The organism is Megasphaera sp. ASD88 (assembly GCF_002287425.1).
Taxonomy (GTDB): Bacteria; Bacillota; Negativicutes; order Veillonellales; family Megasphaeraceae; genus Megasphaera; species Megasphaera stantonii.
The window spans coordinates 1-56109 of record NZ_NQXW01000014.1 but is presented as its reverse complement, the minus strand read 5'-3'; the positions used below and the strand labels follow the sequence as shown (position 1 = coordinate 56109).

Sequence of the window (56109 nt, the reverse complement as noted above, 5' to 3'; positions counted from 1 at the left end):
ACTCTAATTTTCTTACTTTATCCGTGAAATTATCCGCAATTACTGAATCGGAAATCCAGGCTCGATACCCAAAGGAAATCGCAGATAAATTATTAAAAGCCTGCGAACAAATTACACATTCCATTGACTCTACATCTAATCCTACATATGCGATTCCGGTAAGGCATGACTGGTATTTAACGAAAAAGCAAAAAGAAGCTACATTAGCATTTACATTTACTAAAGATGCTGATAAAGCTGCAACTATAATAAAAGAGCCAAAAGATATGCATAAAATTTATCCATTCTCTATGAAAGAGTGTCTGCGACAAATAAATCAGTATATTAAACGAAATAATCTTCCGTTTGTAAATCCATCCCAGTCAGCACGAAATAATGATTTTAATAAATATCACTTTAATTTGTTTGTTAACTTTTATGATATTAAGTCAAATCCAGAATACTGCTATGAATATAGTCCCAACAATCTTCCAATGTTCAGTTACAATCAAAAATTCATAGATTTTATATGCGAACTAATAAAAAAAGATCCTGAACATATCATTCAGAATCTCAAAGAAAATATCCCAAAAAAATAAGTCAACCCCAGGGGCAAAGGAATTCTAAGCATTACTGCCTACTCCCATTCGGGAACCCAGCCTTATCCTTCACAAGTTGACTTCTATGATTATTATACCAAACAACTATTAAAATGCAACTGATTAGTAATGCAAGATAAACAATACATAAAGAACTATCCCGCACCCTGTTACCAGCAGGATGCGGGAAGCGCCGAAGGTATTACCAGTACCATATCGGCAATATAATCCAGACCAAGACCAATGGGCTGATTACACTACAAGTATATCATAATCAGCCCCTGCTTTAAAGGAGGCTGATGCTTTATGGCTAAAAAACGACCTGATGGGCGGTATAAAGTAAGTATTGTCATTGACGGAAAACGGAAGTATTTCTACGGTAAGTCGCCTAAAGAAGCCCTAGAGAAAAAACAGAAGTATCTCGATACGCTGAAAGTTGCGCCGAATCTTGACGAATCCGTGACGTTCGGCCAATGGGCCGTCATCTGGCTTCGCGGGGCCAAGAGCTCCCTTTCAGAAAATACGTTTGCGTCCTACACGGCCCAGATGCGCCGCTATCTTTTACCTGCGTTTGCAAAAGTAAAACTTATTGATTTGCAACCCCATATGTTTCGCGACCTGATTACGCAGCTTTTAGCGCAAAAACTCAGCAACCGTACCGTGCAGTATGCTCTCTCTGTCGCCCGCATTGCCTTAAATCAGGCCGTAAACGACGGCTTACTAGGGAAATCACCTATGAAGGGCGTGAAGCTGCCTAAAACGGAAAAAACGAAAGTACAGGCGCTGACAAAAGAAGAAGCCCATGCCCTATTATCGGCAATACGCAACAAAAAACATTATAACCTGTACTGGGTTGCGTTGTACACAGGCCTGCGCCGATCGGAGCTGCTGGGCCTGCGGATAAGCGACATAAACGAAACGGACAGCACGATTACCGTATCGCAGACTGTCCTGAACATAAAAAATAAGGTCATCATTTCGCCGACGACGAAAAACGCTTCATCCCGTCGAACAATCTCCGTTGACGCCCATACGCTCGCCATTATCCGCAGCCAGAAAACATTGACATATAAAGAGCAGATGAGGACGAAAGACTATGAACGCAACGACCTGTTATTCGCCCGCCCGGACGGTCGGCCATATGATCCGAAATATATCAGCCATACGGCCAATACGTACGGCAAGGCGGCAGGATTAGAGCATGTTTCATTCCACATGCTGCGCCATACGCATGCTACGCTGTTGATATTGGCCGGCGTACATTTTAAAGTCATACAACACCGCCTGGGGCACTCGACGTTTCAGCAGACAATGGATACGTACGGACACATCATACCAGCCCTTGAAGAGCAAGTGGTTGACAAATTGGCAGGTTTGATTTGACCCCCGGTATGACCCCACCGCAAAAAATTTCCACCTTTTTTAAGCCGTTTACAGCCATGCGGGGTCAAATTCTATTGCTCACAAAGCGCATGGTTAAGCCATCCGTAGATTTCCGCGAAGAGCCTTAGGATCTGGCGTCGTACGACGTAAGGGTTCAAGTCCCTTCACTCGCACCAACTCAGGCAGAATCAGCAGTCGCTGGTTCTGTCTTTTTTCGTTGACATTATAAAATCTGGTGTCTTTGACATCATTTTGCCCCCATCACCAGAGCATCAGCAACCCTCATATTCTCCCGCACCGGTGTGCCGTCGTTGCAATCCTAAAAATAGCCTTTTTTCCATATACTAATACACCCACATCGTATCTCGTTATTCTCAAAATTCATATCAATTTTATTCTCAATTACTATAGACATTTTGAGAAAATAGGTATATACTATAGGAACATCCCATACTGCGCAGCGACATAGTACTGAAATGGTTTTTCTTAGGAGGAATGCCTTATGAAATTCGCTAAATTTGTATTGCCTTACGTATTAATTTCGCCGGTATCCGTAGCCGTATTCTTCATCACCCTCTTTGTGTCCTGTATCGCCATCGAATTCGTCATGAACGGCATGCTGCATGCATTAGGAGTCTTCTCCCTCGTATCGCAGACTTTCCGCAATATTTTCGTATCCGCAGCCGGCTCCGGCATTTCCCTGATTGCTGCCGCGTTGTTCATGAATAAGGCAGTTCATGAAATGAGGCAGCTTCAATTTATACATTAGAATATACAGCATTTGACACTCTGCATACACTGCAGAGTATTTTTTTGCCGTTTTACAATCACTCTCTGCCAAAAGCCTCGTTCATCCGCTCTAAAAACAACTCCGCTGCCGGCGAGAACACCTGATACTTTTTCCAGATGACGTTCATGCCCGACTCCAATAACGGCATCAGCGGGCGAAAACAAAGGGGACTGTCTTCCGACGTATGGGCCAGCTTATCGAGGGTCACGGCATAGCCTATACCGGCTTCCACCATAATGGCCGCGTTGTACACGAGATTAAACGTCGTCACGACATGGAGCCTGTCAAAATCGTCGCCGAACCAGTCGGCAAACTCATTTTCCGTCCGACGCTGTGTCATGACCTGCCGCGAGCAGATGAGAGGCACGTCGAGAAGGTCCTCTTTCCGAATGCTCTCTTTGGCTGCCATGGGGCTATCCTTTCGCATGATAACGCCCCAGCGGTCCCTGCTGGGCAAATTGATGTAATCGTACTTGGAAATATCGGCGGGCTGAATCAGGATGCCGAAGTCGAGAAGCCCCTTGTCCAGCCGTTCGGTTACATCTTCGGCGTTGCCGCTGTACAAATGATAATGAATATCCGGATATTCCTCCTGCAGCTCCCGGATGATTTCGGCAATCTGCCGGATAGCCTGCGTCTCACCGCCGCCGATGTAAATATCGCCGCTTACGGCGTTTTCCCTGGCCAAAAACTCTGCTTCCGTCTTGTCGACCATGGAAATGATTTCTTCCGCCCGTTTGCGCAGCCGCATCCCTTCCGGCGTAAGGACGACGCGATGGCTTTTTCGCACCAAGAGCTGGCAGCCTAATTCTTCTTCCAAGTCCTTAATCTGCCGCGACAATGTCGGCTGCGTCAGGTGAAGAAAATTCGCCGCCCCCGTAATGTTCCCCTCGCGGGCTACGGCTAAAAAATACCGAAGCACTCTCAGTTCCATACTCTCTCCCCCTCTATCACTGCTGCCGTCGTGTTCTTTATATATCTTTAAGTTCTTCTTTTAATTTTCATTATGGCCTCTTATGAAATGCCTGTCAAGTATATCATGAGATAAAATCAAAGCATTAGCTATATATCCGCATCGGCGTTACAATAAAGACAGCAAGGAGGTGACCTCGAATGACCGCAGCCGCAGAAACCGATATATTCAAGATACAACGGAATCTGTCCGACGCCGGATTCGCCCCTTCCCTGATTCAGAAATTTCTCAGCCTATCTCAGCAAAAAAAGCGAAAGGAGCAATATCTGCTGCTGGCTCACCATCGGGCGGAGCTGCTCGAGGAATTACATCATACGCAGTATAAAATCGACTGCCTCGACTACATGGTCTACGCCATGAAAAAAGAGGACAAGCCGACTGATGGACATGTATGAGGAGGTACATATGAAACGAACAACTTTAGCTAAGAAACTTCGGATAGCCCTGGCAGTCATGGCGTTCGCCGGCTGCGCGACGAGTTTCGCCGCCGACAGCACAGCAGATGCGGCCGCGGCGCCGGCTGCAAAGACACAAAATGAAATGAAAAGACAACTTACAAGGGAGGCAACCTATATGGAAGAACAATTGACATTAACACAAGAATGGGATAAAACATTCCCCAAAAGCGATAAGGTCAACCACCGCAAAGTCACATTCCACAACCGCTACGGCATTACCCTCGCCGCCGACCTGTACGAACCGAAACACTATGAAGGCAAGTTAGCGGCTATCGCCGTCTGCGGCCCCTTCGGCGCCGTTAAGGAACAGGCTGCTGGCCTGTACGCCCAGACCATGGCCGAACGAGGATTCCTGACCATCGCCTTCGACCCGTCCTTTACCGGCGAAAGCGGCGGCCAGCCGAGATACGTCGCCTCGCCGGACATCAACACAGAAGACTTCCAGGCAGCCGTCGATTTCCTTTCCGTTCAGGATAACGTCGATCCGGAAAAAATCGGCATCATCGGTATTTGCGGCTGGGGCGGCATGGCCCTGAACGCCGCGGCTATCGATACGCGCATTAAAGCAACCGTCGCCTCGACGATGTACGATATGACCCGTGTGACGGCTAACGGCTATTTCGACGCTGAAAACAGCGAAGAAGCGCGCTACGCAAAGCGCAAAGCCTTGAACGCCCAGCGCACGGAAGATTACAAAAAAGGCTCCTATGCCTTAGCCGGCGGACTTCCCGACGAACTTCCAGCCGACGCCCCCTTCTTCGTAAAAGATTACTACGATTACTACAAGACGAGCCGCGGCTATCATCCCCGCTCGCTCAATTCCAACGGCGGCTGGAACGTCACGTCGTCCCTGTCGTTCCTGAACATGCCCATCCTGCAGTATGCCGATGAAATCCGCAATGCCGTCCTGATTATCCATGGCGAAAAAGCCCATTCGTGCTACTTCAGCCGCGACGCCTATGCCAAATTAAAGGGCAATAATAAAGAACTCCTGATCATCCCCGGCGCAGTTCATACCGATTTATATGATAAAACCGACGTGATTCCCTTTGATAAAATGACGGAATTTTTCCGAGCCAATTTATCCTAATTATCTCGTTTCACCACTGCATCTGTACAGACGTCAAGGGAGGTATTACCAATGCCTACGACTGCCATTCCCTCTATAATCCTGAATAACGGCGTATCCATGCCGATATTAGGCCTGGGTATCTACGCCCTCCACGGCGCGGACTGCGAGCGCGCCGTCTGCGAAGCCGTCGACCTGGGCTACCGCCTGTTCGACACGGCCCAGATGTACGGCAATGAAAGAGAGCTGGGCAATGCCCTGAAAAGCTGCGGCGTGCCGCGGGAAGAAATATTTATCACGACGAAGCTCTACGCACCAGCGACGACGTATAAAAAAGCCAAAGCGGCTATTTCGGAATCCCTCAAAGCGCTGCAAACCGATTATATCGACCTGCTGCTGATCCACGAGCCTTATAGCTCGTCCCTCGAAATGTATGAAGCCATGAAAGAAGCCTATGAAGACGGTAAAATCAAGGTTTTAGGCATTTCTAATTTCAGCGCTGCCCGCTATTTAAACTTCATTCAGTCCTGCGGCGTCATTCCGGCTGTCAATCAAGTAGAAGCCCACGCCTTTTATCAGCAAAAGCATTTGCAGGCCGTACTCGAACAACACGGCACGCGCATGGAAGCATGGAGCCCCTTTGCGGCCGGAAAGAACCATTTCTTTACCAATCCTATATTGCAGTCCATCGGCAAAAAGTACGGCAAGACGGTGGCTCAAGTCGGCCTGCGCCTCCTCGTCCAGCGCGGCGTCGTCGTCATTCCCAAGTCAGGCCATGCCGGCCGGCTGAAACAAAACCTCGACATTTTCGATTTTTCCTTATCCGACGAGGACTTGCGGCAAATTCAGTCCCTAGAAGGCGAACGCAGCTTATTCGGCTGGTACGATTAGACGCAATGTCATCATAAAACTTATCATGCACAACTAAACGGCAAAGAACGAGCACGATTCTCTTCTTTGTCGTTTTTCTTGACAACCTGCGCCGCCGCAGGCCATACTAAATGCATATTCATTAATTTACAGGAGGCTGCCATGACATTTGCATACTTAGTAATGGGCCCGTTCGACAGCCGGACGGACCGCGCCGCCATACACGACGGCATGATACAGGTAATCGGCGTCGCCGACGTGCAGGACGCGATTGCCGTCGCCAAAGAATTGCAGGAACAGGGAATCAGCTGCATTGAGCTGTGCGGAGCCTTCGGGCCGGAGAATGCCAAGAAAATCATCGACGCGACGGGAAATACCATTCCCATCGGCTTTGCAACGCACCTTCCCGAGCAGGAAGCTCTGTATCAAGCTACCTTCTCCGCATAATAGGAACGATAAAAAATGGACTGCCAGCGCATGACGGGCAGTCCATTTTTTATCGTCTCATATGAAGTTCTGTATCATCGGCCTCTGCCGACGAATCGTCAGGCAGCTATCAGGCCTTCATCTTTTTGATTTCTTCTTCCAGTACGGGCATGACTTCAAAGAGGTCGCCGACGATGCCGTAATGAGCAAACTGGAAAATAGGAGCGTCGGGATCGGTGTTGACGGCAATGATGATGTCCGAATCCTGAACGCCTAATTTATGCTGAATCGCGCCGGATACGCCGAGAGCAATGTAAATCTTCGGCGCAATCTTCTTGCCTGTAATACCGATCTGAATATCGTGCAAGGCCCAGCCGTTGTCGACGAGGGGCTTCGATACGCCGAATCCGGCTCCGATCGCTTCAGCGAAGGCTTTTACCTTGTTCATGCCTTCTTCATCGCCTACGCCACGGCCTGCGCCGACGACAATTTCTGCTTCTTCCAGGCTCAGTTCCGCAACGTCGGCTGGCAGCGCTTCGAAAGCCGTGACCTTCTGTACGGCCTTCAAGCCGCCCAAATCAACGGTTTCCGTAATGATTTCACCGCTGCGGCTGTCGTCGAATCCATTGCCGCGGAAAATCTTGTCGCTGATCGTAGCCAGCTGGGGACGGGTCGTCGTCAAAATCTTGACGAACAGCTTGCCCGTATAGGCCGGACGAATCCAGGTCAGCGTATCGTCGTCGCCTTCATAGCGGACGTCGATGCAGTCGGCGACGAGGCCCAAATTCATTGCGGCAGATAAGCGGCCGCCCAAATCGCGGCCGTTATTGGACGCGCCGATGAGGATAACGCTCGGTTCGTATTTTTTAGCGACTTCTTCTACGGCCTTCGTGTATAATACCGAATCAAAGGCCGCCAATTCGGGATTGTTGACGACTACGACGGCGTCGGCGCCATAGGAAATCACATCCTGCGCGGCCTTTTCATCGCCTACGACGAGGCCGACTAATGTATTGTTGCGGGCATCGGCCAATTCACGGCCTTTGCCTAATAATTCAGCGCTGAGGGGGCTTACCTTTCCATCTGCGACTTCGACGTAAACCCAGACATTTTGTTTCAATTCCATGATACGGCCCTCCTTATAACAATTTCTTTTCCGCTAATGTGCCGACGAGATTCTTGGCGGCTTCTGCAGCTGTAGCGCCGCTGATCATCGTGCCGACGGGATGAGGCTCGGGAGCGAACAGTTCCGTAACCTGCGTAGCCGAGCCGGCTTTGCCTGCTTCCTGAGCATCCAGGCCCAAATCTTCCAGGCGAAGGACGTCGAATACGGCTTTCTTCGCCATCATCGTGCCTCTGACCTTAGGCTGGCGCGGCGTGTTCATCGTTTCCATGACCGAGCACACCGCCGGCAAGGTAACTTCTACCGATTCGATGCCGCCGTTGACTTTGCGCGTGCCTTTGACGATGCCGCCGTCGACAGCGATCGATTCGGCGTAGGACAAGAGGGACATGCCCAGATGCTGGGCCACAGCCGGAGGAATCTGGCCCGTATCGCCATCGGTCGAGCGCTTGCCTGTAATGACCAAGTCAGCGCCGCCGATTTTTTCAATCGCTTTCGCCAAAATTTTTCCTGTTGCCAATGTATCTGAGCCTGCCATCCGTTCATCCGAAACGAGGACGCCTTTATCTGCGCCGATAGCGATGCCCTGACGCATGACTTCGCCGGCCAGGGCCGTCCCCATCGTCACGAGGGTAACGGTGCCGCCGACGGCTTCTTTAACGGCTACGGCCGCTTCGATAGCGTTCATATCCACGGGGTTGAGCATAGACGGAGCGCCGACGCGGACGAGATTATGATCCTTTGCGTCGATTTGGATATCTGAAACGGCAGGTACTTGTTTTACCAAAACTACGATATTCATATTCGAACCTCCTTCGTGTTGCTGAATACTGGTCTGTTTCTTTTTATATTATGCCATAGTTTTAAAAAATAATCAACTAATAACAGATATTATTTATTAGTTTTACAAAAAATATACCTAGCAGGAAATTTTCAAATCCTCCTATACAAAAACTGCCTGCACAGCCATAAGGAAAAAGGCCTCGGAGAGTATCTCCAAAGCCTTTTTTCTTATTTTTCCGCTGGCTTTTGCTTCTCCGAACTTTTTTTCTCCGCCGCGCAGCACGACGGGCAGCCTCCAGAGCATCCGCCGCTGCAGCATCCTTTCGTTCCCTTAAACAAACCGACAACATGGCGAAGGATGTATGCCGCGGCAGCCAGTACGACGACGGCGATGATAATATTGGAAAGGGTCATGATACCCGCTCCCTTCTGCAAATAATAGATGTGCAAATAGTGGCCGACGCCAGGCGCCAACCACCATTTGCATATAGTATAGAATATATTTATGCGCCTAAGCCAAGCAGTAAAGACCCATGATACGTAACGAATGCCAATACATAGGCGAGAACGACGCACATACCGTTTAAGAGGAACAGCATCTTCCAGGAGTTTGTTTCGCGCTTGATGACCGCCATGGCCGCGACGCAGGGCATGTACAGCAGGGTAAATACCATCAGGGCCAAGCCCACAGCCGGGTTAAAGCTCGGGTCTTCCTGCAAATACGTTACGAGGTTTTCCTGGTCTTCTTCGTCAGCCTGTACGCTGTAAATCGTAGCCAGCGTAGAAACCATGACTTCTTTCGCAGCCGAGCAGGCCACGATGCCTACGCCGATTTTCCAGTCGAAGCCGAGAGGCGCGATGACCGGTTCAATAAAATGACCAATTGTAGCAGCATAGCTTTGAGAAATTTTTTCCGACGCTTCTTGTTCGTCGAGAAGGGCGATATTGTCGTCGGCGGCAACCTTCAAATCATACAGAGGCAAGGCCTGAGCATATACGGCCGGATTCTGTTCCTGTAAGGCGGCAAAGCCGGCAGGATATGCAGGTTCTTCTGCCGCAACCGTTTCTTCAGATGCAGCTTCTTCGCCTTCCGCTTCTTCCGGAGCTTCCGCCGCCGCAATCATCGATTCATACATGCCGTTTAATTCCGCATTATCTTCCAGAGAAGCGATGCCGTAGCCCTGAAGGACGGCAGCCTGCTGTACTTCCATCTGTTCTTCTACGTTTGCCCGGGCCGCTTCAAAATCCTGAGAGTATTCGACGTCCATGGGATAAGCTGTTAAGAACCAAACGATGATGGACGCGCCGAGAATAAAGGTACCGGCTTTTTTCAGGTACAATACGCTCCGTTCCCACATATGCATGAGCACGTCTTTTACCGTCGGAATATGATAGGGCGGCAATTCCATGACGAAAGGTTCTTTTTCACCTTTAAAAAGAGTATGACGGAGTACGACGGCAACTAAAATCGCAACGATAATCCCTAACAGGTAAATGCCAAATAAGACGGTACCGCCGTTTCCGGAGGCTCCAAAAAAGGCCGCGATGAGCAAAGTATAGACAGGTAAGCGAGCGCCGCAGCTCATGAAGGGCGCAGCGAAAATCGTAACGAGGCGATCCTTTTCATTGTCCAGCGTACGAGCGGCCATAATGCCCGGAACGGTGCAGCCAAAGCCGAGGATCATCGGGATAAAGGACTTGCCGTGCAGCCCCATGGCGCGCATGACGCGGTCGATGAGGAAGGCGGCGCGGGCCATATACCCCGTGTCTTCCAGCAAACTGATAAAGAAATACAAGATAACGATAAGGGGCACGAAGCTCATAACCGAACCGACACCGCCGACGACGCCGTCGACGACAAGGGAGCGAATCTGTTCGTCGGCAATGACGCCGCTAAGCCAGTCGCCAAGCATGCCGAACAGCGTGTCCAGCCATTCCTGCGGATAGGCGCCGATATCGATAACGGCCGTAAACATAGCCCACATCAACGCCAGGAAAATAGGAATGCCTAACACCCGATGCGTCAGGACGCGGTCGATTTTATCGGACAACGTATCACCTGTCCCGACAGCGATGACGGAATGATTGAAGGCCTGTACAGCAAACTGATGGCGGCATTGGGCAAAATAGAAATCCAAATCGATTTTATCCTTCAAGTCGTTGCGCATCTTCGACGCTAAATTGAGGATATTCTGCATGCCGTCCATACTTCTAATTTTAGCTAAGACATCTGCATCGTTTTCCAACAGCTTGACGGCCAGCCAGCGAATAGGATAATCAATGATGCCGGTTTTATTAATAGCATCCGTCAATTCCTGGACATACGGTTCTACGTCTGCGCCGTAATCCACTTTGGCATTGACAAGATTTTGCGTCTTATTCTCATCGGCAATAACCACTAAAAGGTCTTTCGTACCTATATTTTTGCTGCCGATAAGGGGAACGACGACGGCGCCGAGCTCTTCGCCCAATTTCTTTAAATCAATTTTGACGCCCATGCGTTCGGCAATATCCATCATGTTCAGGGCCACGACGACAGGACGGCCTAATTCAACGAGCTGAGCAGCCAGATACAGGTTGCGTTCCAAATTGGACGCGTCCAATACGTTTACGATAATATCAGGTTTTTCATTGATGATGACGTTTCTGGCTACGACTTCGTCAAGAGAGCGAGCCGTCAGGCTGTACGTGCCCGGCAAATCGACAAACATCAGCTCTTTGCCGCCGAAAGAACAATGGCCTTCCTTCTTTTCGACTGTAACGCCGGGGTAATTCCCTACGTGCTGCTTCGCGCCTGTGATGTTGTTAAAAATTGTCGTCTTCCCGCAGTTAGGATTCCCAGCGAGGGCGATTTTTATCTTTTCCGCTTGTTCCATACCTACTAATTTCCCCCTTCTACAGCTACGCTGATCATAGCTGCTTCATTCATGCGCAGCGCCAAGGCGCATCCCTTCACTTTGACCTCGATGGGATCACCCAGCGGGGCTTTCTTCACTACGGTAATGCGGGTACCTTTGACGACGCCCATGTCCACCAGCCGGTGCTGGATATTGCCGCGGCCCTGCAGGGCTTCGACAACACCCGAATCGCCGACATGCAAATCTGCCAATGTGACAATGTTCATGTTGCTGCCTCCCTTTCCCGACGAAACGCCTAGCCGCATCGGCCGCGCTCTGTCCGGGATTCTAATATACTTTTAAGCGAGTTAGCGCTGCTCGTATGGGACCGAACGACTTCTACGTTCTTCCGCTGCGCTTCCTTGAGGGCGCAGCGCACCATACTATGGCTAACGGTGCTCGTAAACAATACAACCAGGTCCGGCGAGCCGATTTTCGATTTGAAATCGCTCGGAACCTGTGTAAAAACCTTAGCTTTATAGGAATACTTTTTACAAATATTTTTATATTGACACACCATACAATCGTTTCCACCAACTATGACGACACTCATTTACCTCGCTCCTTTCGCGCGCCGTAAATAATACTCACACATCCCTTCTGTTTTTGATAACAAACTTCATTACCATGCTTGTAGTATACAAAAATACATATCATCTGTCAATACTTTATACCGATTTTCACTATCATATCTTACGAAATAAAATATAGAAAAAGAGCAATGCCTCTTATTATTTTCTGTACAATGCCGCTGCGGCTCTTTATCAGGTAAATACAGTTTCCCCTTTGTTCGTTATATTTCACACAAATAAAAGCTAGCTGCAATGGAACGAGTTTCCTTTGCAGCTAGCTTTTATTTGTCAAACTGTGACATATACAAATCGTAATACAGTCCTTTGCGTTCCATGAGCTCGCCGTGGGTTCCCTGCTCACAAATACCTTCCTTTGTCAAGACGACGATGCAGTCGGCATGGCGGATCGTTGCCAGCCGATGCGCAATGACCAACGTCGTCCGGTTATGAGACAAATCCTGCAGCGCCTGCTGTATTTTCCGCTCAGTTTCGTTGTCCAGGGCCGATGTCGCTTCGTCCAAAATAAGGACGGGCGGATTTTTAAGGAAAACGCGGGCAATAGCCAGGCGCTGCTTTTGCCCTCCTGACAGTTTGACGCCCCGTTCGCCGATGGCGCTGTCGTATCCGTCGGGCAGCTTCATGATGAATTCATGGGCGTCAGCCAGCTTCGCCGCTTCGATGATCTCCTGTTCCGTCGCATCAGGCCGGCCATAGGCAATATTTTCACGGATCGAATCGGAAAAGAGAAATACGTCCTGCTGCACAATGCCGATGCTCCGCCGCAGCGACGACAGCGTATACTGCCGGATATCCCTTCCGTCCAGAGTAATACGTCCCGACTGAATGTCGTAAAACCGCAGAAGCAGGCTGGCCACGCTGGATTTTCCCGCGCCGGTAGGCCCGACGATGGCAACCGTCTTGCCGCGGGGAATATCCAAGGAAAACCGCCGCAGCACCGGATCCTTCCCATTATAGGAAAAGCTGACATCTTCAAAGGCCACACGGCCTTCTATCACGCCGGCTTCGACGGCGTCCGGCTTATCGGCAACGTCCGGTTCGATAGCCATGAGTTCTTCATACCGCCGATATCCGGCTAATCCCCGCTGATACCGTTCTGTCAGCATGGTAAGCTGCATAATCGGCCGGATGAATACCATGAGGTACATGAGAAAGGCCACGAGATCCCCGAGACTCATGACGCCGAGCATGATGAAAAAGCTGCCGGCGGCGATGATGACCAGGTTCGTCAGGTTGGAAAAAAAGATGACGCTGCTCGTAAGATAGGCTTCAAACATAAACGTCCGCTGCTGGGCCCGCCGCAGCTTGTCGCTGGCGGCGACAAACTTTTTCAGCTCTACGGCTTCATTACAAAATGATTGGACGAGGCGGATGGCGTTCAGGCTTTCCATGGCCTGAGAGCTGACGAGCCCCATGTTTTCTCTGGCAATGCGAAAGGTTTCCTTCATGCGGCGATTGAGAATCATTGTTCCCGCTGTTTTCAGAAAAATGAGAAATAAAACGAAAATAGCCAGCTGCCAGTTGATATAAAACAGAAAAAAAGCGCTGCCGCACATCGTAATCAGACAGACCATAATGAGATTCGGCATCTGAAACACCAAGTCGCCTATTTCTGAAATGTCGCTGATAATACGGGACAATAGCTGCCCTGTCTTGGCATTGTCAAAAAACGAAAAGCTCATGGACTCGATATGAGAAAACAGGCGGCACCGCAAGTCGTTTTCGATATGCGTGCCCATACTGCGGCCAAAGTACGACACGCAGAAGGACGAGCACAGACAGACGACGTAAAGAATAAACAAAACGGCTGCCGTATGCACTAATCGCACCATGTCGCCGACCGGCAGGATATCCTCTAAAATATAGCGGACAATCATGGGAAAGGAAATTTCCAGCCCCGCCGTCAGAACCGATCCGGCAATGACGAAGAATAAGATGTTCTGATACGGCGCATAACACGCCCACAATCGCTTCATGCAGCCTCCTTCATAAAAAACAAGGCTTGCCCAAGGAGCCGCTCCATGGCGGACAGCCCCTTTCGGCAAGGCCCTGTTAAAATCTATACGGTGAAACTTGTAATTTATGCCCCGTGAGCCGTTTCCAATGCTAAGTATTCGCCGTCGCCACCATGAGCGCTGGCAGCGTCGGCTGCCGACTCAGCTGGCGGGTCGAAATGTACAGCATTGATAACGGCAATTTTTAAATCAGGTCGCAGACCGTGCAGCTTTTCTACTACTCCCAAATGGCCTTCGCTGTGAAAATTACCGACGACATGATACACGACGGCGTCGCCATGAGTATTCAGATAGTCCGCTATGCTTTCGGCCATGGCGTCGTCCTTGAGGCACTGGGCCATGAACATAGGCTGTACCATCGCTTCGGGCACCTTCATACCGCCGGGCATATCGTTCATAGCAGCCATCGTCGCGGCGAACTTAGCCCGATAGGCTTCCGAGCCAGCCTTATGCACCTTAGGAAGATACAGCCGATCGGCTTCGGCAATGCCGTTTAAACTGCCAGCCTTGGCATAAGCCGCAGCCATACGGCGGGGAATATTGCCTGTCAGGACAGGAATCCCCTGCTCCTTGGCAAAATCCACCATAGGCTTATAAGCCGTCATGTATTGCGGCCAAGGCCGCGATTGAGACAAGAACAGCCCCTCACTCAGCGTTCCGGCTAAATAATCATTCATCGCTGGCTGTACATCCCGTTCAAACATTTCCATAGATAAAACCAGCTTGTCACCGTGCAGTTCATATAAGCCTTTCAGCACGTCCAGCTCGGCGGCGTGAATAGGCTGGCTATCGTGAAATTCGCCGAAGAAAATCACCTGATAGTCTTTTAAGCCGTCCAGCATCTCTGCTGTCGATACGGATTTCTGTGTCGCTCCGTCTATCCATACGACGGCCGGTGCCTTCTCCGCCGCAGGAGCCGGAGCGGCTGCTCCGGCCATTCCTGCCGCAGAGAAGACGGCCATGGCCGTTAAGAGGGAGAGGAGTCGTAGTGTGCGTGATATGTTCATGAAAAAAACCTTTAGAATCTCCATTCTGCGCCTACACGCCATAAACGACCATCAATATACAAATCATCTACTTCCTTATTAAGGATATTATCTACACCTGCAAATGTCGAGAATCCATTCCCCCACTTTTTGTTAATGGAAAAATTTAATGTATTATAGGTATAGTTTTCATCGTCGTATCGATAATCATTGGAGAATTGATCCCAAAGGACAGCACTGATTCCATCATCTTTATGGTCATCATAAATCAACTGAATCGTAGACGTATTCTTCGCACGATTATTCAACCGTTCGTTTGCGATCTTATCCATTGCATCTAAGTAGTTATGAGTGAATTTGATTGTCCAACGGTCATTAAAACGATGGCCAAGTTCTAATTCAATACCATTTATCTGTGCTTTGCCAATATTAATGTAACGGTTATTATAACCACTTGCATCAAGCGCTTCTGTAGTAATCAAGTTGGTTACTTTATTATTAAAATATGTCAATTTACCAAAATTTTTGCCTTTATCAGCTTCAATACTGAAATCATAGCTGATCGTTTCTTCCGGCTGCAAATCTGGATTTCCTTCTACAGTAACGTTCATTGATCCCATAGAACGATGCATGATCATATACAATTCACTAATAGATGGCGCTTTATACCCTTTACCGTAGTTAGCCTTTAAGCGCCAGTTATTATTAATGCTGTATGTAGCGCCAATCTTAGGTGTTGCTTCAGAACCAAATTGGCTATTATGTTCAAACCGAACAGAAGGAATCAATAATAACTTATCATTAACTTGCCATAAGTCTTCTACATAAGCAGCATAAGAATTTACATCCTTTGATTTTACAACTTTATTTAGGCCTGCTTCTGACCCGCCTAAACGGGTTCCTTCATAATCTAATTGACGATATTCCCCACCAAAAGTCAAATCATGATTATCGCCAATATGCATCGTATTTCTAGCTTCCGTTACCCATGTAGAATATTTCGCATAATCCATGTCATATGCTACACTAGTAGTACCTATAGGTCTCCCCATAGTAGTCAATGTAAGTGGGTAGTTAATCAAGTTAGAATCTTTTTCTAACTCATTATAATACGTCCTGAACTGATAATCATTTCTTCCTGTTTTCCCAGTATATTCTAAGCTAAATCCTTTCTGCTCGTTATGAAACCATTCTTTTTTATTTTTACTTGACCATCGCTCTGACATGGTCACAGGGCGTCCCCCCATGTCCATAACCATCTTGATATAAGTATCTGCATAATCAGAACTTAAATCTTCATTCATATAATCTACGTCGAATCTTAATTTGTTTTGGTTTTTATTTTCGAAATCATACATAGATGATAAGTGATATGTCCGGCGCATACCATACATAGATCGATCCGTACCTTCTGTTTTTGTACTCATTGTCGGTGCGCCTTCTCCCATATCAACCGTTTCCATGGGAGTATTATTTGCTCGATTAAACGGTCTAACTCTATCAAAGCGCGCATCAAAAGATGTCGTCCAACGTCCATGTTTACCCGAATTTACGTTAAAATATGTAGCCGTATTCCTAGTTCCTGTAACAAAACCGACCATTCCTCCAGCTTTATCCGGCACCTTAGTGATAATATTAATAACACCACCCATAGCATCTGAACCATACAATGAACTAGACGGTCCACGAACGATTTCGATACGTTCAATGTCGCTAACATTTAAACGCTGAAGGCTATATACGTTCGTAGTAACATCAGTATCTTCTCCAGCATAGCGCTTGCCGTCAATCAAAATTAACGTATGATTTGTGCTCATCCCACGAAGAGAAACGGCATTCCCCGTCATGCCTGCTCTGGACAAGTTTACGTTATTTGCCAAAGATAACGCAGTCAGTACGTCATTTGCACCCATGCGTTCCATATCTTCAGACGTAATAACTTCAACAGCCTGCGGTACAGCCTTAATTTCTGCCTCGGTCTTAGTAGCTGTGACGACAACATCTTTAGTTTGGATCGTATTAGCAGCCGTTTCATCTGCAGCGTACACAGGATTTCCGAATCCCGCCAGGCTGCCTCCTACGGCGCACAATACAGCTAAGGTTAGCATACGTTTTTTAGATGATGAAAATGAATCCATGAAATAAAACCTCCCCTTCATCTTTGAACATGTGTCTGTCTGGAATATTTTCCTGATGACAGAGTACGTTTATGAAATAAATATGTATATAATAAACGCCAAGGCGTTATGAACCGAATTTACACGGCAGCATAAGGAAAACAAGCGAGATACTCTCCCTCGTTCTCCCGCACCGTCGTGACGACAGCGCGGATACCGTAGAGAGGCTCCAGTATATCCTGCCGAAATACGTCGGCTACAGAGCCGTCAGCCACGATATTTCCTTTTTTCACAGCGACGAGGCGATGGCTGTAACGGGCCGCGTGGTTTAAATCATGCATGACCATGATGACGATGATGTGCATGGTCTGATACAAATGCACGACGAGCTCCATCAGGGCCAGCTGATGGCGGATATCCAGATATGTCGTCGGTTCGTCGAGAAGCAGGATCTGCGGCTCCTTGGCCAAGGCCATGGACAGCCAAGCCCGCTGCCGTTCACCGCCGGATAGGGCCGACAAGCGGCTATGCTGGAGCGGCTCCATTTCCGTCGCCTTCAAGGCGCTGTTAATAGCCGCAATGTCTAAATCGTTTAGTTTTGAAAATAATCCCTGATAGGGCAAGCGGCCGTAGGTCACCAGATCCCGCACAGTCATATCGCCCGGTGCGCTGGCCGACTGGGGCAGCATGGAAATCGTCCGGGCAATCTTATCCATCGATACGTCTTTGAGATCCTGCCCGTCCAGATATACGGCGCCGCCCGTCGGCACGAGAAGCCGTGCCAGTGATTTCAGAAGCGTCGATTTACCTGAGCCGTTCGGGCCGATAATCGACACGATTTCCGGTTTGTCAAAGGCTATGGTCAGGTCTTCCGCTATAACTCGTTCGCCGTACTGCAGGCGTAAATGGTTTGTCGTAATCGTACTCATGACTGACCCATCCTCCGTTTCAGCAAGTATAAGAAGAACGGCGCGCCGATGAAGGACATGAAAATGCCCACAGGCACTTCTACAGGACTGAACAGCGTCCGGGCCGCTACGTCGGCTACGACGACCAATACGGCGCCGAACAATGCCGAGCACGGCAGAAGGGCTTCAAAGTCCGAGCCGACGATAAGGCGCATGACATGAGGCACGATGAGACCGACAAAGCCAAGCAGACCGGCTACACTGACTGCCGATGCGGCCAGCAGAGCCGCCAAAGCAACGAGGACAGCACGAGTACGCTCCGTATTAACACCTAACGTTTTAGCTACGTCATCGCCCAGCTGGAGAGCATTGAGTCTTCGGTAGTAGCACAGCGTCCCAACGATGCCCAACAGGCTGTACGGAAGAATCATGCGGACGTACGACCAGTTGCTGCCGGCAAAGCCGCCGGCCATCCACGATACGGTTCCCTGAATCTTATCGGAGAAAAATACCGACAGGGCCGTCATGCCGCCGCCAAAAAACGCCGCCACGGCTACGCCGGCTAAGACGAGACGCAGCGGATTGACGCCCCGCTCGTAGGCAAGGAAAAAGACGACAGCCGCGGCAAACATAGCACCGATAAAGGCTGCAAAGGGTACGAAACTCGTAAAGGTCGGCGCAATAAGCATGAGGGCCATGGCCGCCAGACCGGCGCCGGCCGAAATGCCGATAATACCCGGGTCAGCCAGCGGGTTGCGCAGAATTCCCTGCAGGATACATCCCGACAAGGCCAGGTTAGCGCCGGCTAAGGCCGCACAGATTGCCCGCGGCATGCGCAGCGTATAAATAATGCGGTAGTTATCTGTCTGTCCCGGCGCGACGACGGCCTGATATATATCCGACAAAGAGATATGTACCGCGCCGGCGGCAATGCCTAATGCCAGAGACAGCATCAGCAGTATCAGTCCGGCGCAGAGCGTCGTCATGCGGACGACGCCGCGGTTATCTTGTTCTACGGCACGCTCCATCAGATACCTCCCTGCCCGTACAGGCAATCTGCCATATATTCCATAGCCTCGCCGATGTTGCTGCCCGGATTGACAGTAAACAGCTCCATAGGCAGATCATAAATGCGGCCGTTTTTAACTGCCGACGTCTGACTCCACGCTTCATTCGTCTGCATTTGTTCCTTGAAGCGAGCCAGATTTTCCGGTGTATTACCCATGGAAATGATGAAGACGACTTCCGGGTCCTGCTTGACGACGTATTCCAAACTCAGAGGAATAAACTGGCCCGTCAGTGACGTATCCAGTTCGGCAATATTTACACCGTGAAGGCGCTGCAGCAAATCGCCGGAAAATGTCTCGCTGCTGGCCATGCTGTTGCTGTCCGGGTTGCTGAACAAAATCAGTGTCCGCGGGCCCGTCTTGCCTTCAGTCATAGCGACAGCATCACGGCACTGCTTGACAATTCTGTCCGTCTCTTCCTGGGCTTTTGCCGTATTGCCGGTCAATTCGCCAAAAAACTTCATCGTTTTCAGCGTGTCCTCGTAATTGTCCAGCGAGTTGATATACAGCGGAATATGATTCTGCTTCATCGTTTCCCGCAGCTGATTATGGAACGGCACGTTGACGCCGATGACCAAATCGGGCTTCAAGGACAATATTTTTTCAATATTAGGCGAATGAATAATCCCGACTTCCGGCACGTCGGCAACGATTTCAGCCAGCTCCGGCGACAAGGACTGGGACGTCGGTTTGCCGACGACCTGCGCCGCTCCTCCAGCGGCGACGTACATGTCCATGTTAGACGCGTTTAAAAAGACGACCCGCTGCGGATGCTCCGGAATCTCCATCGTCTCGCCCGTACTGTCCGTCACCTGCCGCATAGCCGCCGTTGACGCTGCTATTCCGCCCTGCGTCATCATGTATACGATGCCGCCGAACAAGCAGATAACAAAAGCTGCTGCGACATATAAAATTACTTTGCGCAATCAAATCCCTCCCCAAGACATACGTTATATGATATGAGTTGCATTTTATTAAAGAAATGATAATCACTATCTATAACTATAGCAGGATTCTTCCTTGTTTTCTACTCCAAATAGACATAAAAATAACCCATTTCGTTATGTTAATAAATAATAATTATCCTAAAGCGACATCCAGAGCCATCATGACGGTAAACCCTAACGAAAAGGAAAGAGCGCCAACGTTAGAATGTTTTCCGAAAGACATTTCCGGAATCAGTTCTTCCACGACGACGTACATCATCGCACCGGCAGCCAGGCTCAGCAGGTACGGCAGCAGCGGCACAACGAGACTGGTCAGGCAAATCGTCGCGACGGCGCCGACGGGCTCGACGATGCCCGACAGCATCCCTCCGGCAAAGGCCCGATGAGACGACAGGCCGGCAGAGCGCAGAGGCATAGAAATAATCGCGCCTTCCGGAAAATTTTGGATCGCAATGCCCAGCGATAAAGCAATGGCGCCGGCCAGGCTCATCCCCTCCTGTCCTGACAAAAACGCAGCGTATACGACACCTACAGCCATCCCTTCAGGAATATTGTGCAGCGTTACTGCTAATACGAGCATAGTCGTCTTTTTCAAAGGAGCCCGCATCCCTTCCGGCTCATCGCTGTTCAGGTGAAGGTGCGGCACCCAACGGTCTAGAAGAAGCAGCATGCCTACGCCGAGCCAAAAACCGGCAGCCGCAGGCACAAAGGCCCATTTCCCCCATGAAGAGACTTGATCCATAGCTGGAATGAGCAGACTCCATACCGACGCAGCAGTCATCACACCAGCTGCAAATCCTGTCAGAGCCCGCTGTATGCCTTGCGGCAGCGGATCTCTTATACCATACACACATGCTGCTCCCAAGGCCGTCCCTAAAAAGGGAATGAAAAGCCCAATGGCAATATTGGTCATAACGCCCTCCTTAATCTATCCGCTGAAACGCACAGTATTGCCTGCCCTTTATTTTCGCAATGATTTTCGGTACTCTCGCGGAAGCATTCCGGTCATTTTCTGAAACAGCACAGAAAATTTACTGCTGTTTGCGTAGCCTACGCGATTGGCTATCTGCAGGATGCTGTCTTCCGTTTCGGCAAGCATGCGCATCGCCTCGCTGACCCGCAGTTCCTGCAAATGCTGGCCGATGGAGCTGCCGTAAACGCTTTTAAAGCACCGCTTCAACGTCGTCGGCGCAATATGATGCTCTGCGGCAAGTTCTTCTACTCGTTTCTTTGTCGTCAGATTTTCTAATAGTTCCAAATGGATCGCCTTGACGATATCAACTTGCCGCTTCGTCACGTAAACGTATCGGTTTCGTTCCGGCTCGATTGTCCCGAGGAACAAAAATATTTCCAAGATTTTAAGCTGGCAATACCGGCGTCGAATACCTTCCGGCACACGGTACAGTTCTTCAAACAAATGCTGCATGTCATTGTTTTCTTTCATAATAAGGCCGAAATCCGATTCCCGGCAAAAACGGCTGCATAAGGCCGTCAAATCGCCGTCGTCCTCCAACAGCCGGGAAACGACAGGCTGCGCCTTGGATACAGAGCATAAAATAGACAGGCCATGATAATGAGACGAAGGAAAGAAAATAGAATGACAATATTCCTGATGATGCCGCCAGCCAATAGACATATCGCCTGGCCCCATATAGAGAAATTCGCCGTTCTGAAAATTACACTCTATACGGCCTTCCTCACAATGATTGACAGCGAACAAGCCCTGCGTTACGGGATGGCTCCGGCAGGAAAAGGATTGAATATGCGCGTCTATATAGACGAGATCGATGCCCGGATATACGGGATACGACGTCAGACGCGCCGTACCCGTACTATTTTGTATTTCAAACACAACCCTCTCTTCAGAAGATTCGATCATCCGCATAGTATCCATTATTATACTGCACCCTTTCTTGAATAACCAGCTCTAATTTAAATTAAAATCGATATACCTGACGCACAGCTTTTCCCCCTCTGGCAAATTGCCCCCAAAGAAAGACAGCCTCAGACGGAGAAATCTCGATGACATGGAGGACGACGGGCATTTTCCGCAGCCGTTCTTCAGCAATACCCTTGGCCACCGCTGCCGCAGCATAGCCTTCGTCCTGTGGTTCGAGAATCTGTGCCGTGCCGCTCAGCTGCAGTCCTGCCAAATGGGAAAAATCGGAGAACGGCTCGCATACGGAAAAACTGACATGAGGATCACGGTATATATTCGCAAATTTTCGTCCGCCTTCGCTGAACAGGTATATCTTTTTATGCCAATATACGTACTCAATCGGCGTCGTCCGAATATTCCGTCCCCATCCGGTAGCTAAAACGCCCGTAGTATGACTCGTCAGGAACGTTTCTAATGCCTGCCATGCCGTACTGTCGCTGTCCGGTACAGTAGCCGGAGGCGTCTGTATTGTCTCAGCAGCACGTATGACCCCTTCTGTAACGTCACTCGCCGGAATAAACGCAGACAAGGCGATAGGCCGTCTCAGCAGCATTTCAGCCTGACTGCGCAGCCTCTGTACCGACAATTCATTATCACCAATGACAATGATTCCCCATGTTGTATCCGGCTCCGCATGCTGTACGACCTCTGTCAAAGGATGTACTGCCTGTTTTTCCGTCAAAACCAGCAAAATCCGCTTATATTGGCGCAGCGATACGTCTTCCCGGCATTCCGCATACCGGCTCATGCTGAGTATACTGCCGATCATGACGGCAATGCGCCGTGCCGCAGCGTTTTCGTAATATAGGCAAAGAGTATTCATGATTGCTTCCCCCTTCTGGATTGTCACGCAGCCAATTTTCCATATCTCCTACTCTTTATTATGAATTTTATGATATAGATTGTCAATATCACACTTGCGTATATGTTATATTTTTCACGCGATTAGATACGGCAAAGACTGCAACAGATCTTCGTTGCAGTCTTTACACAGAGGAGTGCAGCTATCTATGAGTGATTTTTCATTTGCTTCATAATGGCTTGAATCTCATCCTGACTCATATGGCGCATGGCTTCAGCCATTTTTTTCATAGCTTCCACGCTGGGCGTGCCGCTCATAGCTTTCATCCGCTTCATGGCCTCTACCATAGACGCAGTTTTCTTCGAATCTTGCGCAGCTACGCGTTCCATCACCATGGCATTTTTCCCAGTCATGAGGTACTGGATGCATTCCAGCGTCGTCTGCGTGATGTTGACCTGCCAGAACTGACCAGCATCCGTCAGCGTATACATGACGCCGTTATATGTTACAAGACCGCGTGTTTCCCACAGCTTATACAGCCATTCCAGATCTTTCAGCTTGTCGTCAAAGGCGTATATTTTATTTAAATCCATATAGCACATTTCCAGCTGGTTCTGCACCGCATCGACAATCGGCTGCAGCGGCGACTGCTTCATGAGAGCCATAAAGGGCTTTTTGCCTGCTTCGACAAACATTTCATACGGTGCAATGGCCCGGTGAAGCATCGTTGAATAGCCGTCTACGCTGCCTCCGGCGCCGCTGCCGAAGGGGAACATGGACGAACCGGAGCGGGCCAGTGTATTGTACAGGCTCCGCTCACGGTTGCTGCAGCTCCAATGGCAGACATTCAGGCGGCGATACGCCCGCTGTTCCAGATAGGCCTTGGCAAAGGCAAACATGCCGGCCTGGTAATCCGTCGTCGCTGCCGGCGGCAGCGCGCCGCGGGCAATGGCCTTATTCAAATCGCTGCCGTCAAAAACGTTGAGCTGATACAAATCAGCGCCGTCTACGCCGGACTGAATCAGCAGATCCAAATCTTCCTTCCAGACCTGCATGTCCTGACCGGGCAGACCGTAAATGAGGTCGACGACGACAGCACACTGGTTGTAATCGAGAAGGCTCCGCAGATTTTTCAATACCGTTTCTTCATCGTCCAGTCGTCCGACAGAACGGCGGATATCCGTATGAAAGGACTGAACGCCCAAAGACATGCGGTTTACACCATTTGCCAGCCAAACGTCCATCTTTTCCGGTACTAGATCATGAACACGCCCTTCCAAAGTCAGCTCGTAATCGTTGGCCAAGGGCAGGCAGCGGCAAATCGCCTGCAGCAGCCGTCCGGCATTTTTCGGAGACAAGGATGTCGGCGTACCGCCGCCGATAAATACGGCATGAATAAGGCTGTCCTTTAAGCGCGGCAAGTCGGCAGAGGCTTCCAGTTCCTGAATCAGGCAGTCCACATAATGGTCTTCTACGTCCTGATTCGTCCCATTTTGAAAAAATCCGCAGTACAGGCATTTGGTCTTGCAGAACGGAATATGTATATACGCCGTCTGGATGTCCTTTTTAGCCGGTGCAGACGCCATGATGCGCTGCCAAACCTGCTGTGATTCATCAGGCGGGACAACCGTGCCGTGCAGGCCGGCATGAACGACGCGTTTGCGCGGAAACGCGTCCGTCAGCGGGCTGTCCGTTTCCGCGCCGAATTGGAAAATGCGCTGCTCTGGCGGCAGGCTGTGAAATAATTCTTCTAAACTCATAGGAACGTCTCCCTTATTCCGCAGCAAGCTTCTTCATGACATCTGCTGCAAAGGCTTTGGCATTTTCCAAATCAGCAGCATCGGGATGCTTGGCTGCTTCGGCATGAAGGGCGTCCCGTTCCGGCGATTTGCCGTGGGGATGGCCAGCCGGGAACTGCTTGTACATCATTTCAATAAGCTTGGGGTCTACTGCGCCCTGGCAGATAAACGTACCGGCGACATGGACGCCTTCCGGCAGAAAGGCCGCGCCGTTATCCAGGCTCTTCGCCGCATGTTCCGACTTCGGATCGGCTCCTAACGTTGCAAATATAGCGACATGCTTATTCGTCAGCTGTTTCAGCATGTCCTGCGAATCCTTATCTGCCGTACCGCGGTCTACCCAAAATCCGAGGAACACGCAGTCGTAGCGGTCAATATCAGCCGGCACCTCTTTAACGGAAAGGCAAGGCGTCCCTGCCGGCAGGGCTTCGGCAATTGCTTCGGCCACCTTTTTCGTATTTCCTGTACGCGTCGAGTACAAAACGATCGTTTTCATACATACACTCTCCTTTTATGGCATAATTTTTTATAATGGATACGAATCTCGTTTCTTCAGCTCCATATGACCGAAAAAAAACGATCCGATAAACCGGGGGAATTAATTCAAATTAAAGGTAACAGGCACGTTTACCGTTACATCCTGTCCGCTGGCATTCGGATACGGGCAGGCAGCATATACAGCGTTAAGAGCTGCCTTATCCAAAATACTCTGTCCCGATGAGCCGGATACATAGGCATTGACGCAGTTTCCGCTGCTGTCCAGCGTAACCGTAATGGTAACGGAACCAGTCAAACCGCGGCGGACAGCCATAGGCGGATAGGATTTATTGGCGTTGACAGCAGACCAGAATCCATCGGAATCAAACGGCGATGAACCGGTCCCTTCTGCGCCGCTGTAACCGCTGCCCTGACCGTCGCCGGCGCCTTCTCCATAACCCTGGCCATCGCCTGTCCCGTCTCCGACGCCTGAGCCAGTACCCGTACCGCTGCCAGCTCCCGCACTGCTGCCGACACCCCCTCCGCCAGCAGCAGACGAACTGGCGGCAGCCGGAGCGGGCTGACTGCTGGGAGCCGGTTCCGGCACGGCATCTGACAACTGCGTATGAGGCATAACAGCCGATTGGCTGGCATCTATTTGCGCCACACGCTCGGCTACGGCTGTTTCAGACAGCTTTTCCGGAAACAGTTCGCCGCCGCTGCCGCCGCCGGCATGCCCGCTTCCAGCACTAGACAGTTCGCTGGTGTCTAAATCTATGACATACATCTGCTGTTGTTCTTGCTGCATCACAGCTCCGGCAAGAAACATAGCCGCCGCGCCTACGACGAGCAGATGGACTACTGCCGAGCTGGCATAAGCTCGTATCCATGAAATTTCCCGCATAGGCGTCATCCCTTCTGTTCTGCAGCGATGGCCAGACGCTTAACACCAGCAGATTTCAACATATCCATGACAGCGACTACCTGACCATGAGCCGTACGGCGGTCGGCTTGCAGAATCACAGCGGCGTTGGCATTTTCTGCCATGTGTCGCTTCATCCGTTCCGATGCTTCGTCAAAGCTGACAGGACGATTATCCATCGTAATATGCCCTTCCGCATCAACCGTCAGGATAATGGGCATCTGCACAGGCGCCGACGCGCTCTGAGCCTGAGGGAGCTGGACGGACAAGGCCTTCTGCGCTACGGTCTGCAGGCTGTTCATCATAAAAAACACAAGCAGGAAAAAGATAATATCAATCATCGGAATGATCATAAAAGCCGGTTTCTTTTTCATCCTGACATTCGTAAACATCAGCCTTACCTCCTACCTTGCATTTCTGGCGTTCACTACAGTAAGGCACAGCTTTTCCGTATCCGTCACAATGGTGTCCAGCTGATGGTCGAAGTAGGTATATACGCAGAAAGCAATGATCGCCACACACAACCCCGATGCCGTCGCAATAAGAGCCTCACCGACACCGCCGGTAATCGCCGTGGCACCAGCGCCGCTGTCTAAAACGCTGAACGTACTGATCATGCCCGTTACTGTGCCGAGAAGCCCGAGAAGCGGCGCAATCGTGACGATAGCGCTGAGGTAATCGAGGTAGCGGCGAAAGGCGATGGATTCAATCGTCATCTGTTCATTGAAAGCATCTTTCATGGCTTTTTCATCATCCTTATGCCGGAGGCCGCTGGCAATAATGCGGCTGATAGCCGTAGGGAATTTCCGGCAGAAATTTTCCGCCGTATCCCATTGCTGATCACGAATAGCATGATCAACACCAGTAAAAAACTTTTTCGAATCCCGACGATTGGCCCGGTAATAGTAAAACCGTTCAATCGCAATGGCTACCGTAAAAATAGATAAGGCCAGCAGCGGATACATAACCAGGCCGCCGCTGTGAAATAAATGCAGAAAATACGCGAATCCTTCCATTTGTTACACTCCTTAATGATTCATAGTTACTAACTTATATAAATGCGATGATGCCTTGATACACTTTGCCGCTTACAAATCTTATATGCATAACGCGGCGGCAGAAACGAAAATAACCCATAACCCCAGAGTGCACGCTACGCTTTCCCATGTACCTTTTTCAGCACTTTTCATGTTTTTTTGCGCCACTGTTATCCATCTCCTTTACTGATCATTTTTAAGATATTGATTATTGTATTCATATAATAAAATGCACGTATATGATACCAAGGATATGAAAAAAAATCTACTCCAATCAGACATAAAAATAGCCCGATTAGACCAAACGACAATAATAATTATTAAAAAATACTCCTCATCCAGACAAATATCAAATATATTAGTCTGCGTGAGGAGTATGTCTCTAAAATATATATTTAAATTTTTATGACAGCCAATACGGCGTCGCCGCATCGTTCCATACGTTCTAAAGAAACGGAGAATAAGGGGCCTTCTCGTTCCATTTGATTGAAAAAATGAATGTAGCTCCCGTAAGCCCCGCTTAATTCTACATGATATCGGCTTTTTTCCTGCGGTGATGCATAAAACGAAAGTACTTGTAAGCCGCACGCATCGGCCTGGCGCTGTACGATGTCCAGTACGTCTTCATCGGCCCCCTGCCATTTCCTGATAATGTCTTCCCGGTCTTTCCACTCCGCTGCTGTCACTTCATAGGAACAAATGCGGCCATTGACTGCCTTCCACGCTTGCCATTGCCGGTACCAGTAGGCGCAATGGACGAAGGACAGCAAAAGCAGTACCAGAAGGATATACCAAAGGAATTGTTTATGCCTTTTGTCGTGAAGTATCCTGCTCATCATTCGCCCATTCCACCTCCAGCAGAAACGCCGTTTCCGCCGTCTGTCCTGCCTGCTTCATGCGGCTGGCCGAAACCGAACGTACAGAAGGCTGGCGACGCAGGGCGTCCTGCCATTTTCTCTCGGTGCCGACTTCATTTGCCATACCAGATATTGACAACACATGGCGGCGCATTTCGATTTTTTCTACAAATGCGCCTTCCGGCTTGGTATCGGCAAGGCACACGAGAATTTCCGGCCAATGAAGCCGATTTCGTTGGTCTTCGTCGTGCCGCTCTTTCAACTCGTGCAGCTTTCGTTCCCACTCATTTTGCTGCACAATACGTTTCTGAATAGGAAAAGCCTGATCCGTAAACCGTTCTTGTTCCCAAATCGTCCGCATCTGAAAGATCGCACCGGCTGCGCCGACGGCCAGAGTCACGACGACCAGCAGCGCAGCAAGCTTTTTACTCAACCGCAGCGCCAACAAGGACCATGACGAAGGGCGCTGCTCCTGAGGGATTAAATTGAATTCCATACGCTGCTCCTAATACGCTGCCAGTACGGCAGCCGGATATATTAATTCCCACCGATCCATATCTCGCTTCACAGACTCCGACACCGGCGGAATAGACCACATTCCTTTCTCTTCGTCGTACCACACCCCATGATGCATCTGTTCCTGCGCTTCTTGCCAAAGCCGGCCTTCTTCCGGCAGCGCCGAAGTGCAGGCATAGGATAAGGGAACTCCCGACTTCAGCTGAACCACATGAATCAGCGCCGGTTCGCACAGATATAAAATGCCAGTCCCGGACGGACAGAGGCGTCCTGCCGCCGCCGGAAGAACGTCAATTCTCCTGACGCAGCAATTCCCGGACCGCATCGTCTGAATCATATCTGTTACCATATCGTAAGGATAGGCGGCGCTCATCCAGCCGTACAGGCCTCCCTCAGGCGGTTCTGCAGTTCGGGCTAAATCAAAGGCGTACGCCGTGCTGCCGTCGCCAATCGCCTCATCCCATACGACCATGCTTCGCGCCTCTTCCTTCCGTTTCGTCGCCAGCTTCAGCTCTTTCCACAGCAAAGACGGGCCGCTGAGCAGAAGATACACCGTATAATCCTGCAATCCATATACAGCAATAATATCTCTCAGGCACTTCTTTATTTTCTCAGGCCATGTGAGCCAGTCGGCAGGACAATCATAAAGGCAGAGCTGCCGGCTCCGGACGCCGCCGTACCAGCTCGTTTCCGTTTTCAGAACATATATGTGCCGCTGCGACAGCCATATGTGGGCCCGATATCCTTGGACTATACTCATTCATTTGCCCTCCTTAATACACAATTTGCCGGACAGCGAAAGAGGCGCTGCCGTCGTCGCCTTTCTGCACCCGGAACTGCAGGGCGCAGGTTCGCTTCAAAAGGGTATGATCCGACACGGCCGACGCGCGCAGCACGCCGTTGAACGGCAGAGAATATGGCGATGCAACGCACTGGATTTCTATGCGCTGTCCTCCTTCGGCAATCCCCCATACATCGTTAAAAGCCCACGTCCGCCGTTCCGGCACATCCTGCCACCGCCGGCTGCGCAAGTCGCGCCAGCTCACCAGCAGGGCGCTTTCCGAAGCATAGGATAACTGAACGGCTTCTTCGTATTGACGGGCAGACCGGACGTATTGGGCAGATAAATGCGCAGCCGACGCAGCCAGCAGCAGCGCCGCCGTTCCCAGCGCCAAGATGCAGAACGTCATATACCCGTTTTTTCGTCTCATGCCGCATCCTCCCATTGGCAAGGCAGCGGCGTAACGGTCAGCACGCAGGGCCAGGATTGTCCCGTATAGGCGTCGTACAGCTCAATATAAACGTGTATTTTTTCTCCATCGGCGGAAAAATAGGGCCTGTCACCCTGAGAACGCACGCTGATGCGGTCTTCCCGCAGCCCGGCGTTTACCGAACCCGTCAGAGGCTGTTCGCTGCCGTTGCTCAGCAAACGATATACCCGTCCGTTTTTGACAGAAAATCCTGTCAGCCCGTTTTGTTCGTCGCGGCACCGTACCGTCTTAGGCGATACCTCGATATTCCGGGCAAAACGCAGTACGCCGAATATCGTTTCTTCCATCACCATGCCCTGTCGGGATAGTTCTTCCCAGCTTTCGCCGTAGCGGCAGTTTGCCGCCGTCTGCACCAGCATCGGCAGAAGCGCCGTCATGACGATAGCTGCGACGGCCAGTGCCGCGACGAGTTCGGTCAGCACGAACCCATTAGCTTTCTTCCGATTCCGCCAGGCGGATAAAAACGTGAACGCCTCCATCAGGGTCCTGCACCTCCACTCTGTATCGAATATACAGGCCGTCTACATTCTCAGCCTGGCTGCGCAGCGTATACGTGCCGCGCGGCCCCGTCACCTCTTTCTGCAAAGAAAAATTCCTGTCTTCTCCGCGCAGTTCTTCCATCTCCGACCGCCCTGCAGCAGCAGCTCCGATAATATGGCGGGCCTGCCGGTAAGCCGAAACGGCCTGGGCCGTCAGCATCAACGCCGGCGTAAAGAGGAGAATTCCGATAACAGACGCCGTCACGGCATCGGCCAGCAGAAATCCGTTTTTCTTATTCGATGCGGATACGGCCGGTCTGAGCGGCCACGATGATTTTCTTTTCATAAGGCTGTGCGCCGGAACTGGCGACAGTAAGCTCCATATCGCTCTGCGGTCTTCCTTTGCCATCAAACGTAAAGTCCTTTCGTCCGTTTTTTCCGGTAGGAATCGTAATCCCCTTCGGATATATCCTCGTTTTATGGACAGTATACCGCTGCATGATGACATATTTGTCTTTTCGCAGCGACAACGTCCATCCGTCCATATCGGCCATCCCGTTCGTCAGGGAATGCTGGCGCATGCGCTGCAGGTCGACGGCGATTTCCCGCGTCATGGCGTCTACGGCATAACGGTGGGAATCCCAGGTCATCTTAGGCATCGCCAACGTAAAAAATAACCCCAGCAATCCGAGCAGTACGATGTATTCCGTCAACAGATAGCCGTTTTCGCACCGCTGGCATGCCTTAGCCAGCCATCCAGACCATAAGTTCTTCTCCTGCCGCAAAGGCTATCCACCATCCTATCCACAAAAACGGGCCGAAGGGAATGCAGTTCTTTCGGGCATAGAGCCGCCACGCAGCCGCCCCAATCAAAGCGGACAGGAACGCGGCCGTCGTCATAATATAGGCCGTCGAGCCGCTGCAGCCCAGGCACAGGGCCGCCGCCAGCTTGACGTCGCCGCTGCCGATGCCCTGCGGATACAGAAAGTACAGCAGGGCAAAGGACAAGGCAAACCCGATGCTGACTGCACTGCAGGGAGCTACGAGGCCGCCTGCTACGGCGGCCCCGTTTGCCAACGCCGCAACGCATACAATCCCATCGGGAATCCAATACCAGGATATATCCGTATAGATGACGACAATCGTGCATAAGGCCATGACCGCCAGCCATATTCCGTATCCCCAGCTCAAAGCGGCAGCCATATCGCCGGTCATATCTCAGTCATCAGCCGCTCTCCGCAGCTGTCGTCCGATGGCTGGCCGCCGAATCATAGGTCACGCCGTCAAATACGCCGGATACGACGCCTTCGCTGTTAATGCTGTACTCCGTTCCGTCCGGCAATGTCGGCTTGGACTGGAGATAGGCTTTGCCGGAGCTTCCTTTCTTTACCAGGTCATCGACGGAGTCGGGATACGCGCCGGTTTCGACTTCATACAGCGCCGCCGCGTTGCTGATCGTGTGCAAGTCGGCTTCAATCTTGGCAATTTTCGCCGTTTTCCCGGCTGACGTAAACTTCGGCACGGCTACGGTAGCTAAAATCAAAATGATGCTGACAACCACCAGCATTTCCAGCAGAGAAAACCCGTTTTTTCTCCGTCGGGACGGAGATAACCATAAACGAATGCGAATGAACATATACACAACTCTCCTTTCATTTCTTACGGTACCATGCCTGCCGCCATATCCAGCAGCGGCAACATACATGAGATGACAAGTGTTCCTATAACAGCGCCGACGCCAAGGAGCATCAAAGGCCCTGCCAAACGCTGTACGACGGACAGACGCGACTGGATGCGCCACTGGTAATACTCGGAAACAGCCTGCAGGGCATCTTCATACCGCCCCGTCGTTTCCCCGACTAAAAGCATCGTCTCGATATACGGCGTGCCGAATTGGCCTAATCGCACGGCCTGGCTGAAGGAGCTGCCGTTTTCCAACCGCCGCGCCGCCTGATTTACGGCCCGACGAAACCAATCGACGGGCACGACGGCAGCTCCATCGTCCAAGGCGTCCAGCAAGGGAATGCCGCAGCGTATCTGCACGGCCAGTATTTGGCTGAACCGCTGCCAGCAAAAAATCACGCACAGACGCCGCAATGCCGAAAGGGAAAACAGCTTGTCTTCTGCATATCGCCGCACACCGGGACGGCGCAGCAAAAGGAGCAGCGACGCAATACCCGCAACAGCTCCTGCGGCCAGCGCAGCGCCGTAAAACTGCAGTATATGCGCCCCGGCCAGCATATACGCCGTCATCGCCGGCAGCGGCATCTGCATCTGGTTAAACATAGCTTCAAACACCGGCAGGATAAACGCGACGATGCCGACTGTCATAGCCGTCGTACAGAGCAGGAGAAACAGCGGATACGATAAGGCGTCCATCAGAAAACGGCGCTGCTTATCTGCCTGCTCGTAATATTGGCCCAGAAGATACAGCATCTGCTCCAAATTGCCGGCCCGCTCGCCGGCACTGACAATGCGGCAGACCAGCGAAGGAAATAACCCGGTCTGCCCTAAAGCTTCCGACACGGCCATTCCTTTTTCCATATAGTCGACGGCCAGCTTCATAGCCTGACGCTGCTTTTTGCTCGTCACGTCGTGCAATAAAAGCCGGCAGGCCTGCACAAAGGGAATGCCGGCCCGGGTCATCGCGCCCAGCTGGTAAAACAAGAGAGACAAGGTCTTATAGGAAAAAGGGCGGAGGCGGAATACAAAATCCAAAAGGGGCGTCGTTTCTTCCATCGCCATGATTTGCCAGGAACGACGCCGAGCCATGGCGCGAACCGCTTCCGAGCTGGGAGCCGTCAGCTTGTATGTCATTTTCCGTCCGTGCATGTCGGTGCATGTCACAACAAATCGTTTCATATCAGATTCCGCCTATGCCGCTGCAGCGCTTGTTCCATCGTCCGCATCCCCAGGGCCGCGCCGGTCTGCATAACTGTCGCCAGCTGATGCTCCCTGCCGCTGCGGATGAGTTGAGCGACGGCCGGCGTATGCAGCAAGATCTCCCTGGCAATATAAGCGCCGTCAGCTCCATCGCGCCGGCGCTGAGCCAAGATTCCCTGCAGTACCATAGCCAGGCGGCAGCGCATCTCTTCCTGTTCCGCGCCGGCATAGGCTCCGGCCATGCGGCTGACGGCCTGCGCTGCCGAGCGGGTATGAAGGGTAGCGAAGACGAGATGCCCCGTTTCCGCCGCCGTCAATGCCGCATCCATGGTCTCCCTGTCGCGCATTTCGCCGACAAGCAGTATATCCGGGTCCTGGCGCAGCGCTTCCCGTACCCCTTCGGCAAAGGACTGGAAGTGAATCCCATATTCCCGCTGGCTGATAAGGGCCAGCTCCCCCGGCACGACATATTCAATGGGATCTTCCAGCGTAATGATGTGGCAGCGGCGGTTGGCATTCGCCCAGCACAGTATTCGCCATAAGGCTGTCGTCTTGCCGCTCCCCGTCGGCCCGCATACCAGCACGAGGCCGTCGTCCAGTCCGCTCAGCCGCCGCAGCAATAGTTCGTCACCGTCAGGCGGCAGCGTATCGAGGGGATACAGTATCCGCACGACGACGTGAACGCCGGCTTGCTCGCGGCTGCCATGAAGGCGGCAGCGGACGCGCCCGTCCCAGGAAAATGCCGTCGACACATAGGGCCGTCCGTCAAAGGGCTGGCCTAAGGCCTGCAGCCACGCGGAAATATCTTCACCTCCTACACGATGATTTCCCCAGGGAAATAGCTCTGCCCCCAGGCGCAGCAAAGGCAGCCGGCCTTCCTGCAAGTGAATGTCCGATGCTTGCGATTGGACGGCGGCGGCGAGTACAGCAGCTATGTCCATACTTCGTCTCCTACATTGTACACGCGGCCGATTTCCTCCGCGTCGGTCCAGCCCTCGGCTAAGGCCCGCTGCACCAGGGATTTCGTAAATATGGCACCATCCAGGGCCGCAGCCCCTGCGATATCAGAAGCGCTTCCGTTTTTTCGGATACGGGCTTTGACGTGTTCTCCTATAGGCAGCACCTCGCACAAGCAGAACCGGCCGTCATACCCGCTGTGAAAGCAGTGTCCGCATCCTTGATGCACAAAGGCCGACGGGCTGCCGGGCTGTTCCTGCCTGCGGCATCGGCTGCACAAGCGGCGGGCCAGGCGCTGTGACGTAATGCCGATGAGGGCGTCGGCAACTAAATACGGTGCGATGCCCATGTCGATTAATCGTATCGGCGCCTCCGCCGCGCTGGCCGCATGGAGGGTGCTGAATACGAGGTGCCCCGTCAAGGCCGCACGGATGGCGATGCGGGCCGTCTCGACGTCGCGGATTTCGCCGATGACCAGGATATCCGGATCCTGACGCAGCAGAGCCCGCAGGCCGTTGTGAAATTCCAATCCGCTTTTTACATGGATCTGGCTTTGGCAGACGCCTTCCAATTTATACTCCACTGGATCTTCCAGCGTAGCGATGCTCACTTCCGGCCGGTGCAGCTCCTGCAGGGCGGCGTATAAGGTCGTCGTCTTGCCGCTGCCCGTCGCGCCGCTGTACAAAAACAGCCCGCTGCTCCGCTTCGTCAGCTGCCGCAGCAACGCCGCCACATCGTCGCCAAGGCCCAGGCAGTCCAGATTCAGCGTTACCTGGCCGGCGTCCAGCAATCGGATGACCGTCTTTTCGCCGCGAATCGTCGGCATCGTACTGACGCGCATGTCGATGGGACGGCGTCCATCGGGCCAGACGAATCGCCCGTCCTGCGGCAGGCGCTTGTTGGCAATATCCAGGCTGGCCAAAATCTTGATGCGCGCCGTCACCGCGTCGAGTCGTTCCGCCGGCAACTCTCCTACGGACATCAGCACGCCGTCGCGGCGCAGGCGGATACGAACGGCCCGGTCCATCGGCTCGATGTGAATGTCGCTGGCGCCGGAATCGGCGGCGTAAACCAGCAGTTCCGATACGATTTCATGGGCCGTGCCGCGAAAGGCCGGCCGGGACGGCCTCGTATATTCCATGATGCTCCTCCTTTCTCGTCGGGGTTACACCGTCATCATACCACGTCCCGGAGCGGCCTCTGAAAAATTTAATCTACCTTTAATGTGCAAACTGCCGATTTTAATGCATCTCTCAGAATCGCTTCATGTACGGCTCATAATAGACGCCGGCTGACTGGTATTGACGGAAATTGACGGAGCAGCCAAATTTTTAAAGCCTCTCTTTTTATGGTATGATTAGCATAGTATTTTCACAGAACGAAAGGAGTCCCGCCTATGGATGAGGCTATCCTGCATGGCTTAAACGCCGAACAGCGCGCCGTCGTCGCCGATTTGGATCATCATATATTGTTAAACGCGCCGGCCGGCACGGGAAAAACCAACGTGCTGGCCCGCCGCGTCGCCGCTATCGTCGAGTCGGGACGAGCCGAAGGAACTCAGATTCTCTGCCTGACCTTTACGAACCGGGCCTGCAAAGAATTGAAACATCGAATTTTTTCTACGGCACACGAAAAAGGCCTCGACGTCGTCGTCAAGACCATTCACGGTTTCTGCTACTCTCTCATCAAGGAAGAAAGCAAGGCCGGCTCCGACGTATGCAGCGATTTTCTCGTCTACGACGACGAGGACTGCAAAAACATCGTCGCCAGCCTGCCCCTTTCTCTCGATGTATCTGCCCGGGGGAGGATGCAGAATATACAAAATTTCATAGAAGCGTCAAAAAAATACTGCGCCCTCCATGACTGCCAAAGCGGCGACGTACTGGCCGACTTTGCCGCCGGCGCTGCGGCAGTCTGCCGGGACGACGGGCGTCTCCGCTCATTCTGCACGAATTATACGGACAACGTTGACGCCGAGCTGGAGCAGTGGCTGGCAACAAACGGCGTCAGCCTCATGGAGCAGTACGCCGCGGCGTTGTCGGCCAACCATGCCCTGGACTTTGAAGATCTCATCGTCCGGGCCTCTCTCCTGCTGCGGCAGGACGACGTATGCCGACGCTGGCAAAACCGCTTCGCCTACATCGCCATCGACGAAATGCAGGATACGAGCGACATCGAATACGACCTCATTTCCCGCCTGTTTCCGGGGCGTATCATCCTCCTCTGCGGCGATTATTTCCAGACCATTTACGAATGGCGCGGCTCTCACCCCGACGCCATCCTGCGCCGCTTCACTGCGGACTACCATCCCGTCCGCATTACCTTTACGATAAATTACCGGGCTACGGAAACGCTGCTCCAGGCGTCGTCAGACTGTCTGGCCAACCTGTTCGGCCCGTCTGTCGCCTCTTTTTATCCCGCGCCCGGCACAGCTGCCGGCCATGAACAGGGCGAACCCATCGTCGCCGTGGAAACGGCCCATTTCATGGAAGAAGCGCGCTGGATATTCCGTCAAATCGCCGCATTGCCGCCGCAGGAACGGACTAGAGCCTGCATCATGACCCGGACGAATCGCTGCAATAAGGTCATCTGGAACGGCGTCCGCTCGCACAATGAGGGACTGCCGCCGGAACAGCGCCTGCCCTTTACGATGATCGACCAGTTTCAGTTGTTTAAACGGCAGGAATGCAAGGACGTCACGGCCTTTCTGCGCCTGACGATGAACAAGCACGACGCCCTGAGCCTGAAGCGCATCCTCCTGCGCTTTGCCGAACGCGTCGGCCGCCGCACCATCGACACCATCGAGAGCCCGTCGTACCGCCGCCTGGGTCTGGGGCTGTGCGACTTCATCGACGGCGACGCCCTAGCCTTCGGCGATCCCTTCGGCCTGCTGCTGACGGCGTTGGAAAAAGGCAATGTCGTCGTCTTCGACGTAGAGAGCACCGGCACGGACACGACGCGGGACGACATCATTCAGATTGCCGCGATCCGCCTGAACGAGCGCTGCGAAATCGCCGGGAAATTCAACGCCTACGTCCGGCCCAGCCGCAGCGTCGGCGATTCGTACTATATCCACCATATCAGCGACGAACTGCTCCGCCGCGAAGGCCGCGACCCCAAGGAAGCCCTCGCCGACTTTCTCCGGTTTGCCGACGGCGCCGTCATCGTCGGTCACAACGTGTCCTACGACCTGCGCATCCTGCGCAGCGAGCTGCGACGCCTGTCCATGGACAGCCCCGACGACATCGCCTATTACGATACGTTGGATATATTCCGCCGCTTTTATCCCAACCTGCCCAATCACAAGCTCAGCTATTTGAGCAACCGTTTCACGCCGGACACCCAGTCGAGCCACGACGCCTTCGACGACATCGTCGCCACGGCGGCCATCCTGCGCTACGCCCTGGACGAGCACATCCGTCCCTATACGGCCCAGCGTCGGTCCTGCATGGCCATTTATGCCTCGTTGTTTAAACCGGTAAGCGAAAAACTCCACGAACTGCGGCAGCTGTCGTACACGCAGCGCCCCTGCGAGCTCATCGCCGCCGTCATGCTCCGCTGCGGCGTAAAAGACTACTATGAAGGGCGGCAGAGCCGCACAGAACAAGAAGAACACATCGACCGCATGGAAAATATCCGCAAGCTGTACAGCCTGGCTAAGGAAACGGACACCCCCGGCCAGGACCCGCGCGACGCCCTGACGGAATTTCTCCAGCTCACGGCCCTGTCCAACAGCGAATTAGACAGCCTGCTGGAAAAAAAGCCCCAAATCCCGATTATTACAGTACATCAGGCTAAGGGGCTGGAGTTCGATTATGTATTTTTAGCGTGCCTTCAGGACGGCGTCTTTCCCTTGTCCCGCACTGCCGATGACAGCCGCGAGCTCGACGAGGAAAAGCGGCTGTTTTACGTCGCCATGACGCGAGCCAGGAAACGGCTGTTCCTAAGCTGGCACCGCCGCGAAGGAAAGCACGTCTACGGGCCAAGCCGGTTTATCGCCGCCATTCCCGGCCAGTATCTGTTACAGGAGGCCGGCCAGGCCAAATAAGAGGCCCAGGACGCCGGAACCGAGAAGCACTTTGATGACGCCGAATTTCCGGCGGATGGCCGCCAAGGCCAGCAGCAGGATAACCAACGCGCTGACTTTAAAGTCGGCAAAATCATGGGGAATCGCTTCGGCGTTCCACAAGGCCAGCAGAATAAAGCTCAGGCTGGCCGCGCAGATGAGGGCTACGACAGCCGGACGCAGGCCGTTCAGGATGCCGCGGACCGGGCCGATGTCACCGTATTTTAAGAAAATGCGGGCAAAGGCGATGCCGATGAAAAAGGACGGCGTGACAAAGCCGACGGACGCGCAGATAGCGCCGCCTAACCCGGCAATGCGCGTGCCGGCGAAGGTCGCTGCATTGAGGCCGATAGCGCCGGGCATCATCTGGGACAAGGTGAAAATATCGACGAATTCGCTCATGGTCATCCAATGATACGTATCGACGACGCAGTGCTGAATGAGGGGCATAGACGCGTAGCCGCCGCCGACGCAGAACAGGCCGACCTTGCAGAATTCAATAAACAGTATAGCGTATATCATATGGCATCCTCCTAATTGTACTTGGCGGCGCGCATGCACATAAACCCGATGATGCCGTCGATTACGATCAATTCCATAATATTGATATCAAAAACGATGCTGCCGACAAAAGTTCCGACGATAATCAGCATGGGCAGGACCAATTTCTTTTTTACCTGCTTGACTAACAAGTCGATCGCTACGTTGACGATGAGCGCCGTCGCGCCGCACTGCATGCCCCGCAGGATCATGCGGACGATTTCGCTCTGGACAAAGTAGTCGTAGCAGTACGAAACGATGGACAGGGTAATGAGCGGCGGCAGTATTGTCGCCACCAGGGCCACGAGGGTCCCCAGAACGCCGGCCATGCGGTAGCCTAAGATGATGGCGCAGTTGGCCGCGATGACGCCCGGCATGGACTGCGCTACGGCCACCATATCTAAGGCGTCCTTGTCGTTAATCCAATGGTATTCATCTACGTATTTCGCTTTTAATAAGGGAATGATAATAAATCCGCCGCCGACGGTAAAGGCGCTGACGAGAAAGGTCGCCTTAAACAGCGTCCAATAAAAATGGGCGTCTCTCGGCTTATCCATAATACTGGGTCTAGGTTCCATAGGAAAACTCCTTCCGTGTGATATCTTTTCATCGTCGATTATACCACGAAGCAATATATATTAAAAATATTGGTTTTATTGCCCATACATATGAAAATCATATATAAAGAGGTGCCTTATATGGACATTCGCCAACTACTTTACTTTATTACCGTCGCCGAAGAAGGCCAAATCACGGCGGCGGCTAAAAAACTGCACATGGCCCAGCCGCCCTTGAGCCAGCAGATGAAGCATCTGGAAGACGAGCTGGGCGTCGCCCTGTTCAAGCGCGGCTCCCGGCAGACGGAGCTAACCGACGCCGGAAAAATCCTGTTTCGCCGGGCCCAGCAGATCATCAACCTGTCCGATTCGACGCTGCGGGAAATCAAGGACTTCAAGGAAGGCGTCTACGGCACCTTGTCTATCGGCATGGTATCGTCGTCAGGCAGCGTCATCCTCCGCCCCTTTATGCAGCAATTTCACCGCCAGTACTGCGGCGTGCGCTTCGAGGTATACGACGGCAATACCTTCAAGATCATCGACCTCCTGACGAAGGGCCTCATCGAAATCGGCATCGTCCGCACGCCCTTCAATTACGAGCCCTTTCACTACAAATTCCTCAGCGAAGAGCCCATGGTCCTGGCCTTGACCGACGAGCTGGACTGGTGTCCCCGCCGCGATACGGTTTCCCTAAAGGAACTGGACGACAAGCCCCTCATCATTTACCGACGCTTCGACCAGCTCGTCCAGGATACGTGCGCCGCCCAAAACATGACGCCGACGATCTTCTGCCGCAGCGACGACGCCCGCACGAGCCTCCTGTGGGCCAACGCCGGATTGGGCATGGCCATCCTTCCCCAATCGGCCTTCACGCTGGCGACGCACTCGCGTCTGCACGTAAAAATCATCGACGAGCCGCGGCTCTATACGCGCCTGACGGCCATTTGGATGAAAAACCGGTATTTCTCGTCCCTGGCGGAAAAATTTATCGAAGCCTTCTCCTAACCACGACAAAAAAGCAGCCTGTCCCTTTGGCAAGCTGCTTTTTCGCATATATGCAGTTATCGGTGAAGCTGCTCCATGTCGGCCCCTTCGTGCGCTAAGAGCTGTATTTTCTTATCGATGCCGCCGGCATAGCCTGTGAGGCGGCCCTTCGCGCCGACGACGCGGTGGCACGGAATGATGATGGAAATAGGATTATGTCCGACAGCTGTTCCTACGGCCCGGGCGGACGAGGGTATCCCGCGCAGCGCTGCCGCTTCCTCGGCTATCTGGCCGTACGTCTTCGTCTGCCCATAGGGAATGTGACACAGGAGCTGCCACACGCAGCGCTGAAAGGCCGTCCCCTGAGGTGCTAAGGGCAAGGCCAGGATGGACGGCCGGCGGCCGGCAAAATATTCGTCAAGCCAGCCCTTCGCCTTAGCCAAGGTCGGCGTTTCTCCATCGGACACATCGTCCTCGTCCAAGGACGCCAGATAATATTTCTGCCCTTTAATCCACAGTCCGGCCAGGCAGCCGTCTTTTTCCGCTAAGGTTAATTCGCCTACAGGCGACAGATACGTCGTCTTCCAATACATCGTCGTGCTCCCGTCTAGTTTGCTTCGTTCTTTCGGTCTGTCGTTTCCGCCTTGACGGCCCCTTCGGCCGCTTGCTTTGCTTCCGACGCTTCGGCTTTCACCGCGTCGGCCCCGTCTTTGACGGCGTCGCTCGTCTTATTGACTTCTTCCTTGAATTCGCGCAGGCTCGTCCCCATCGCTTTTCCCAGGCCGGCGACTTTTTTCCCGCCGAACAAGATCAAGACAATCAATAAGATAACTATCAATTCCTGTGCGCCTAAATGCATGGTGTGTCCCTCTTTCTTTATAAAAACGTCGCCTTTATTGTATCACGGCCTGCAAAAATAAAAAAGCGCCGCCGCAAAAACTTTACAAATCTTCCGCCGCCATGGCGAAGGCTTCAAAGGCGCCGTCCATGCGCGACAGCGGCTCGATGCCGGACGTGACGTGTCCCAAGAGAACGCGGCCGTCCGACGCGTCCATATCGCGGCAGCAGATATATACCTCTTTGGCCTGGACGTCCAGGACGACGTCGCCGATGACCGGCGCTTCTACTCCGCCGCGAGTTCCTTGGAAAACGCCGTCAGGCACGCCGGCTACGACAATCCGCTCGGGCTTCCTCTCCAGCTGGATGGACAAGGGCTGCCGTTCGGCAAATTCCATCGCCGCTTCTTTGTCGAGCAAGCCGACACGGGCCCGGCCTCCTTCGAAGGCCACGTCTATCTGACGGGCATAGGCCGGCTGGACCGGCGCAATGACGACGACTTGCTCTTCCGTCGCATCGGCCCTGCCCGGCCCAAAGGCACAGAAGGCGGAAACGAGGACAGCCGCTCCGATGATTCCGGTCAATAAAGCTATTCCTTTCATCGTTTCCCCTCCATTTCTATGCGCTCATCTGCTTATTGCACGGCGTGAATATCCTTAAGCCATTTCGACACGGCTGCCGGGTCGGACGAATCGCTGCCCCGCACGAGCTGCGCCCCTGCCGCCGATTTCTGCGCGTCGGCCATACTGCCGCTGATAGGCGTGCCGCCAGTCGTGCAGAAGGGAACAACAGTCTTGCCCTGGAAATTGTAGCTTTCCAGGAAGGTGTACACGAACATCGGCGCCTTGCCCCACCAAATCGGGTAGCCGACGAACACGACGTCGTACTGATCCATGTTGTCTACCGTATTGGCAACCGCCGGACGGGCGTTTTCATTCATTTCCTTCTTGGCAATATCGACGCATTCGCGGTAATCGCCGGGATATGGCGTCTGCGGCTGGATAAAGAAGATATCGGCGCCCGTTTCCCGCTGAATCTGTTCGGCAACGGCTTTCGTATTGCCGCTCCACGAATAGTAGGCTACGAGGACCTTCTTGCCCTGCAGGCCGCCGTCTATCGTATCGGCAATAGCTCCCGCCTTCGCCTGGGGAGCCGCCGCGCTGGCTGAGCCGCTTTCCGACGCGCCGCAGCCGACGAGCATCAGGGCCGCAAAGGCCGTTACTATCATCATAACTAATTTTTTCATCCTATCTCACTCCTATGTCAGCTGACGATACTGGGCGTCGTCTACAGCTTCAAGCCATTCGTTAGACGCACCTTCAGCCGGCACAGCGATGGCAATGTGGGCAAACCAGCTGTCCGGAGCTGCGCCGTGCCAGTGCTTCACTTCCGGCGGAATGTTGACAACATCGCCGGGATGAAGTTCCTGAGCTGGCTTGCCCCATTCCTGATAATAGCCCCGGCCCGACGTGCACAAGAGGATCTGGCCGCCCTTGTGGTGGATGTGCCAGTTGTTGCGGCAGCCCGGCTCAAAGGTGACGTTGGAAATAGACAGGCCCTCTGTCGTCAGGGGATTTAAATAGCTCTGGCCGATGAAATACTGGGCGTAGGCGTCGTTGGATTTGCCGAGGCCGAACATACCTGCGCCGGCTTCGGCTTCGGACATGGCGGCGCGTTGAACCGGCTGAACCGTATCGGCAGCCATGCTCTGTGAAGGGCTCGCAGCCGCAAAGGACAGAGCCGCCAGCGTCGTCATGAGAAAAGGCATTATCTTTTTCATCAGTCATTCTCCTTTAGCAAAAAGTATTATTTTAACTTATTGTATGCTTCGGCATCGACAGGTTCGCACCATTCGTTGGACGCCCCTTCTGCCGGTACTTCGATGGCCACGTGGGCAAACCAGCTGTCGGGAGCCGCGCCGTGCCAGTGCTTCACTTCCGGCGGAATGTTGACGCCGGCGCCGGGATGAAGTTCCTGCGGTTCCTTGCCCCATTCCTGATAGTAACCGCGGCCTGACGTGCACAAGAGAATCTGACCGCCCTTGTGGTGAATGTGCCAGTTGTTGCGGCAGCCCGGCTCAAAGGTGACGTTGGCCGTAACCAAACGATCCTTTGTCAGCAAATTCAAATAGCTCTGGCCGACAAAATACTGGGCATAGGCGTCGTTCGTCTGGCCTAACCCGAACAGCCCTGCTTTTTCTTTTTCATCCATCGTATATCCTTCTTTCTCTGCAAACGAAATTTGCATAGTTAGTCAATAGAAATCAGCTCGTATTGGTCGTTGCCCATCTTGAGGTCGCGCATGGCCTGCAGCTGATGGAGGCCGCGGCGCGATTCGATGCGTCCCACCAAGTCATGATTCTGGCTCGACGGCAGGCCGTATACCAAGTCGACGCTGGCCTGGTCGACGGCAAGAATATCCGTCGAGGCTACGATGCCAATATCGGGGATGGTCGGCTCCGCCGCGCTGGTGCCGGCGCAGTCGCAGTCGACGGACATGCGGCGCATGACGTTGATAAACACGATGTGCTTGCCGAAATAATCGACAGTCGCCTTCGCCGAATCGGCCATGAGCTCCATGAGATGCTCCTTCGCCGGCCAGGCACCCCAGTCTTCCGGCGGCGTACCCGTCACGCCGTGAACCTGCCGCTTGCCAACCTGTCCCGACGCGCAGCCGATGGCGATATTCTTTACGGAGCCGCCGAAGCCGCCCATGGCGTGGCCCTTGAAGTGGGTCAGGACGACCATGGAGTCGTAGTTTACGATGTGGCCGCCCATGGCGACTTCTTTCAAATGCTTGCCGCCGCGGACGGGCAGATTGACGTCGCCGAATTCGTCCATAATATCGACGGGACAGAAAGTCCAGCCGTTGACTTTCAGCGTTTCCCGATGGCCTTCCGTCGTGTAGCGGTCGCCGGCATACAGCGTGTTCGTTTCGACGATCGTGCTGTCGGGAATATGAGCCATGAATTCCTTTACCATATCCCGCGGCAGGATGTTCGGGCCGTGCTTTTCGCCGGTGTGGAGCTTGACGGCTATCTTGCCGTAAATGCCTTCGTTGATCTTATCGTACAGCTGAATCAGATGGGCCGCGTCGATGTACTTCGTAAAGTACACCTTGGCCCGCGAGCCCGCCGTCGCTTTACCCGTCACGTCGGCCGCCCCGACGACGGGAGCTTGGGCCAGCAAGTCCGTCAGGCCTACGCCCGACAAGGCCACGCCGGCAGCCGTTACGCCGGCCAATTTAAAGAAATCTCGTCTCGACAAATCTTTCATTTAAAGTCACTCCTTTGTGTAGTCGTCATATATAAATGTATATTATCTATATACTTTAATTATGTTTCATTATAAATGTTAGAGTTAACTTTATGTCAAGATATTTCTCCGTAAAATTTACCGTCCTGCAGCTTATTCGGCGTATACTTCCTTAGCCATGTTGAAGGCCGCCCAGGCCTTCGGCCAGCCGACGTAGAAACCCAGCTGCGTGATGATTTCCGCCATTTCTTCCTTCGTCACGCCGTTTTTCTTAGCCGTCGCCAAGTGGTATTTCAGCGAGCTGTCGATGACGCCCGAGCCGATGAGCGAGCACACCGTCACGATGCTGCGGTCGCGGAGGGACAATTTATCGTTGCGCGACCAGACTTCGCCGAATAAAATGTCGTCGTTGTAGCGGGCAAATTCAGGGGCAAATTCGCCGAGCTGATCCCGTCCTGCTGTCTGTACAATTTTTACTGCTTTCTTTTCCGTTTGATTTTCTGCCATTGCAATCGCTCCCATCGGTACTAATGTCGTCGTAATCATAGCTGCCGCAACGATAGCGGCAACTTTTTTCTGCATCTTCAAAAAGTTCATTTCAAGACCTCCCTATCAGGTACAGAATAATACATGTATAAGCTTATAAGCTGGCCCCCAGGCGGTAGGCCTGGTCGGGGAACTGGGACTGCTCGATGAGCGCCCTGTAGCCGCAGCCGACGGCTAATACTTGCCCGACGTCGGTCCATTCCATGTAGCGCACGAGCGTTTCATAATGGTGGACGAGGGCCTCCATCGTCCAGTCAGCGCTGTTCCATGCCGTAGCCATGAGAATGGATTTCTTGCCGTGAAGCCGTCCCGTCCGCGAATAGAAGCGGTCGACGACGGTCTTGAGCTGAGCCGACATGCCGTAATAGTACAGCGGCGTGACCAGCACGATCAAATCCATTTCCAGCATCTTCGGCATGAGCTTCTGCGAAATAGCGTCGTTAAAGATACAGTCGCCGTCCATGCCGCAGTGGTCGCAGCCCTGACAGGGATGCGTATCTTCAAAGGCCGCGTCAAAGCGGAATACATTGTGCCCTGCCGACTGGGCTCCTTCGATAAACCGGTCGGCTAATACATCCGACGTTCCCTCTCTATGAGGGCTTCCCGTCACTACGACGATATTCATAGGCTTACCTCCTCCAACGATACCGGACGCGCTTTCGGCCCGGGTCAATATATTTCCGCAGCCGCTGAGAAACAAGGTCAGGGCGCCGGCTCCGGTCCATTTCAAAAATTCCCGCCGGTCCATGCCAACCGCCTCCCTTACGTCCCAACGTTGGCCGCCAGCACCGACGGCAACGGCTTGCCTTCGTCGAGGGCGCCGACGACTTTATGGGGCAGGTAAAATTGTTCCAGCCGCGCCATGTCGTCTTCCGTCAGCGTCACGTCAAATGCGCCGGCCGCGTCGTCTAAGTAGCTCATCTTCGTCGCGCCGATAATAGGAGACGCCACGCCCTTGGCAAACTGCCAGGCCAATGCGATCTGGGTCATCGTCGCGCCGTGTTCCGCCGCGATGTCCTGCACCTGTTTGACGATGCGCGAATCCATGACCTGCGTACTGTCGTACTTTTCTACAGCGACCTTGTCGGTCTGGCTGCGCAGGGTATCAGCCTTCCACTCAGGCCGCGCCAGCCGTCCTGCCGCCAAGGGACTGTACGGCGTCAGGGATACGTTCATCTGGCTGCAGATGGGAATGAGTTCCCGTTCATCTTCACGGTACAGCAGGCTGTAGTGATTCTGCATGGACGAGAAAGGCGTCCAGCCGTTTCGCTCCGTTGCCAGCTGCATATTGTAAAACTGGTAGCCGTACATGGCCGACGCGCCTAAGGCCCGCACCTTGCCGGCTTTGACCAGGCTGTCCAACGCTTCCATCGTTTCCTCCATAGGCGTGCCGTAATCGAAGCGGTGAATAATGTACAAATCAAGATACTCCGTGCCGAGGCGGCGCAGGGTGCCATCAATTTCCCGCTGTATGGCCTCCTTGGATAAATGGCCGTCGTTAAAATAGACCTTCGACGCTAGGACGACCTTGTCCCGGGCCGCGTTGCGTTTGATAGCCCGGCCCAGATACTCTTCGCTCGTGCCGGCAGAATAGCAGTTTGCCGTATCGAAAAAGTTGATGCCCAAATCCAGGGCGTGCTTGATGATAGCTTCGCTGTCCTGCAGATTCAAGGTCCAGGCGTGCATCTGGCTGGCCCTGTCACCGAAGCTCATGCAACCGAGGCACAGCTTGGAAATCGTAATATCCGTATTGCCTAATTTCGTATACTCCATATGATATCCCCCTCCCTATGGATGTACCTGCTCGATATGGAGCGTGCCGCTCAGCTTCTCAATCTGGCCGGCATCTTCTTCTACATATCCTAATTCGTACAGCTCGCCGCCGTTCAGAGGCGCGTAGAACAATACGACGTCGTCCCACGGCGCGTAATAGGCTACCATGCCCACCTTCGGCTTAGCCATAGGCGTATCGGCCGTATTGAGCTTTTTCGGCGGATAGAAAATCTTTTCATTCGTGCTGTAGTTTTCCACCGCAATATCCAGAGGCAGCTGAGCACATAAGTCCTTTGCCGCCGGGCTGCCGTTCAAATGCAGGGTCAGCGTCGTTCCTTGGCTGTCCGTCACGCGGACGATCTGCTCCGCCGCCGGCGTTTGCTGTGCCGCAGCCTTTGCCTGTTCTGCCGGACGAGTGGAAGAACCCCTACTCTCCGCCGCCGAGCCGCAGGCCGTCAGCGACAGGACGGTCAGGGCAACGGCCCCGGCCATTAGATACTGCTTGACCAGTCTCATACTCTCTTTCCTCCTCGTCATAAAACTTTTTCCTTATGCTGATGGATTTGATAGCGCAGATAATCGAGCCAGTCCAATTTTTTCTGATGGAAATGGATTTCGTCGACAGCCTGCTGGCGCAGCTTGTCCAGCATCTTCAGCCGCGCGTCCCTCGTGTCGCCGCCGGACAAGAGAAGGCCCATGTACGCCTCTACCTCTTCGTTCGTAAACCCTACGTCGTGAAGGGTCATGATCAGGCTCAGCCGCTCTACATCCATATCGTCGTACTGCCATTGGCCCATAACGCATTTTACGGAGCTGCACAAGCCCAGCTTCTCGTATTCCTCCAGTACGCTCTTGGGAATGCAGTACCGTTCGCATACTTCGTCAATGGTCATCGGATCCCTCCTCTCGTCGTTCCTTTCTATGGTTCCAGTATACGTCCCGCCGGAACCATCGTCCAATACTTGTATTCTTTGTTAAGAAATACGATTCAGGCATGGTTTAACCAGTAGAGACCCTTAGGAAAAAAGAAAGGGGGCGCGGTGTCTCGGCCGCATAACCGGAGCGCCGCGCCCGTTTCGAGGCGTTACCGTATGAAGTTGGTGTATATCTGTTCTTCCCGCTTAGGCAGGGACACGCCGTTCTGCAGGGCCGTTTCCTTGCATTTCAAGAAGAAGGCCATGTTTCGAGCCAGGGTGCGCATGGTCTGCAGGCCTTCGGCGTCTTGCCGCACGTCGTCAGGGCAGTGGCCGTGAACCATATTCCAGTACTGCGAGGAAATAATCGGCATCTGCATGAGGCCGAAGTATTTATTCAGCTGGTCGTACGTCGCCGTCGTGCCGGCGCGGCGGGCTGAGACGACGGCGGCCGCAGGCTTCAGGTAAAAGGGCATATCTTCCCGGCGCTGCCCGGCGTAGAAGGCCCGGTCCATAAAGGACGTAATGGCTCCGCCGGCGGCGGCCCAGTGGACAGGCGAGCCGAAGACAAACCCGTCGCAGTCTCCGGCCAGCTTCAAAAATTCGTTGACCTTGTCGTCGTCGAATACGCAGCGGTGCAGGTCGTCGCATCGGCAGCAGCCGATACAGCCGCGGACGGCCTGATTGCCGATCCAGAAATGTACCGCTTCTACGCCTTCCTCGCGCAATGTCTTCGCGACTTCGTCCAAGGCCGTATAGGTGCAGCCCTTTTCGTGCGGGCTGCCGTTGACTAAGATGACTTTCATATTCCGTCTCTCCTATCATTTATTCGCCTAATACTCTTTTCGCTACCGTCATGGCGTTATCGCCTGCCGCCTTGCCGACGCGCTGTCCCAGCAGCTTCGCCATGGCTTTCAGCTGATCGCCCGTCACGCCGTTATGCATAGCTACGTTCATATGAGACGCCAGCTGAGCGTTGACGTTGCCGATGCCTGCCAGCATAGATACGGTAGCCAGTTCCCGTTCGTTCCACGTCAGAACCGTCCGTTCAAAAATATCTCCGAAGAGATGCTCCTTCAGAAAATCGCTGATCGTCGGGCAAAATTCATAAACCTTCCCCTTGACCGGCTGGCCGACAAGCTTCGTCTGGTTCGCATCGCCGATGGCGTGACGATCTCGGTTCGGATTGACTGGGTCGGCGTCAGGCCCCATCGTATCGGTAATGCCGTGAGCCTTTCGTTCTTCCAGCACCGTCATGAGCGTATTCAGTCCGTTCAAGCTATGGGGAAATCCGGCATAAGCATAGAGCTGTACCAGCAGTTCCTTTTCTTCGTTGACCGTCAGGCCGTTGTTTAATCCGTCATCCAAAGCAGTCTTCAGGCTTTCCAAATCGCCTTGGGCAGCAAAGGCCGATATGACGACGATCGACTCCTGCCGAGGCGACAGCACCTTATCCTCCGCCGGAGCTGCCGCGAAAGCCGCGCCGTCGACGGTCATCAGAACGAACAGGGACATTAAGAAAAGCAATCGTTGTTTCATACTCCTCCGCTCCCTTCTTCACGATTATTTATATCCCAAATTTCCTAACCAGGCGTAAATAGGCGACGTCGACGCAATATCCGTGCGGTATACAGCAAAGGCGCTGCTGCCGAATTGCGCGCCCGGCTCGGCTGCCTGCAGGCGTTCCACCGTTCCCGTCAGTCCGCTGCCGCCGTGCGTCGCAAAGACGTATACCTGCTTGCCGGACAAATCGTAATTGTCCAAGAAGGTGTACACCGGCATAGGCGCGTCGTACCACCAAATAGGATAGCCGAGGAAAATCGTGTCGTACCGGCTCAAATCGCCGATAGTATCCTTAATGGCCGGATGAACACCTTGCTCCCGTTCGCTCTTCGCTTGGTCGGTTAGGGCGTCGTGATCCGTCGGATAATCGACTTGCCGTTCGATACGGAATATATCGGCGCCCGTCTTATCCTGAATCACCTGGGCCACGTACTGCGTCGAACCCTGTACGTCGTACTTCTGCGCCGTTTCCGGCTCGGAGAAATACACGACGGCAACGCGGCTTTGACCGTTGGACTTCGCTTCCGGCACGGCGGCTCCCTTGATGGACGCCGAGGCGTCGGCGTCGACGGCAATCCCTCTCGACTGCGGAGCCGAAGCCGTTTCACCTTCCTTCTGCGGCGTTGCGCAGGCCGTGACGGTAATCGCCGTTAAGGCGGATACGATAAGCGCTGCTAATTTTTTTCTGTTCATAAGACATATCCTCCCTTATTGCTGCTGTTCGCCGTGACGCCGGCCTTACTGCACAAGGCGGCCGCCCCACGATGCATGTATTCATAATATCGCGCCGTTCGTCGCAATGTCAACACGCTGCGTTCTGCCTGGCTCCTTACTGCAGATGGGCGTTAAAGAACTTCGTCAGCTTCTGAGAAATAATATCGACGTATTCCGGCACCCAGTAGGTCTGGATATGCGTCGCTCCCGGCACGAGGAACAACTCTTTATCCTTCGTCCCCGTCGCCTTGGAAAACGCGTCCTGCGTCATGTACAGCGAGTCGGCCTTTTCGCCGGCAATCATGAGCAAGGGCTGATGAATCAAATCCATGTTGTGCGAGGCGTCGAAGGTCGTCAAATCCATCAGGCTGCTGACCGTATACGTAAAGGTCGAATTGGGATGGGCGTAGTTGACGCCGTAGTAATAATAGCCTTCGCGGTACAAATCAAAGGGCAGCTTGTCGGCCTGTTCCAGCGTAAGGACTTTTTCCGTCCGCGGCGTATAGTCGATTTGTCCCGTCGTCACTTCTTTCTGACGGGCCGCCGCAGCCTGGACGATGGTCTTCTGCGCTACGGCCGGGTCAGGGTTCGTCGCACCATAGCCGTCCTTACGGACGATGCCGCTGTTGAACATGCTCAGCGTCGCCACGGCCTTGACGCGCGGGTCCGTCTGGACAGCCTTCAACGTATAGCCGCCGCCTCCGCAAATGCCCAGCGCGCCGATGCGGTTTTCATCTACGCCGGGATAGAGGGAAATAATGTCGACCATGCCGTGAATATCTTCGACGCGGTACCGGGGCTTATCGGTATGGCGGGGATAGCCGCCGCTGGCTCCCTGGTAGGACGCGTCGGCGGCAATCGTGATATATCCTTGTTCAGCCAGCAGCTGGGCGTACAGGCCGGCGACCTGTTCCTTCGTGCCGCCGTTCGGATGGGCGACGACGACGGCTGCATAAGATGTATTGGGGTCGTAGTTCGCCGGCGTATAGACGTTGGCGGCGATCTGAATGCCGTTCAGGTCGTACGTAATAGGATGAATATTGACCTGGCCCGGCACATTTTCCTTAATAGCCCCGTCGTAGACAAGGCCGTACGGATTGCCTTTGTATTTGACGACATCTTCTACCGGCACATTGGCAAAGGTCTTCGCCTGGCCGCTTTGCTCGTTAAATACAGGTAAATGACGCGTGCCGATAGTCGGTACGGCGTTCGCCGCCGCGGCATAAGCCGGCGTAAAGCCGACGCCCATCGCGGCCGTTCCCAGTAAAGCGCACAGCAATGCTTTTTTATACGTTTTCATAATACATACCTCCCGATACTTTATATTTTTATGATTATAAATCTCGTAGCGAAAAAAATGTACACTGCCAATATCTCTCGCCTTTGATATAATCAGTTTAAAACTTCAAGTCAACTTGATGTCAATAGGAAATGCAATGATGTTACGATAAACGAGGTGACATTTCATGGAATACACCATCGGCGAATTAGCGCAGAAAATGAATATTTCCACGCCGACGCTCCGCTATTACGAAGACCAGGGCTTGCTGCGCCATATCAAGCGCCTGCCCAACGGCCGCCGCGTCTACACGCAGAAAGACGTCGTCATGCTCAACACCATCGAATGCCTGAAAAAGGCCGGCATGAGCCTCCAGGACATCAGCCAGTACATCGACTGGTGTGAAGAAGGCTTCCCGTCCGTCCAAAAACGCTACGAACTATTCGTCCGCAAGCAGGAAGAAATAGAGCAGCAAATCGCCGACTTGCAGAAAATCCTGGCGACGCTGCGGTGGAAACGCAATTTCTACCAAAAAGCCCTGGAGTCAGGCGAGCTTACCATCTGCGACGCCGACAGAGAAAAAATAGCTGAGGCCATCATCGACGACGCCCTTTAATAGATCACAGCAGACCCTGCCTTGTGGCAGGGCTTTTTTTCTGCCGTTCCGCCCCTACTTCCGCAGCTTCCGGGCCTTTACCATGTCATAAAACCATTCGACCATCTTCGGGTCGTAGTGAGAGAAAAACAGGCTTTCCTTTTCATCCAGTCCTTCGAGCTCCTTCATTTCGCTGTCCGATAAAGAAAAATCGAAAATATCGAGATTTTGAACCATGCGATCCTTATGAACCGACTTGGGAATGACGACGATATCCTTCTGCAGGAGGAAGCGCAGCGCCGCCTGGGCTGCCGTCTTGTGGTGAGCCGTGCCGATGCGCTGCAGCACAGGATGGGTAAAGAAATCCTTGCGGCCTTCGGCAAAGGGGCCCCAGGATTCGTGAACGACGCCGTACTTGTCCATAATAGCATGCAGCTCCGCCTGCTGATGGAATACGTGCGTTTCTACCTGATTCACTGCCGGCATGACTTCCACATTATGGCACAAGTCGATAAAGCGGTCGGCAAAGAAATTCGATACGCCGATAGCCCGCAGCTTGCCGGCCTTATACGCCTCTTCCATGGCCCGGTACGTTCCGTAATAGTCGCCGAAGGGCTGATGAATCAGCATGAGATCGATATAATCAGTCTGGAGACGGCGCAGGGAATCGTCGATCGACGCCTTCGCCTTTTCGTATCCGGCATTGGCAATCCAGATTTTCGTCGTCAAAAAGATGTCGCCGCGCACGACGCCGGACTGCCGTAGCCCTTGCCCTACTTCGTATTCATTGTCATAGGACTGCGCCGTGTCGATGAGGCGGTACCCTGCATGCAGGGCGTCTTCGACGCAGCGCACGCATTCGTCCGGCGAAACCTGATAGACGCCGTATCCGACGGCAGGCATTTCTACGCCGTTATTTAAGGTAATATAGTTCATACTCTCTCTCTCCTTATTAATCCATATTAATCAAAATGTTTTTCTTTCATCCACCGTTCCATGACATCGGCGACGTCCCGGTTATTTAAATCCGACATGAGAAAATGCGTGTTGCCGTATATCCCTATATCGGGCAAATAGATAAGCGTCGCGTCGCCGCCGCAGCGGTTCACCGCGTCGACCCAGGCCTTAGCAAGGTTCAGGCGCACCCGCCAGTTGTCCAATCCCCAGACAGGCGTCTGCTCCGCCGGGATATTGCCACCGTACAGCACCAGCACGGGAATGCGGGTCAGCTTCATGAAGTCGTCCATCGGAACGCCTACGCCAGCCGCCGGGAAGGGGCTCGTCGTCTCCTCTACAGGCGGCACCTGCCCTTCAGGAAAAAAAAACGTCCCCGGCTCGAGGGCGATAATGCCTTTGACATGGCTGCTCTTTATGGCCGTACGCCAGCCCGGCCCGCCTCCTTGAGAATGGGTGATAAACACGCCGTCGCCGGCTTTGTCAAACACAGCCTTCATAGCGTCGCTGATAACGGCTTCGTCATAGGCTCCCGTATCGGGCGTCATTTGCCGGAAAAACTGATCCCGCCACACCGCGTCATCCCTGACCTGGACATTGTCAAATTTCTGCGGCCACTGGCCAATACGGAAATTGTTGTACCACAGCTGGTCGTCAGGCACAGCGCCGATAGCCTGCGGCTCCGTCGACCGGCCGACTCTGCCGCGCCGCGGCTGGTCTGCAATATAGGTCTTATAGCCTTTTTCTAAAAAAATATTTTGAAATCCGTCGCGCCCGTCAGGCGTCGTTTCCCAGGTCTTGCCGGACTGACCGTACCCGTGCAGGAAAACCAGCGCCGTATTGTGGGCCTGAGCCGGTATCTGATAAAACACGTAGGCGTGATCGCCGTGCAGCGTCTGTCCAGCCTGATTCAGCGGATTGGTATTGCCGCCATAGGCTCCCGGAGCTGTGACGACCGTTCCGCCGGCCATAAAGCTGCCCTGGTCTGCGATCGTCACCGGCTTCATGGCAGAAGCAGGACTTGCCGCCAGCGACGCCATGACGGCGGCTGCAATCCATATTGATTTCATCGGTATCAACCTCCCCTCCTGATATCTATAGTATAAAAAAACCGGGACTCCCACAGAAGTCTCGGTTAGTTTTACCGTATAAACGATTGGTTTATACAGGCGTCTTCACAATATGAGTGACAGCGTCTAAAAAACGCTGCGTCGTGCCGTTTGGCTTCGGGCTGTGCACAATACAATAGGGCATGCTGCCGGCCTCGTCGATGGAAATAATCTTCAGCAGCGGATGCACGGCCTTCCAGAAGGGAAAGGCGATGAGCACGGCATGGCCGTTTTCACAGGCGTTAAATACCTGGGCGTTATAAAAATCAAAGGTCTGAATGTGAATATCAGGATAGTCCCGTTCAATCGTCTGCCGCAACGCGTCCATCGTCGTAGACCAGCCGGGCTTGATCATGTACAGCGTCTCGCCAGCCAAATCAGACCAGCATAGCCGTTCCTTCCTCGCTAAGGGATGATCCAGGCTGACGGCGCCGCAAACCGGCACGTCTGCAATCTCGATAGTCCGGCAATAGGGATGATAGGCCAGCATGCCCTCGTCAAACACGCCGGCAACGATATCAATGCGCTCGCCCAGATTCCGCAAAATCTCCCTGGCGTTTTCCGGCGTGTTGTCAAAGGGCACGACCTGAAATTTGACGTCGGGAATCTGCTTATATATGCGCGGCCATAGCTCCAGCAAAATGTCGACAGGCGTCATGAGGGACGTGCCAATGCGGATGCAGGGGCCTTCCTGACGCGCCATGACGCGGGCCCGGTCCAGCGCACCGTCAGAATACTTCCGCATATACAGGGCATCCTTGTACAGCGACTTGCCCGCTTCCGTCAGCGTTAAGCCCCGATGCGTCCGCACAAACAGGCGAAGCCTTACCTCCTGTTCCAAGCTGTTGATCTGCTTAATCACGGCGGGAGCCGAAATAAACAACTCCTCCGCCGCTTTATTGAAGCTGCCCGCTTCAGCGACGCACACAAACGTATCTAATAAGGGATTATACAGCATGATACCTTACATCCTTTTGTCAAAACCTCAAAAACCTAATCCGTGTAGGTTTTATTATATCATACTTTTCGTCACAGAACCCATACAGAAATACAGCGCCGTACCAGTACTGCACGACACGGAAAAATATAACAACGCCATAAAGCATGATATGAAGTAAAAATGAAGGTGTCCCACTTAGATTACAACGTTCCCCCTAAAACAGGGAAAACGCATAGCGAAGAATCGGGCAGAGTTTCTTGTCCCGATACGGAGAAGGCCGTTGGCCTATAGGACGACGTTAGGAGACAGGAATCATTTGCTGTAATCCAGTATAAGGTGCCTGCGCGTGCAGGCATCTTTATTTTATTTGTGTATTCCTATTAGGCATATATTGTTTATTGCCAATGCGTACAGTTGTTTGGTATAATCCAAGTAGAAGGAGGCGATGCCGTGAAGCGGATCAAGGATTGGGAAGAACTGACTATACAGGATAACTTTTTATTTCAAAAGGTCATGCGCAACAAGCGATTGTGTCAGTATTTAATCGAAAAGATTCTGCAAATCAAGATAGCTGACATTACCTATCCTGATACAGAGAAAACCATTGATATCCAGCTGGACAGCAAAAACATACGCTTGGATGTCTATGTCAAAGACAATACGGGACGGGTATTCGACATCGAAATGCAGTGCACCAATGAAAAGGAAAACGGCCTCGCCAAGCGGACGCGGTATTATCAGGCTATGATTGATATGGACGTTCTGGAAAAGGGCGACGATTACAGTAAGCTGAACCCAGCGTATATTATATTTATCTGTACGTTTGACGCTTTTGATCAGGGATTGCCGATGTACACGTTCAGAAATCGCTGCGTAGAGCAGGAGGGCATAGAACTGAATGACGAGGCGACGAAAATATTTCTAAATAGTAAGGGCGACAGTCCAACCCTTGACCCAGACGTGCGGGCATTTTTGCGGTACGTAGACGGCAAGGCGGCCGAAGGTGTGTTTGTGCAGGAAGTGGATAAGGAAGTACGGCGTGTGAAACAGCACGATGAAACGAGGCGAGAGTATATGACGCTAGCGATGGAATTAAAGAGAATGTTTGCCGAAGGCGAGAAAACAGGAGAAGAAAAGGGGGCAAAAAAGAAAGAAACGATGATGATATTGGCGATGCTGCAAGATGGCGTTGCGAAAGAAGCCATAGCAAAGTACGCGAAAGTATCTGTAGAATATATCACCGAATTAGGAAAAAAGAATCACTTATTGTAATACCATATAATAAAATATATGCATTTTGGGCGACTTATGATGTATATTTACACATATGAAAATTAAGTAACATAAACGGGGCTATCACATAAAGAAGAAATATCCTCTTCGCGCGATAGCCCCGTTTTTTAACGACTATGTGAAGCTTTTTCTGTAAATAACTGCCAGGTATAGGTCTTCTATGATACAATCTAAATCATAGGAGGCTTACTATCATGGCAAGAGAAAAGAAACCGGTACATAAGGTCATTATGACCGAAGGAAAACGCAGCATTATTCAACAACTGTTTCAA

65 protein-coding genes (1 of these 65 only partly in view) are annotated in these 56109 nt (G+C 52.7%); 11 read left to right on the top strand and 54 right to left on the bottom strand.

What is annotated here, in order from left to right:
* The 3 genes from CJ260_RS08300 to CJ260_RS08290 all read left to right on the top strand — a co-directional run.
* Nucleotides 1–578, top strand: the 3' portion of a protein-coding gene (locus CJ260_RS08300; protein ID WP_095629860.1) for a DUF3644 domain-containing protein. The gene continues 433 nt to the left of window position 1, outside the view; the window shows 578 of its 1011 coding nt (coding positions 434–1011); the start codon falls outside the window, past its left edge; it ends in the stop codon at nucleotides 576–578.
* A 306-nt stretch (nucleotides 579–884) separates the two neighbouring features.
* Entirely contained in the window at nucleotides 885–1961 is a 1077-nt protein-coding gene (locus tag CJ260_RS08295; protein WP_095629859.1) for a site-specific integrase, read from the top strand.
* A 502-nt stretch (nucleotides 1962–2463) separates the two neighbouring features.
* Nucleotides 2464–2730, top strand: coding sequence for a hypothetical protein (locus CJ260_RS08290; protein ID WP_095629858.1), 267 nt, complete (start codon nucleotides 2464–2466; stop codon nucleotides 2728–2730).
* 58 nt (nucleotides 2731–2788) lie between these two features.
* Here CJ260_RS08290 and CJ260_RS08285 read toward each other — a convergent pair whose 3' ends face one another.
* Nucleotides 2789–3685, bottom strand: a complete 897-nt coding sequence (locus tag CJ260_RS08285; RefSeq protein ID WP_095629857.1) for a LysR family transcriptional regulator — start codon at nucleotides 3683–3685, stop codon at nucleotides 2789–2791.
* Nucleotides 3686–3864: 179 nt separating this feature from the next.
* Here CJ260_RS08285 and CJ260_RS08280 point away from each other — a divergent pair, with 179 nt between their 5' ends.
* From CJ260_RS08280 to CJ260_RS08265, 4 genes are all read left to right on the top strand, one after another.
* Complete coding sequence (locus tag CJ260_RS08280; protein WP_095629856.1) at nucleotides 3865–4119, top strand: hypothetical protein; 255 nt, start codon at nucleotides 3865–3867, stop codon at nucleotides 4117–4119.
* 10 nt (nucleotides 4120–4129) lie between these two features.
* Nucleotides 4130–5272 carry an alpha/beta hydrolase gene (locus tag CJ260_RS08275; RefSeq protein ID WP_233127930.1) on the top strand — a complete coding sequence of 381 codons (1143 nt, stop codon included), beginning with the start codon at nucleotides 4130–4132 and terminating at the stop codon, nucleotides 5270–5272.
* A gap of 51 nt (nucleotides 5273–5323) precedes the next feature.
* Nucleotides 5324–6142, top strand: coding sequence for an aldo/keto reductase (locus CJ260_RS08270; protein WP_198947427.1), 819 nt, complete (start codon nucleotides 5324–5326; stop codon nucleotides 6140–6142).
* A gap of 141 nt (nucleotides 6143–6283) precedes the next feature.
* Nucleotides 6284–6568, top strand: coding sequence for a DUF6506 family protein (locus CJ260_RS08265; protein ID WP_087477097.1), 285 nt, complete (start codon nucleotides 6284–6286; stop codon nucleotides 6566–6568).
* A 109-nt stretch (nucleotides 6569–6677) separates the two neighbouring features.
* Here CJ260_RS08265 and CJ260_RS08260 read toward each other — a convergent pair whose 3' ends face one another.
* The 32 genes from CJ260_RS08260 to CJ260_RS08105 all read right to left on the bottom strand — a co-directional run bounded on the left by CJ260_RS08260 (nucleotide 6678) and on the right by CJ260_RS08105 (nucleotide 35060).
* The gene (locus CJ260_RS08260; RefSeq protein WP_087477098.1) at nucleotides 6678–7673 is read right to left on the bottom strand and encodes an electron transfer flavoprotein subunit alpha/FixB family protein; all 996 of its coding nucleotides are present in this window, start codon (nucleotides 7671–7673) and stop codon (nucleotides 6678–6680) included.
* Between the two features lie 13 nt (nucleotides 7674–7686).
* Entirely contained in the window at nucleotides 7687–8472 is a 786-nt protein-coding gene (locus tag CJ260_RS08255; RefSeq protein WP_095629854.1) for an electron transfer flavoprotein subunit beta/FixA family protein, read from the bottom strand.
* A 209-nt stretch (nucleotides 8473–8681) separates the two neighbouring features.
* Nucleotides 8682–8867: a FeoB-associated Cys-rich membrane protein gene (locus CJ260_RS08250; RefSeq protein ID WP_087477100.1), complete on the bottom strand. Its 186-nt coding sequence runs from the start codon at nucleotides 8865–8867 to the stop codon at nucleotides 8682–8684.
* Nucleotides 8868–8956: 89 nt separating this feature from the next.
* Nucleotides 8957–11329, bottom strand: a complete 2373-nt coding sequence (gene feoB, locus CJ260_RS08245; protein ID WP_095629853.1) for a ferrous iron transport protein B — start codon at nucleotides 11327–11329, stop codon at nucleotides 8957–8959.
* A 5-nt stretch (nucleotides 11330–11334) separates the two neighbouring features.
* On the bottom strand, nucleotides 11335–11577 hold the full coding sequence (locus CJ260_RS08240) for a FeoA family protein (RefSeq protein WP_095629852.1): 243 nt from the start codon (nucleotides 11575–11577) through the stop codon (nucleotides 11335–11337).
* A gap of 29 nt (nucleotides 11578–11606) precedes the next feature.
* Nucleotides 11607–11903, bottom strand: a complete 297-nt coding sequence (locus tag CJ260_RS08235; RefSeq protein WP_095629851.1) for a DUF2325 domain-containing protein — start codon at nucleotides 11901–11903, stop codon at nucleotides 11607–11609.
* A gap of 300 nt (nucleotides 11904–12203) precedes the next feature.
* Nucleotides 12204–13916 carry an ABC transporter ATP-binding protein gene (locus tag CJ260_RS08230; RefSeq protein WP_095629850.1) on the bottom strand — a complete coding sequence of 571 codons (1713 nt, stop codon included), beginning with the start codon at nucleotides 13914–13916 and terminating at the stop codon, nucleotides 12204–12206.
* A gap of 104 nt (nucleotides 13917–14020) precedes the next feature.
* On the bottom strand, nucleotides 14021–14962 hold the full coding sequence (locus CJ260_RS08225; protein WP_158221386.1) for a ChaN family lipoprotein: 942 nt from the start codon (nucleotides 14960–14962) through the stop codon (nucleotides 14021–14023).
* An 11-nt stretch (nucleotides 14963–14973) separates the two neighbouring features.
* Complete coding sequence (locus tag CJ260_RS08220; protein WP_095629848.1) at nucleotides 14974–17079, bottom strand: TonB-dependent siderophore receptor; 2106 nt, start codon at nucleotides 17077–17079, stop codon at nucleotides 14974–14976.
* Nucleotides 17080–17198: 119 nt separating this feature from the next.
* Complete coding sequence (locus CJ260_RS08215; RefSeq protein WP_095629847.1) at nucleotides 17199–17987, bottom strand: ABC transporter ATP-binding protein; 789 nt, start codon at nucleotides 17985–17987, stop codon at nucleotides 17199–17201.
* Nucleotides 17984–18994 carry an iron ABC transporter permease gene (locus CJ260_RS08210; protein ID WP_095629846.1) on the bottom strand — a complete coding sequence of 337 codons (1011 nt, stop codon included), beginning with the start codon at nucleotides 18992–18994 and terminating at the stop codon, nucleotides 17984–17986. The genes CJ260_RS08215 and CJ260_RS08210 overlap by 4 nt, the downstream gene beginning before the upstream one ends.
* On the bottom strand, nucleotides 18994–19959 hold the full coding sequence (locus tag CJ260_RS08205; RefSeq protein ID WP_095629845.1) for an ABC transporter substrate-binding protein: 966 nt from the start codon (nucleotides 19957–19959) through the stop codon (nucleotides 18994–18996). The genes CJ260_RS08210 and CJ260_RS08205 overlap by 1 nt, the downstream gene beginning before the upstream one ends.
* A 154-nt stretch (nucleotides 19960–20113) precedes the next feature.
* On the bottom strand, nucleotides 20114–20893 hold the full coding sequence (locus CJ260_RS08200) for a ZIP family metal transporter (RefSeq protein ID WP_095629844.1): 780 nt from the start codon (nucleotides 20891–20893) through the stop codon (nucleotides 20114–20116).
* Nucleotides 20894–20941: 48 nt separating this feature from the next.
* On the bottom strand, nucleotides 20942–21865 hold the full coding sequence (locus CJ260_RS08195; protein WP_233127929.1) for an AraC family transcriptional regulator: 924 nt from the start codon (nucleotides 21863–21865) through the stop codon (nucleotides 20942–20944).
* A gap of 52 nt (nucleotides 21866–21917) precedes the next feature.
* Nucleotides 21918–22742, bottom strand: coding sequence for a pyridoxamine 5'-phosphate oxidase family protein (locus CJ260_RS08190; RefSeq protein ID WP_095629842.1), 825 nt, complete (start codon nucleotides 22740–22742; stop codon nucleotides 21918–21920).
* 185 nt (nucleotides 22743–22927) lie between these two features.
* A complete protein-coding gene (gene hutW / locus CJ260_RS08185; protein ID WP_095629841.1) occupies nucleotides 22928–24481 on the bottom strand; it encodes a heme anaerobic degradation radical SAM methyltransferase ChuW/HutW in 1554 nt (517 codons plus the stop codon).
* Nucleotides 24482–24494: 13 nt separating this feature from the next.
* Entirely contained in the window at nucleotides 24495–25016 is a 522-nt protein-coding gene (locus tag CJ260_RS08180) for a flavodoxin family protein (protein ID WP_095629840.1), read from the bottom strand.
* Between the two features lie 102 nt (nucleotides 25017–25118).
* A complete protein-coding gene (locus CJ260_RS13370; RefSeq protein WP_095629839.1) occupies nucleotides 25119–25901 on the bottom strand; it encodes an energy transducer TonB in 783 nt (260 codons plus the stop codon).
* 5 nt (nucleotides 25902–25906) lie between these two features.
* Nucleotides 25907–26311 (bottom strand): biopolymer transporter ExbD, encoded by a 405-nt coding sequence (locus CJ260_RS08170; protein WP_087477116.1) that lies wholly within the window; start codon nucleotides 26309–26311, stop codon nucleotides 25907–25909.
* A 12-nt stretch (nucleotides 26312–26323) separates the two neighbouring features.
* On the bottom strand, nucleotides 26324–26935 hold the full coding sequence (locus CJ260_RS08165) for a MotA/TolQ/ExbB proton channel family protein (RefSeq protein WP_095629838.1): 612 nt from the start codon (nucleotides 26933–26935) through the stop codon (nucleotides 26324–26326).
* A 416-nt stretch (nucleotides 26936–27351) separates the two neighbouring features.
* A complete protein-coding gene (locus CJ260_RS08160) occupies nucleotides 27352–27795 on the bottom strand; it encodes a hypothetical protein (protein WP_087477118.1) in 444 nt (147 codons plus the stop codon).
* A complete protein-coding gene (locus CJ260_RS08155) occupies nucleotides 27761–28309 on the bottom strand; it encodes a hypothetical protein (RefSeq protein ID WP_087477119.1) in 549 nt (182 codons plus the stop codon). Before CJ260_RS08155 ends, CJ260_RS08160 begins: the two co-directional genes overlap by 35 nt.
* Nucleotides 28310–28318: 9 nt before the next feature.
* Nucleotides 28319–29089, bottom strand: coding sequence for a hypothetical protein (locus CJ260_RS08150; protein ID WP_095629837.1), 771 nt, complete (start codon nucleotides 29087–29089; stop codon nucleotides 28319–28321).
* A 13-nt stretch (nucleotides 29090–29102) separates the two neighbouring features.
* On the bottom strand, nucleotides 29103–29540 hold the full coding sequence (locus CJ260_RS08145) for a hypothetical protein (protein ID WP_087477121.1): 438 nt from the start codon (nucleotides 29538–29540) through the stop codon (nucleotides 29103–29105).
* Nucleotides 29537–30079: a hypothetical protein gene (locus tag CJ260_RS08140; protein ID WP_143747686.1), complete on the bottom strand. Its 543-nt coding sequence runs from the start codon at nucleotides 30077–30079 to the stop codon at nucleotides 29537–29539. Before CJ260_RS08140 ends, CJ260_RS08145 begins: the two co-directional genes overlap by 4 nt.
* The gene (locus CJ260_RS08135) at nucleotides 30030–30425 is read right to left on the bottom strand and encodes a hypothetical protein (RefSeq protein ID WP_095629835.1); all 396 of its coding nucleotides are present in this window, start codon (nucleotides 30423–30425) and stop codon (nucleotides 30030–30032) included. The genes CJ260_RS08140 and CJ260_RS08135 overlap by 50 nt, the downstream gene beginning before the upstream one ends.
* Entirely contained in the window at nucleotides 30373–30792 is a 420-nt protein-coding gene (locus CJ260_RS08130; protein WP_143747685.1) for a type II transport protein, read from the bottom strand. The genes CJ260_RS08135 and CJ260_RS08130 overlap by 53 nt, the downstream gene beginning before the upstream one ends.
* 31 nt (nucleotides 30793–30823) lie before the next feature.
* A complete protein-coding gene (locus tag CJ260_RS08125; RefSeq protein ID WP_095629833.1) occupies nucleotides 30824–31294 on the bottom strand; it encodes a prepilin peptidase in 471 nt (156 codons plus the stop codon).
* Between the two features lie 10 nt (nucleotides 31295–31304).
* Complete coding sequence (locus tag CJ260_RS08120; protein WP_087477126.1) at nucleotides 31305–31715, bottom strand: competence type IV pilus major pilin ComGC; 411 nt, start codon at nucleotides 31713–31715, stop codon at nucleotides 31305–31307.
* Nucleotides 31716–31738: 23 nt separating this feature from the next.
* Entirely contained in the window at nucleotides 31739–32941 is a 1203-nt protein-coding gene (locus CJ260_RS08115) for a type II secretion system F family protein (protein WP_095629832.1), read from the bottom strand.
* Nucleotides 32938–33903: a type IV pilus twitching motility protein PilT gene (locus CJ260_RS08110; protein WP_087477128.1), complete on the bottom strand. Its 966-nt coding sequence runs from the start codon at nucleotides 33901–33903 to the stop codon at nucleotides 32938–32940. The genes CJ260_RS08115 and CJ260_RS08110 overlap by 4 nt, the downstream gene beginning before the upstream one ends.
* A complete protein-coding gene (locus tag CJ260_RS08105; protein WP_095629831.1) occupies nucleotides 33894–35060 on the bottom strand; it encodes a GspE/PulE family protein in 1167 nt (388 codons plus the stop codon). Before CJ260_RS08105 ends, CJ260_RS08110 begins: the two co-directional genes overlap by 10 nt.
* A gap of 255 nt (nucleotides 35061–35315) precedes the next feature.
* On the opposite strand from CJ260_RS08105, the gene CJ260_RS08100 reads away from it, so the two are divergent.
* Nucleotides 35316–37967: a 3'-5' exonuclease gene (locus CJ260_RS08100; protein WP_095629830.1), complete on the top strand. Its 2652-nt coding sequence runs from the start codon at nucleotides 35316–35318 to the stop codon at nucleotides 37965–37967.
* Here the strand turns inward: CJ260_RS08100 and CJ260_RS08095 are convergent.
* Together CJ260_RS08095 and CJ260_RS08090 are read right to left on the bottom strand one after the other, a co-directional pair.
* The gene (locus tag CJ260_RS08095; RefSeq protein WP_087477131.1) at nucleotides 37941–38507 is read right to left on the bottom strand and encodes a chromate transporter; all 567 of its coding nucleotides are present in this window, start codon (nucleotides 38505–38507) and stop codon (nucleotides 37941–37943) included. The two genes, CJ260_RS08100 and CJ260_RS08095, sit on opposite strands and share 27 nt — an antisense overlap.
* Nucleotides 38508–38518: 11 nt before the next feature.
* Nucleotides 38519–39082 (bottom strand): chromate transporter, encoded by a 564-nt coding sequence (locus CJ260_RS08090; RefSeq protein ID WP_087477132.1) that lies wholly within the window; start codon nucleotides 39080–39082, stop codon nucleotides 38519–38521.
* 141 nt (nucleotides 39083–39223) lie between these two features.
* Here CJ260_RS08090 and CJ260_RS08085 point away from each other — a divergent pair, with 141 nt between their 5' ends.
* Nucleotides 39224–40087, top strand: a complete 864-nt coding sequence (locus tag CJ260_RS08085) for a LysR family transcriptional regulator (RefSeq protein ID WP_095629829.1) — start codon at nucleotides 39224–39226, stop codon at nucleotides 40085–40087.
* Between the two features lie 56 nt (nucleotides 40088–40143).
* Here CJ260_RS08085 and CJ260_RS08080 read toward each other — a convergent pair whose 3' ends face one another.
* From CJ260_RS08080 to CJ260_RS08005, 16 genes are all read right to left on the bottom strand, one after another.
* Entirely contained in the window at nucleotides 40144–40659 is a 516-nt protein-coding gene (locus CJ260_RS08080) for a methylated-DNA--[protein]-cysteine S-methyltransferase (RefSeq protein WP_087477134.1), read from the bottom strand.
* 14 nt (nucleotides 40660–40673) lie between these two features.
* Nucleotides 40674–40925 (bottom strand): twin-arginine translocase TatA/TatE family subunit, encoded by a 252-nt coding sequence (locus CJ260_RS08075; protein ID WP_087477135.1) that lies wholly within the window; start codon nucleotides 40923–40925, stop codon nucleotides 40674–40676.
* 82 nt (nucleotides 40926–41007) lie between these two features.
* Nucleotides 41008–41505, bottom strand: a complete 498-nt coding sequence (locus CJ260_RS08070) for a cyclophilin-like fold protein (RefSeq protein WP_095629828.1) — start codon at nucleotides 41503–41505, stop codon at nucleotides 41008–41010.
* 32 nt (nucleotides 41506–41537) lie between these two features.
* Nucleotides 41538–42149, bottom strand: coding sequence for a flavodoxin (locus CJ260_RS08065; protein WP_095629827.1), 612 nt, complete (start codon nucleotides 42147–42149; stop codon nucleotides 41538–41540).
* Nucleotides 42150–42161: 12 nt separating this feature from the next.
* Nucleotides 42162–42683, bottom strand: a complete 522-nt coding sequence (locus CJ260_RS08060; RefSeq protein ID WP_233127927.1) for a cupin domain-containing protein — start codon at nucleotides 42681–42683, stop codon at nucleotides 42162–42164.
* A gap of 26 nt (nucleotides 42684–42709) precedes the next feature.
* Nucleotides 42710–43114 (bottom strand): cupin domain-containing protein, encoded by a 405-nt coding sequence (locus CJ260_RS08055; protein ID WP_095629826.1) that lies wholly within the window; start codon nucleotides 43112–43114, stop codon nucleotides 42710–42712.
* 38 nt (nucleotides 43115–43152) lie between these two features.
* Nucleotides 43153–44178, bottom strand: a complete 1026-nt coding sequence (locus tag CJ260_RS08050) for a DUF362 domain-containing protein (RefSeq protein WP_095629825.1) — start codon at nucleotides 44176–44178, stop codon at nucleotides 43153–43155.
* A gap of 132 nt (nucleotides 44179–44310) precedes the next feature.
* Nucleotides 44311–44754 (bottom strand): carboxymuconolactone decarboxylase family protein, encoded by a 444-nt coding sequence (locus tag CJ260_RS08045; protein WP_232818779.1) that lies wholly within the window; start codon nucleotides 44752–44754, stop codon nucleotides 44311–44313.
* 43 nt (nucleotides 44755–44797) lie between these two features.
* Complete coding sequence (locus CJ260_RS08040) at nucleotides 44798–45451, bottom strand: NAD(P)H-dependent oxidoreductase (protein ID WP_095629824.1); 654 nt, start codon at nucleotides 45449–45451, stop codon at nucleotides 44798–44800.
* Between the two features lie 14 nt (nucleotides 45452–45465).
* Nucleotides 45466–46476 (bottom strand): aldo/keto reductase, encoded by a 1011-nt coding sequence (locus CJ260_RS08035; protein ID WP_095629823.1) that lies wholly within the window; start codon nucleotides 46474–46476, stop codon nucleotides 45466–45468.
* A gap of 15 nt (nucleotides 46477–46491) precedes the next feature.
* Nucleotides 46492–46992: a cyclophilin-like fold protein gene (locus tag CJ260_RS12825; protein ID WP_198947426.1), complete on the bottom strand. Its 501-nt coding sequence runs from the start codon at nucleotides 46990–46992 to the stop codon at nucleotides 46492–46494.
* A 17-nt stretch (nucleotides 46993–47009) separates the two neighbouring features.
* Nucleotides 47010–47369 (bottom strand): MerR family transcriptional regulator, encoded by a 360-nt coding sequence (locus CJ260_RS08025; protein ID WP_095629822.1) that lies wholly within the window; start codon nucleotides 47367–47369, stop codon nucleotides 47010–47012.
* 191 nt (nucleotides 47370–47560) lie between these two features.
* Entirely contained in the window at nucleotides 47561–48196 is a 636-nt protein-coding gene (locus tag CJ260_RS08020; protein WP_087477143.1) for a flavodoxin family protein, read from the bottom strand.
* Nucleotides 48197–48215: 19 nt separating this feature from the next.
* A complete protein-coding gene (locus CJ260_RS08015; protein WP_095629821.1) occupies nucleotides 48216–48929 on the bottom strand; it encodes a carboxymuconolactone decarboxylase family protein in 714 nt (237 codons plus the stop codon).
* A 24-nt stretch (nucleotides 48930–48953) separates the two neighbouring features.
* The gene (locus tag CJ260_RS08010; RefSeq protein WP_087477145.1) at nucleotides 48954–49646 is read right to left on the bottom strand and encodes a flavodoxin; all 693 of its coding nucleotides are present in this window, start codon (nucleotides 49644–49646) and stop codon (nucleotides 48954–48956) included.
* 136 nt (nucleotides 49647–49782) lie between these two features.
* A complete protein-coding gene (locus tag CJ260_RS08005) occupies nucleotides 49783–50967 on the bottom strand; it encodes an alpha/beta hydrolase (RefSeq protein ID WP_198947425.1) in 1185 nt (394 codons plus the stop codon).
* A gap of 166 nt (nucleotides 50968–51133) precedes the next feature.
* Here CJ260_RS08005 and CJ260_RS08000 point away from each other — a divergent pair, with 166 nt between their 5' ends.
* Nucleotides 51134–51562 carry a MerR family transcriptional regulator gene (locus tag CJ260_RS08000; RefSeq protein WP_095629820.1) on the top strand — a complete coding sequence of 143 codons (429 nt, stop codon included), beginning with the start codon at nucleotides 51134–51136 and terminating at the stop codon, nucleotides 51560–51562.
* A gap of 54 nt (nucleotides 51563–51616) precedes the next feature.
* Here CJ260_RS08000 and CJ260_RS07995 read toward each other — a convergent pair whose 3' ends face one another.
* The 3 genes from CJ260_RS07995 to CJ260_RS07985 form a co-directional block, all read right to left on the bottom strand.
* Entirely contained in the window at nucleotides 51617–52477 is an 861-nt protein-coding gene (locus CJ260_RS07995) for an aldo/keto reductase (protein ID WP_095629819.1), read from the bottom strand.
* Between the two features lie 26 nt (nucleotides 52478–52503).
* The gene (locus tag CJ260_RS07990) at nucleotides 52504–53565 is read right to left on the bottom strand and encodes an alpha/beta fold hydrolase (protein ID WP_095629818.1); all 1062 of its coding nucleotides are present in this window, start codon (nucleotides 53563–53565) and stop codon (nucleotides 52504–52506) included.
* A 91-nt stretch (nucleotides 53566–53656) separates the two neighbouring features.
* Nucleotides 53657–54562: a LysR family transcriptional regulator gene (locus tag CJ260_RS07985; RefSeq protein WP_095629817.1), complete on the bottom strand. Its 906-nt coding sequence runs from the start codon at nucleotides 54560–54562 to the stop codon at nucleotides 53657–53659.
* A 432-nt stretch (nucleotides 54563–54994) separates the two neighbouring features.
* Here CJ260_RS07985 and CJ260_RS07980 point away from each other — a divergent pair, with 432 nt between their 5' ends.
* Nucleotides 54995–55816, top strand: coding sequence for an Rpn family recombination-promoting nuclease/putative transposase (locus CJ260_RS07980; protein ID WP_095629816.1), 822 nt, complete (start codon nucleotides 54995–54997; stop codon nucleotides 55814–55816).
* Nucleotides 55817–56109: the final 293 nt, after the last annotated feature.

Coding starts and splice junctions, on each gene's coding strand:
- CJ260_RS08295 (WP_095629859.1), top strand. CDS start 885: ATGGCTAAAAAACGACCTGATGGGCGGTATAAAGTAAGTATTGTCATT.
- CJ260_RS08290 (WP_095629858.1), top strand. CDS start 2,464: ATGAAATTCGCTAAATTTGTATTGCCTTACGTATTAATTTCGCCGGTA.
- CJ260_RS08285 (WP_095629857.1), bottom strand. CDS start 3,685: ATGGAACTGAGAGTGCTTCGGTATTTTTTAGCCGTAGCCCGCGAGGGG.
- CJ260_RS08280 (WP_095629856.1), top strand. CDS start 3,865: ATGACCGCAGCCGCAGAAACCGATATATTCAAGATACAACGGAATCTG.
- CJ260_RS08275 (WP_233127930.1), top strand. CDS start 4,130: ATGAAACGAACAACTTTAGCTAAGAAACTTCGGATAGCCCTGGCAGTC.
- CJ260_RS08270 (WP_198947427.1), top strand. CDS start 5,324: ATGCCTACGACTGCCATTCCCTCTATAATCCTGAATAACGGCGTATCC.
- CJ260_RS08265 (WP_087477097.1), top strand. CDS start 6,284: ATGACATTTGCATACTTAGTAATGGGCCCGTTCGACAGCCGGACGGAC.
- CJ260_RS08260 (WP_087477098.1), bottom strand. CDS start 7,673: ATGGAATTGAAACAAAATGTCTGGGTTTACGTCGAAGTCGCAGATGGA.
- CJ260_RS08255 (WP_095629854.1), bottom strand. CDS start 8,472: ATGAATATCGTAGTTTTGGTAAAACAAGTACCTGCCGTTTCAGATATC.
- CJ260_RS08250 (WP_087477100.1), bottom strand. CDS start 8,867: ATGACCCTTTCCAATATTATCATCGCCGTCGTCGTACTGGCTGCCGCG.
- feoB (WP_095629853.1), bottom strand. CDS start 11,329: ATGGAACAAGCGGAAAAGATAAAAATCGCCCTCGCTGGGAATCCTAAC.
- CJ260_RS08240 (WP_095629852.1), bottom strand. CDS start 11,577: ATGAACATTGTCACATTGGCAGATTTGCATGTCGGCGATTCGGGTGTT.
- CJ260_RS08235 (WP_095629851.1), bottom strand. CDS start 11,903: ATGAGTGTCGTCATAGTTGGTGGAAACGATTGTATGGTGTGTCAATAT.
- CJ260_RS08230 (WP_095629850.1), bottom strand. CDS start 13,916: ATGAAGCGATTGTGGGCGTGTTATGCGCCGTATCAGAACATCTTATTC.
- CJ260_RS08225 (WP_158221386.1), bottom strand. CDS start 14,962: ATGAACATATCACGCACACTACGACTCCTCTCCCTCTTAACGGCCATG.
- CJ260_RS08220 (WP_095629848.1), bottom strand. CDS start 17,079: ATGGATTCATTTTCATCATCTAAAAAACGTATGCTAACCTTAGCTGTA.
- CJ260_RS08215 (WP_095629847.1), bottom strand. CDS start 17,987: ATGAGTACGATTACGACAAACCATTTACGCCTGCAGTACGGCGAACGA.
- CJ260_RS08210 (WP_095629846.1), bottom strand. CDS start 18,994: ATGGAGCGTGCCGTAGAACAAGATAACCGCGGCGTCGTCCGCATGACG.
- CJ260_RS08200 (WP_095629844.1), bottom strand. CDS start 20,893: ATGACCAATATTGCCATTGGGCTTTTCATTCCCTTTTTAGGGACGGCC.
- CJ260_RS08195 (WP_233127929.1), bottom strand. CDS start 21,865: ATGCGGATGATCGAATCTTCTGAAGAGAGGGTTGTGTTTGAAATACAA.
- CJ260_RS08190 (WP_095629842.1), bottom strand. CDS start 22,742: ATGAATACTCTTTGCCTATATTACGAAAACGCTGCGGCACGGCGCATT.
- hutW (WP_095629841.1), bottom strand. CDS start 24,481: ATGAGTTTAGAAGAATTATTTCACAGCCTGCCGCCAGAGCAGCGCATT.
- CJ260_RS08180 (WP_095629840.1), bottom strand. CDS start 25,016: ATGAAAACGATCGTTTTGTACTCGACGCGTACAGGAAATACGAAAAAG.
- CJ260_RS13370 (WP_095629839.1), bottom strand. CDS start 25,901: ATGCGGGAAATTTCATGGATACGAGCTTATGCCAGCTCGGCAGTAGTC.
- CJ260_RS08170 (WP_087477116.1), bottom strand. CDS start 26,311: ATGTTTACGAATGTCAGGATGAAAAAGAAACCGGCTTTTATGATCATT.
- CJ260_RS08165 (WP_095629838.1), bottom strand. CDS start 26,935: ATGGAAGGATTCGCGTATTTTCTGCATTTATTTCACAGCGGCGGCCTG.
- CJ260_RS08160 (WP_087477118.1), bottom strand. CDS start 27,795: ATGATGAGCAGGATACTTCACGACAAAAGGCATAAACAATTCCTTTGG.
- CJ260_RS08155 (WP_087477119.1), bottom strand. CDS start 28,309: ATGGAATTCAATTTAATCCCTCAGGAGCAGCGCCCTTCGTCATGGTCC.
- CJ260_RS08150 (WP_095629837.1), bottom strand. CDS start 29,089: ATGAGTATAGTCCAAGGATATCGGGCCCACATATGGCTGTCGCAGCGG.
- CJ260_RS08145 (WP_087477121.1), bottom strand. CDS start 29,540: ATGAGACGAAAAAACGGGTATATGACGTTCTGCATCTTGGCGCTGGGA.
- CJ260_RS08140 (WP_143747686.1), bottom strand. CDS start 30,079: ATGGAGGCGTTCACGTTTTTATCCGCCTGGCGGAATCGGAAGAAAGCT.
- CJ260_RS08135 (WP_095629835.1), bottom strand. CDS start 30,425: ATGAAAAGAAAATCATCGTGGCCGCTCAGACCGGCCGTATCCGCATCG.
- CJ260_RS08125 (WP_095629833.1), bottom strand. CDS start 31,294: ATGACCGGCGATATGGCTGCCGCTTTGAGCTGGGGATACGGAATATGG.
- CJ260_RS08120 (WP_087477126.1), bottom strand. CDS start 31,715: ATGTTCATTCGCATTCGTTTATGGTTATCTCCGTCCCGACGGAGAAAA.
- CJ260_RS08115 (WP_095629832.1), bottom strand. CDS start 32,941: ATGAAACGATTTGTTGTGACATGCACCGACATGCACGGACGGAAAATG.
- CJ260_RS08110 (WP_087477128.1), bottom strand. CDS start 33,903: ATGGACATAGCTGCTGTACTCGCCGCCGCCGTCCAATCGCAAGCATCG.
- CJ260_RS08105 (WP_095629831.1), bottom strand. CDS start 35,060: ATGGAATATACGAGGCCGTCCCGGCCGGCCTTTCGCGGCACGGCCCAT.
- CJ260_RS08100 (WP_095629830.1), top strand. CDS start 35,316: ATGGATGAGGCTATCCTGCATGGCTTAAACGCCGAACAGCGCGCCGTC.
- CJ260_RS08095 (WP_087477131.1), bottom strand. CDS start 38,507: ATGATATACGCTATACTGTTTATTGAATTCTGCAAGGTCGGCCTGTTC.
- CJ260_RS08090 (WP_087477132.1), bottom strand. CDS start 39,082: ATGGATAAGCCGAGAGACGCCCATTTTTATTGGACGCTGTTTAAGGCG.
- CJ260_RS08085 (WP_095629829.1), top strand. CDS start 39,224: ATGGACATTCGCCAACTACTTTACTTTATTACCGTCGCCGAAGAAGGC.
- CJ260_RS08080 (WP_087477134.1), bottom strand. CDS start 40,659: ATGTATTGGAAGACGACGTATCTGTCGCCTGTAGGCGAATTAACCTTA.
- CJ260_RS08075 (WP_087477135.1), bottom strand. CDS start 40,925: ATGCATTTAGGCGCACAGGAATTGATAGTTATCTTATTGATTGTCTTG.
- CJ260_RS08070 (WP_095629828.1), bottom strand. CDS start 41,505: ATGAAAGGAATAGCTTTATTGACCGGAATCATCGGAGCGGCTGTCCTC.
- CJ260_RS08065 (WP_095629827.1), bottom strand. CDS start 42,149: ATGAAAAAATTAGTTATGATGATAGTAACGGCCTTTGCGGCCCTGATG.
- CJ260_RS08060 (WP_233127927.1), bottom strand. CDS start 42,683: ATGAAAAAGATAATGCCTTTTCTCATGACGACGCTGGCGGCTCTGTCC.
- CJ260_RS08055 (WP_095629826.1), bottom strand. CDS start 43,114: ATGGATGAAAAAGAAAAAGCAGGGCTGTTCGGGTTAGGCCAGACGAAC.
- CJ260_RS08050 (WP_095629825.1), bottom strand. CDS start 44,178: ATGAAAGATTTGTCGAGACGAGATTTCTTTAAATTGGCCGGCGTAACG.
- CJ260_RS08045 (WP_232818779.1), bottom strand. CDS start 44,754: ATGAACTTTTTGAAGATGCAGAAAAAAGTTGCCGCTATCGTTGCGGCA.
- CJ260_RS08040 (WP_095629824.1), bottom strand. CDS start 45,451: ATGGACCGGCGGGAATTTTTGAAATGGACCGGAGCCGGCGCCCTGACC.
- CJ260_RS08035 (WP_095629823.1), bottom strand. CDS start 46,476: ATGGAGTATACGAAATTAGGCAATACGGATATTACGATTTCCAAGCTG.
- CJ260_RS12825 (WP_198947426.1), bottom strand. CDS start 46,992: ATGAGACTGGTCAAGCAGTATCTAATGGCCGGGGCCGTTGCCCTGACC.
- CJ260_RS08025 (WP_095629822.1), bottom strand. CDS start 47,369: ATGACCATTGACGAAGTATGCGAACGGTACTGCATTCCCAAGAGCGTA.
- CJ260_RS08020 (WP_087477143.1), bottom strand. CDS start 48,196: ATGAAAGTCATCTTAGTCAACGGCAGCCCGCACGAAAAGGGCTGCACC.
- CJ260_RS08015 (WP_095629821.1), bottom strand. CDS start 48,929: ATGAAACAACGATTGCTTTTCTTAATGTCCCTGTTCGTTCTGATGACC.
- CJ260_RS08010 (WP_087477145.1), bottom strand. CDS start 49,646: ATGAACAGAAAAAAATTAGCAGCGCTTATCGTATCCGCCTTAACGGCG.
- CJ260_RS08005 (WP_198947425.1), bottom strand. CDS start 50,967: ATGAAAACGTATAAAAAAGCATTGCTGTGCGCTTTACTGGGAACGGCC.
- CJ260_RS08000 (WP_095629820.1), top strand. CDS start 51,134: ATGGAATACACCATCGGCGAATTAGCGCAGAAAATGAATATTTCCACG.
- CJ260_RS07995 (WP_095629819.1), bottom strand. CDS start 52,477: ATGAACTATATTACCTTAAATAACGGCGTAGAAATGCCTGCCGTCGGA.
- CJ260_RS07990 (WP_095629818.1), bottom strand. CDS start 53,565: ATGAAATCAATATGGATTGCAGCCGCCGTCATGGCGTCGCTGGCGGCA.
- CJ260_RS07985 (WP_095629817.1), bottom strand. CDS start 54,562: ATGCTGTATAATCCCTTATTAGATACGTTTGTGTGCGTCGCTGAAGCG.